Genomic DNA, 57,671 nt, shown 5'->3' with positions numbered 1-57,671 from the left:
CAATTATCAATGTCGGTGGCGGCTTCGGTATTCGCTACGTCAGTGCTGACCATCCCCAAGCACCAGAAGCTTTTGTTAAGACGATCGTTGATGAAATTAAAACAGCCACAGAAGAAGCTGATTTACCAATGCCAGCCATCTGGATTGAACCGGGACGGTCTTTAGTGGGACCTGCTGGTTACAACCTCTATACCGTTGGCAGTCGAAAAGATATTCCAGGTTTCAAGCCGTTCGTTTCCGTTGACGGGGGGATGGGTGATAATATTCGGCCAGCTCTTTACCAAGCAGAATACGAAACGGTTTTGGCCCGGGACCCCAAGGCCAAAGCAGTCGAAACGGTACGGATTGCTGGTAAGTATTGTGAATCTGGTGATATTCTTAGCCAAGGGCAACCGCTCCCGGCTACCCAACCAGGAGACGTCCTCGCGATGCTTGCTACCGGCGCTTACGGCTACTCAATGGCTTCTAATTATAATCGGAATCCTCGCCCGGCAGTCGTCTTTGTTGAAAATGGTAAAAGTTACCTTGTTGTAAAGCGCGAGTCTTATGCCGAGCTAGTGCAAAATGATCAGGATTATCCAAACGCTTAAAAGAAAATTTCTACTTATTATATGGAGGTACACAAATGGCAACTCTTGATGCCCAATCAATCATTAACTACATCGCAACCGCAGAAAAGAAAACCCCGGTTAAGGTTTACTTGAAGGGACCGCATTTAGACCAAGTCGAATTTCCAGCAAGTACCGATCCCTTTATTGAAACGACAACGGGGGTGCTCTTCGGCGACTGGAAAGTTGTTAAGCCCTTCTTGGCTTCGCACAAAGCGGACTTTACTAGTGTCCGGATTGAAAATAACGCGCGGAATTCAGCCGTTCCATTGTTGGATATGAAGGAAATTAATGCACGGATCGAACCGGGGGCAATCATTCGCGACCAGGTTGTAATTGGCGATAATGCCGTGGTAATGATGGGCGCAACCATTAATATTGGGGCTGAAGTTGGTGAAGGTTCAATGATTGATATGGGAGCCATCCTTGGTGGCCGGGCGATCGTTGGTAAAAACTGCCACATCGGTGCCGGAACTGTCCTGGCTGGGGTAGTTGAACCAGCGAGTGCTCAACCAGTCCGGGTTGATGATGATGTCTTGATCGGGGCCAATGCCGTGGTAATTGAAGGAGTTCACATTGGCAAGGGCGCTGTTGTTGCGGCTGGAGCGGTCGTCGTTGAAGATGTTCCAGCTGGTAAGGTGGTTGCTGGGGTGCCAGCTCGGATTATCAAGGATGTTGATGATCAAACGACTAGTAAGACTGGCCTGGAAGCTGATTTACGGAAGTTGTAATTATGCTAAGTGAAAATGAATTAATTCAAATCCGTCGCCACCTCCATCAAATTCCAGAACTGGCCCTAAAAGAATACGAAACCCATGCTTACTTGCTTCAAGTGATCGCGCAGCTTCAGACCGATTATATGGAAGTTCAAACGCCAGCTGAATTACCAACGGCGCTGCTGGTATTGATTAAGGGGACGGCCCCGCAACGAACGATTGGTTATCGAACTGATATTGATGCCTTGCCCGTTACTGAAGCAACTGGTTTACCCTTTACCTCGCAACATCCTGGCGTAATGCACGCTTGTGGCCATGATATCCACATGACCGTTGCCTTAGGTGTCTTGAGTTACTTTGCCAGTCACCAACCCAAGGATAATTTACTCTTCTTCTTTCAACCAGCGGAAGAAAGTGAAAATGGCGGGAAACTAGCTTACGAACGGGGGATTTTTAACGGCCAATGGCGACCGGATGAATTTTACGGGCTCCACGATAATCCGGATCTACCAGCTGGAGCCATCGGTTGTCGGATGGGAACCTTATTTGCCGGAACCACAGAATTAAATATTGATATTGAAGGTCAAGGCGGGCACGCTGCCTTTCCGCAAGACGCTAACGATGCCGTCGTTGCAATGGCCACCTTGGTTACGCAGATTCAAACCATTGTTTCTCGGAATATCGATCCGATCCAAAGTGGCGTGGTTACAATCGGAAAAGTCGAAGCTGGTACGATTCGAAACGTTATCGCTGGCCATGCTCGCCTTGAAGGTACCATCCGGGGTTTGACTCAGGAAATGCTCCTCAAGATTGACGATCGTCTGCGCGCCCTTTGTCAAGGCCTTGAAGTTAGCTTTGGCGTTAAAGTTGAGCTTGAACTAAACCAGGGTGGTTACTGGCCGGTTGAAAATAATCCGGCACTAACTAAACGTTTTATTAATTATATGCAAACGGCGCCTGGAGTTAATTTTATTGAAACTAAGCCAGCAATGACTGGGGAAGACTTTGGTTATCTCTTAGCCAAGTTCCCGGGAACGATGTTTTGGCTGGGGGTTGAAGATGACGCGCAGTTACATTCGGCAACCTTAACACCGAAGGAAGCGTCTATTCAGCGAGGAGTCACGGCAATTACTGGTTTTTTAACAGCGCGGATGAATGAAAAATAAAGGAGATAAGCTTATGAATTTACAAGCTGCAGATTTTATGGTTGCTATTATTACCCCGTTTGATGAGAATAACCAAATTAACTATCCAGCCTTGGATCGCTTAACGGATCATCTCCTTGAAAAGGGAGCCAATGGGTTTGTGATTGGAGGAACGACTGGGGAAACCCCAACTTTGAGCCATGATGAAAAGTTAGCTCTCTATAAGCACTTTGGCGCTTATGTTGATGGTCGGGTACCGGTGATTGCCGGGACGGGAAGCAACAATACCGCAGAAACCATTGCTTTTACAAACGAAGTTGCCGAAATTGATGGAATTGATGTCGCCCTGGTCGTTGTGCCTCCTTACAACAAGCCAAACCAACGGGGGATGATCGCTCACTTTACCAAGGTTGCTGATGAAGTCAACATCCCGGTAATGATCTACAATATCCCAGGACGGACGGGAGTCAAGATGGAAGTTTCAACCTTGGTAGAACTTTCTCATCACGAAAACATTGTGGCAGTAAAGCAGTGTGCCAGCTTAACCGAAATGCAAGCGTTAATTGACCAAACCCCAGATGATTTTGCGGTCTTCTCCGGGGAAGATGCCCAAGCCCTCTTTACCAAGGTAATTGGTGGTGCTGGGGTGATTTCCGTTGCCGGTCACGTTTATCCTGCACAAATGCGGGCAATGTACGATGCTTTAGACCGGGGCGATGTTGCAACGGCTGGGCGCTTACAACGGTGGTTAACCCCAAAGATGGCGGCCCTTTTCATGTTTCCATCGCCATCCCCAGTTAAGGCGGTTTTAAACGCGCAAGGCTTTGAAGTTGGTGGTTGCCGTTTACCAATCGTCACCTTGAATACTGAAGAAAAATCTCAGTTAGCAACGGCTCTTGGCCTGGAAGCACACGCCTTAGAAGGTGCCTTACCCCTTGATTTAGGAGGTGACCTTAATGCCTAAGGTTTTAATTGCTGGTTATACCGGAGCAATGGGCCGCTACGCAACCGATTTGGTTAACAACCTGCCAGGGTTTGAAATTACGGCTGGGCTTGCGCCCCACGATGCGGATACGAAGATGCCTGCGACGGCCCAAATTTATCATTCATTGGCTGAAATTGAACCGGGGGTTGCTGAGATTTGGTTGGACTTCACGGTACCAAGTGCAGTCAAAGCAAACGTTACTTTTGCCCTTCAGCATGGCTTTACCCCAATTGTCGGGACGACCGGATTAACTTCAGCTGATGTAGCTGAACTCCAAGCCTTGGCTGAAGAAAATGGGCAAGGTGGATTGATTGCCCCCAACTTTGGGATGAGTGCGGTGCTCTTAATGAAGTTTGCAAAGGAAGCAGCGGCTTACTTCCCGGATGCTGATGTGATTGAAATGCACCACGGTGACAAGAAAGATGCGCCATCTGGAACGGCTTTGACGACGGCCCAAATGATTGCGGCTGGTCGCCAGAGCGCGCCCCAACCGACGGTGAGCGAAGAATCCGTTTCGGGGGCTTTGGGGGCTAATGTTGACGGAGTAGCCGTCCATGCAGTCCGGCTTCCCGGTTACATTGCCCACGAACAAGTTTTGTTTGGGGGTCCCGGGGAAGCACTGACGATTCGACAAGACTCCTTTGACCGCGCTTCCTTTATGAGTGGGGTCAAAGTTGCCTTACAAAAAGCCAATCAATTAACTAGCTTAGTCTTTGGATTAGAAGAGATTTTATAAGAGAGGAACGGTGTCTATGCCACAATTAGCAAGTGCCTTACAAGGAATGGGAAACAAGACCTTACAACAAACTCCCCCTGCGATGATTCGCGCTTTTGATCAGGAGATTTCATCAATTCCGGGGTTAGTGAAATTAACCCTTGGAGAACCCGGTTTTGATGTTCCAGAACACATTAAGCAAGCGGCTATCAAGAGTATCGAAGCAAATGATTCTCACTACTCTACGGCTGCGGGAAAGTTACCACTACGGCAAGCAATTGCCAATCAATTAAAAAATCGCTTTGGGGTTGAATACCAAGGTGATGGTGAAGTGGTGGTTACTAATGGGGCAACTGAAGCCCTTACGGCGACGATCTTTAGTTTACTCAATCCTGGTGATAAGGTGATTATCCCCACTCCTGGGTATGCCTTATATAATCCAATTGTGACGTATAACGGTGCCATTCCAGTCGAAGTAAATACCAAGGATGATAATTTTGTGTTAACTCCTGAGCGCCTAGAAAAGGCAATCGAAGCTAACCCATCAGTTAAGGCAATCTTATTGAACTTCCCGGTCAACCCAACGGGGCGGACGTACGGTCAAGCAGAATTACAAGCTTTAGCAACGGTAATTAAGCGCCACCATCTTTTGGTAATTTCCGATGAAATATACGGGGACTTAACTTATGATCACCGTCATTACTCGATGATTGAAGAGTTACCGGAACAAACGATTTTGATTTCGGGATTATCAAAGTCGCATGCTATGACCGGCTGGCGGCTTGGTTACTTGGCGGGACCAAAAGCATTGGTTCAACAAATTACCAAGATGCATTCGTTCTTGATCACTTGTATCAACGATACGGCCCAAGCGGCTGCTTTAGAAGCCATTCAAAATGGGCAAGCTGACCCGATTGCTTTCCGTCAAGAATACGAACACCGGCGGAACTTGATGGCTCAAGCACTTCGGGCGCTTGGATTTGAAATGGCGACACCGGAAGGCGCTTTCTATATGTTTGCCAAGATTCCTGCTCAATTTGGGGATGATGATTTTGCCTTCGCCCGGGCAATTGCTAAAGAAGCAAAGGTTGGGGTAATTCCTGGGAGCGTCTTTGGCCCTGGTGGAGAAGGCTATGTTCGGCTTTCATATGCAGCACCAGAAGCAGATATCCAAGAAGCAATGAAGCGAATTACGGCTTTTATGGCTAAGCAAAATAATTAAATTAAATGAAATTTGAGGAGGAAACTAATATGGCTAAGGAATATGTCGTAGCAATTTTAGGGGCAACTGGGGCCGTTGGTCATCGGATGATTGAACAATTAGCCGCTTCATCAATTCCAGTGAAGGAAGTTAAGCTATTAGCATCCGCGCGTTCAGCTGGGACCCAATTGAAGTTCCGGGACCAAACGTTGACGGTTGAAGAAACCACGCCGGACTCTTTTGAAGGGGTTGATTTGGTCTTGAGTTCTGCAGGGGGCTCAACTTCCAAGAAATTTTTACCAGAAGCCGTTAAGCGCGGGGCTGTCTGTGTGGACAACACCAGTGCTTATCGGATGGAACCCGATGTTCCGCTGGTTGTACCAGAAGTTAATCCGGATACATTGGCCCAACATCACGGGATTGTTGCTAATCCAAACTGTTCCACGATTCAAATGGTGGTGGCACTAGAACCAATCCGGCGAGCTTTTGGTTTAAAGCAAATAATTGTGTCAACTTACCAAGCTGCATCTGGAGCGGGGCAAAGTGCTTTGAACGAATTTTACCAACAAGCACGGGATTATCTTGACGGTAAGGAAATGCAAGCTAACATTCTCCCAACTAAGGGGGACAAGAAGCATTACCCATTAGCCTTTAACCTTCTGCCCCAAATTGATGTCTTAGAAGATAGTGGTTACTCCCATGAAGAATGGAAAATGATTCATGAAACCAAGAAGATTATGGTTGGGGATATGAACTCACCAGAAATTAAGGTCACTGCTACCTGTGTCCGGGTCCCAGTTCCAATTAGCCACGGGGAATCGGTATACTTTGAAGTTGAAGATAAGAGTGCCACGGTTGAACAAATTCGCGAACTTTTAGCACAAGCGCCTGGCGTAGTGGTTCAAGATGACATTCAGCACCAAATTTACCCCCAACCAATTAACGCGGTAGGCAAGGGGGACACCTTTGTTGGGCGTTTACGGCCAGACTATGAAAACAAGGGAGCTTTCAACATGTGGATTGTCGCTGACAACCTCTTGAAGGGGGCTGCGCTTAATACCGTTCAAAACGCTGAAGAATTGGTAAAGCGGGGCCTAATTTAGTAAAAGGGTGGCGCATCTACTTAGCTACTGCTTTGACCTTAGTTACTGAGTAACATTTGAAGATGACAAGAGGGTGGGAAGAAACTTGAGTTTCTTCCCACCCTCTTGTGCTTTCTGACTGTTTAATGGTGAGACCCTTTTCCGTCCTCTTTTATGTGCCTTTTAGTACCCGTAAAGGACATCCCGCTTAACGTGGTCAGTAGCAATCTTACCTTCTGTCATCAAGAATTCTTCAGTTGCATCAACCACGTTGGATGCTCCGGAAATGTAGTAGTCAGCTTCATTACCAAGTTTTTGGGTGAGTTTTAAAAGTTCAGCTTGGGCTTCTGCGCGGTGATTAACCAGATGGAGCTGAAGGTTTGGATAGGTCTGGGACCAAGCCTCAAAGTCGGCTTGATAAAGGTGGTAATCATTGGCAACAAAGACTAGGTCAATAACCTGGTCACTCTTATCATGTAAGGCTTGTTTAATGAGGGCCCGAATAGGGGTAATCCCGACCCCGCTTGCGAACATTACCAAGGGATGATCAAGTTTTGGGAGGGTGAAGTTACCGAGGGGACCAAGTACGGTTACTGCTTCTCCGGGAACCAGCGTGATTAAGTTGGCCTTAAAGCTACTCATTTCTTGCCGGGTGCGGGTCCCTAGTAAAATAACCCCGTCACTTTCTGGGGCGGCCATGGATAGCGCCCGGACTTGTTTCTTATCGGTTACCTTTTTGGTTGGTAACCCAAGCCGCATGTACTGGCCGGCTTGCCAGGTAAAGCCAGTGGGTACCTTGATTTTAAGTTCATAGTAGTCTTCAGCTAAGTGGTTGATTGAAATTAGTTCGGATTGATAACTTGGTAATTCTTCAGCCATAAAAAAAGCTCCTTTCATCTTGAAACAATTTAAGTAGCCTCATTATACCGAAAATACTGATCAAAAGTAAGTGATTTGCTGGCGGTTTTAATTTAAATTTGCAAAGACCAGTTTCTTAAACTTAAATCTGTTAAACTAGGGATAGTTAGTGGGTTTCAGAAAGGAAGCGACGAAAGTGAACTTTGATCAACAATTTAATCGACGGCAAACTAATTCCTTCAAGTGGGCGGTTGGTGAAAACAAGCTTCCCATGTCAATCGCGGATATGGATTTTCAAACTGCACCGGCAATTACGAATGCCTTGGCAAAGAAGGTTAAAACTGGGATTTACGGCTATGAGATGATCCCGGAAGCATATTATCAGGCCGTTGGCGATTGGTATGCGACTGAACACCATGCTCGGCCAAAGCGGGAATGGATGTTATTTGTCAGTGGCGTGGTGCCAGCCTTAGCTTCGGTTCTGCGACGGTTGACTAATCCTGGCGATCAGATCTTAATTCAAGCCCCGGTTTATAACATGTTTTTCACGACAATTCAAAATAATGGTCGCCAAGTTCTTTCAAGCGACTTAGTATACGATCCTAAGCAACACACTTACCACATTGATTGGGAAGATTTAGAAGCCAAGTTTGCCCAACCCTTAACGACGATGATGATTTTGTGCAATCCCCAAAATCCGGGTGGCATGATCTGGACTAAGCAAGAGTTGCAACACTTAGCTGAACTGGGGCAAAAATATGGGGTGACGATTTTTGCGGATGAAATTCATGGTGATCTTACCTTTAATGAAGGTGGCTATGTCCCATTCTTTAGCTTACCAGAGCAATTCTTGCAAGCGGTTGTAATCGCGGTTTCACCAAGTAAAACTTTTAATATTGCTGCTACTCATGCGGCAACCTTGTTTGTCCCGAATGCTTACTTACGGGAAGTGGTTGATCAAGGACTGCAAAACGATGGCTTGACGGGGGTTAACCTAACGGCGATTCCCGCTTCGATTGCGGCTTACACCCAAAGTCAAGAATGGTATCACGAACTTCTAGATTATCTTAAGGGTAACCTCGAATTGGTCGAACAAACGATCAAAGAACGCTTAGCCGGGAAAGTTGCGGTGGTTCCTTCAGCCGCCACCTACCTCGTCTGGCTTGATATTTCAGCTTTGAGTCATGATTCGGTAGCTTTTACTGATTTTTTGGAAAGCACCAGCGGTCTGATCTTAAATCCGGGGACGATGTACGGAGAGGCCGGTAAGCACTTTGTGCGGATGAACGTTGCCTACCCGCGGGCGGTTGTTGCCGACGGTCTGCAACGCCTAATTAAGGGCGTTAAGGCTTGGCCAAAATAAGGTTAGGGGAACGCTACGAAAATTTGGTATACTAGACCAGATAAAAGAAATTTAATAGAGAAGGTTGGATTAATTTAATGGATGCAGAAAAACTTTCGCAACGCTTACAAGTTGTGGCTGATTTTGTTCCAACAGGAGCCCGCTTAGCCGATATTGGAACGGATCACGCTTATTTACCAGCAGCTTTGGTCGTGGCTGGGAAGATCAATTTTGCGGTGGCTGGGGATGTAACCCCTGGTCCTTTACAAAATGCCATCAATGAAATTGAGCGCCTTCAGTTACAAGATCAAATTATTCCACGGTTAGCAGACGGTTTAGCAGCGATCCAACCAGCTGACCAAATTGATACGGTAGTAATCGCTGGCATGGGTGGGGCGCTGATTACCAAGATCCTAACGGCGGGATTGCACCAGCTTCACGGGGTTAAACGGTTAATTTTACAACCAAATATTGGTGAAGAACGGGTGCGGACCTGGTTGATGGCGCACCATTACCAAATCATGGCCGAAAAGATTATTGAAGAAGATGGTCATATCTACGAAGTGATTGTTGCAGATTACACCCTCATGCCATTCCGGTACAATGACCGTGAGCTACGATTTGGCCCCTTCTTGTTGGGACAAGGCGGGCCAATTTTCCAAGCAAAGTGGCAGGCGGAGTATGAACGGGAGGCGCAGGCCTTAGCCCAAATGAAAGCTGCCAAACAGCCCCCACTTGATAAAATTGCTAGCTTCGAATCCCGCTTAAATCAGATTAAGAAGGTGATTAAATGACCAATGGTTTAGAAATTATTCAACAATTTGAACAATTTGCCGCTCCGTCCATTGCAGAAGATTGGGACCATGTTGGTCTTCAATTGGGTGATCCAAGCCAACCAGTAAAAAAAGTATTAACAACTTTGGATGTCCGGCCGGCGGTTGTTGATGAAGCAATTAGGCTCGGGGCTAACTTTATCTTTTCCCACCATCCCCTTATGTTCCGCCCAGCCAAGGATCTTGATCTCCGTCAGCCCCAAAACGCAATGTATGCAAAATTATTACGGCATGGGATTACTGTTTACTCTGCGCATACAAATTTGGATACTGCCAATGGAGGCATGAATGATTGGTTAGCTGCCCAATTAGAATTAACGAACCTCACGGGACTTGTCCCAGCCGGGAAGGATCCGGTTAGTGAGCAACCGGTCGCGATGGGCCGGGTTGGTGATTTACCTAAGCCCTTAAGTCCGACAGCATTTGTGGATTGGGTGCAAAAGCATTTTGCCGTTAAGGGCTTACGGTATGTTCTTCCTGATCCAGCGCCACAAACGGTTCAGCGAGTGGCAATTCTTGGTGGCTCCGGTGGTGATTTTTATCGCCAAGCTAAAGCCGCGGGGGCCCAAGCGTATGTGACGGGGGATGTTTCCTATCACGTGGCGCAAGACATGCAAGCAAGCGGCTTAATGTTAGTTGACCCCGGCCACCATATTGAAGTGGTGGCGGCTTTGAAATTACAGGCACTCCTTAAAAGTTGGACAACGGAAAAAGCCTGGACCTGTCCAGTGGTGGTTAGTCAGGTCAATACGGAACCATTTAATTTTCGAATGAAAGGTTAGGCAAGTAAAATGACAGAAGAAAAATATGCTGGTTTATTAGCTCGTTTTCTGGCTTATGCCAAGGTTGAAACCCGGTCAGATCCAGAAAGTGACACGGTGCCAACTAGTCCTAAGGAATTGGTTTTGTTAAAACAACTAATGGCGGAATTGACGGACCTTGGTTTGGACGATGTCCGGATGGACGAAAAGAGTGCCATTGTGATGGCGACCTTACCATCAAACCTCGATTATGAAGTTCCGGTAATGGGGTTGTTAGCTCATGTTGATACGGCAGACTTCAACGCGGAAAACGTCAATCCCCAAATTATTGAAAATTATGATGGGCAAACGATCCAACTTGGGACAAGTGGCTTTGAACTTTCACCAGCTGAATTTCCCAACTTAAAGAATTACGTGGGGCAAACCTTAATTACCACGGATGGGACGACTTTGCTGGGAGCTGATGATAAGGCCGGGGTCGCCGAAATTATGACCATGCTGGCTTATTTGACTAAGCACCCAGCAGTAAAACACGGGACCATCAAAATCGGTTTTACCCCGGACGAAGAAACCGGGACTGGGGCTAGTCTTTTCGATGTCAAAGCCTTTGGCGCTGATTTTGCTTACACGGTTGATGGGGGTCCTCTTGGGGAATTGGAATACGAAACTTTCAACGCGGCGGCCGCTGAAATCAATATCCAAGGAAAGGATGTCCACACGGCAACGGCGAAGGGCGTGATGGTGAATGCCATTCAAGTTGCCATGGACCTCCAAGCCAAGTTACCAGATCATGATCGGCCAGAAAAGACGGCCGGTCGGGAAGGCTTCTTCCATCTATACCAACTTGATGGGACAGTTGACCACGCCCGGATGTTGTACTTAATTCGGGATCATGACCGCCAACTCTTTGAAGCGCGAAAAGAAGCTTTACGGGCAGTGGTGAAAGAAGTCAACGAAGAGCTTGGTGAAGAACGGGTTACGATCAAGCTTGAAGACCAATATTACAACTTAAAGGACGCTTTAAAGGGCCACATGGCAGTGGTCGATTTGGCCAAGCAAGCCATGGAAGATTTAGATATCAAACCAGTTATTTACCCAGTGCGGGGTGGTACTGATGGCTCGACGATTTCTTACATGGGCTTGCCAACGCCCAACCTCTTTGCCGGGGGTGAAAATATGCATGCCCGCTTTGAATACGTTTCCTTACAAACCATGGAAAGCGTGGTTGATGTTTTGTTGAAGATGAATGAGAATCTGGTGGCCAAAGCTAAGCATTAAGTTGCAGGCCGAACATCATTAAAGGAAAGAAGGTGGGATGATGGTAAAGAACCATCTGATTCAACGCCGGCGAATGTTAAAGCGAATCTTTTTTGCCCTTTTATACGGGGTGCTTTCAGCGATTGGGGTTAATTTCTTCTTAACCCATGCCAATTCGTATTCATCTGGTTTGTTGGGAATTTCGCAATTGGTTCAAGCAATTGGGTTGACGATGGGAATCCATCTAAATTTGGGGATGTTGGTTTTCATCTTTAACGTACCGCTCTTTATCTTTGCTTGGCGGGTCTTTGGCTTAAGCTATATCTTTTATTCTGGCTTGGCCGTTTTGTTTAACGTCATCGCCCTGGCCATCATCCCCGTGGTGAAGTTAGTTAGTGATCCTTTAACTAACACCATTGTTGGGGCAACCTTAATTGGGGTTGGAATTGGCCTTTGTTTTAACAATGGCTTTACGACTGGTGGGGTTGATATTATCGTGACCTATTGCCAACGGAAGTTTCATAAAAATGTCGGTTTCTTTGCCAACGTGGTCAACGGTTTAATCCTGGCGGCGGCGGTGATCGCTTTTGGGCCAAGCCGGATTGTCTATAGTTTAATTGGGATGTTACTCACTAATTGGATGATGGATTGGGTCTTCGTTTCCCAAACCGATGTCAGTGTGACCATCTTTACTAAGCAGTCTGATAAGTTAATTCCCGCCCTAAAAACCTTTACCCATGGGGCAACTGTTTTACATGGCATTGGGGCTTATACGGGGAATGAAACCGACGTCATCATTGTGGTAACGCCACGGAGTCAATTAGTTGATTTGCGGAAGATGGTTAAAACCATTGATCCAAATGTCTTTTTGAGTATGCAACGAACGAACGTCGAGTTAGGGGTATATCGGCGTCATTCCTTGTGATGAGAGACTGGGAGGAAAATAAATTGAAAAAAACAGGAACGATGTTAATGCTTGGTGCTTGTGCCTTGCTTTTAGCCGCTTGTGGCTCAAACCAGGCAAACTCAAAGTCGGCAACAACTGGTAGTAATCAAACTAGTCAGCCAAGTTATCTAACGAATAAGCATCAAAAATTAACGGCTGGAAAAAAATCACCGCAAGCAAGCGGGGCCATCATTACCACGTACGCTGCAAAGAAGTATGGTGGTGATTGGTTAACGAATCTTAAGCAGGCCAAACAAGGCCAACTAACGATTAACCTGCAAGATCCGGAAAACTACGCCATTCAGGATCCTGGTCGAGGGGTGGTTTATCAAGTTAAGGGAAAGCAAGCCGGGACAATCTATGTCTTGGGCAAAGACAACAATTTCTATCTTTATACTAACGTGTCCCCGACGAATGGCGGGAAGCAACTTGGCCACGCTAGCCTCGAGCAAATGATTACTTATTTAAATCAAAAGGGTGGTGCTAAAGTAGCTAAGCAATTGGCAACCAAAGCTACCATTAATGATCAGCGGGGTGGCAGTGCAAGCGTAACAACAAGTTCGCCGACCAAATCAACGGCAACAACCGGAAAATATGGTAATTTAGGAATTTTTAAGATCCCAACAAGTCTGCAGGGGACTTGGTATACGAGTCTCGATGGTAAGATTACTAAGTATGTTATTTCTGATCATCAAATATCTTGGTCCAATGATGATGAAAATGAAACCATGACGGTCTATAAACAGGATGAGTCGTGGTTTAACAGTCATAGTACCAATCCTGATGAGGCGTTGATTGATACCACGAAAAATTGGATTTCCGGAAAATTAGTTAATATTCGTGGCGACCAAGTCGTTCACACCTATGGCTGGGTGCAAGGTGCAGGAGCCGGGGAAAACTATTCGATTAAGACTGAAATGGTTGACGGTCATCAACAAAAAGTATTAGTTATTACCGGAGGAGCCGAAGCTTGGGTTGATTCAATCGGTTATCAATCCCCAACAACTGCCCAAAATAATGAAGATACGCAATTTGACGACCTTAAATACCGGTAAAAACGAATCCAAAGTGAACTGACATTAGTAGTGAGTTTAATATGTACAATCTACAAAAAAGCTAGAGCAAAAAAAGAGGTTGGGAAAAAAGCTCCTTGACGGCCTGGTTGGGATAAGAAGGACGAAGGTTGATTCATTAGAATCGACCTTTCGTTCGCACTTATCCGCTAAGGCCGTGCTTTTTGACCTTAGTTACTGAGTAACATTCGGAGATGACAAAGAGGCTGAGAAGAAACACGAGTTTCTTCTCAGCCTCTCTTTTTTAATTCGTTTAGTGTTCCGGGTTTGCGTGGGTGGTAATAAAGGTCCAACAGTTACTTGCAACTACGGCAACAACTGCCCCAAGAATGGCACAGAGTTCGAAGTTAGCTTGCAAGCTTTCCAATTGACTACCAATGTAACCAAGGACCATGCCAAGGATTGCACCCCAGAAGATTACGATGAGATTCTTAAAGATCGTCTTCATAAGTTTCACTCCTTTAGTGGCTATTTCAATTCTAACACAGTTTTTCCAAGTCGGTGTGGTCGGTTTGGAGAAAAAATATTATTTTGGTGATCATTACCGAAAAGGTTGTTATAATTCAATCAGTATTAGTAAGCTGAAAGGAGGAACTTGCCAAGATGGTGCCAGTCAATGTGATTAGTACTTATAGCTTATTAAAGAGCACGATTCGTCCGGAAAAACTGGTTGAATTTGCGAAAGCCCAGGGTTATTCAGCAGTTGCCTTAACGGACGAAAATGTCTTATATGGGGCCGTCAAGTTTTATCATGCTGCCCAAGCCGCCAATTTAACCCCAGTTTTAGGGTTAAAGGTTCGGATAGCAAACTTTAAGACGATTGTTTATGCTAAGGGGAGCCAGGGATATCAAGCTTTAAGTCGTTTGTCATCAACAATCATGACCCAAGCGGATCCCCTTTCTCTGGCAACTTTTTTAAAACTGACGGCGAATTTACCGATTGCAGTGGAACCCGCCACCATTTTATTGGCTTACCAGGATCAAGACCTCCAAGCAATCCTCCGGGCATTGACGAAGGAGCATCCCATTGACCTATACGCTGGGATTAATTTGGAGCTTGATCCGGTTCAACAGACGGCCATTCAAAACTGGGCGCAAAAGCATGATCTCCCGTTATTAGCAATGGACCCGGTTGAATATTTAAAGCCAGACGACTACTTTTCAACCCAAGTGCTTCGTGCCATTGGCAATGGTCATGAGATTAAGGACCCGCACTTGGTAGCTAATCGGCAGGGATCCCACTTTTTACGTTCGGCGGCAGAACTGATGCAAGCTTATCAAACTGCCGGCCTAAAAGAAGCAGCCCTAAACACTGAGCGGTTAGCCCGAGAATGCCAATTAACGATCAAGTTCCAAGCGCCAGTTTTGCCAGCCTTTCCGGTCCCAACGGAAGAAAGTAGCCAGGCTTATCTACAAAAACTTTGCCAAGCGGGTTTGCGAGCCCGGGGCTTAACGACGGCGCCGTACCAAGATCGGTTGGCCCACGAATTAGCGCAGATCCACAAACTGGGCTTTGACGATTATTTTTTGATTGTGTGGGATGTGATGCATTTTGTTCACCAGCAAAAGATTACGACTGGACCAGGGCGGGGGTCGGCAGCTGGATCACTGGTTGCTTATGCGCTACAAATAACGGATGTTGATCCGCTCAAATACCACTTACTCTTTGAACGGTTTTTAAATCCCGAACGGGCGCAAATGCCTGATATTGACTTAGATATTCCGGATAATCACCGGCAAGCAGTTTTGGCATACATTCACCAACGATATGGACACCAACGCGTTGCCCAAATTATTACTTTTGGGACGTTAGCCGCTAAACAAGCTCTGAAAGATGTTGCCCGGGTTTTTAGACTGCCAACCTATTTGAGTGACCAACTCAATGATGTTTTGGGGCAGATCCAGATCAAAGATCGTTTGACAATCGCCAAAGCAGTTAAGGATTCCCAAGCCTTGGTCAACTTAATGAGCGACCAACCCTTAGTTGATTTGATTGTCAAAACCGCTCAAAAATTAGAAGGCCTCCCACGCCACGACTCAATTCACGCTGCGGGGATTGTTTTAGCAAACAGCCCCTTAATAAACTTAGTGCCACTCCAAGGTGGTTTTGGTGATGACGAGTTAATGGTTACCCAATATGCGAAGGAAACTGTTGAAGCAGTTGGCCTGTTAAAGATGGACTTTTTAGGCCTCCGGAACCTTACAATCATGGACCTAGCCTTACGATTGATTCATCAACGGCAGCCAGATTTTGATCTGACCAAGGTTCCCTTGGATGATTCAGCGACGTTACGGCTATTTAGTCAAGGAAATACGGACGGTATCTTCCAATTTGAATCCCGGGGTATTCGGCGGGTCTTGGTTAATCTCGGTTTAGATAACTTTGAAGACTTAGTTGCCGTAAATGCCTTATATCGGCCCGGTCCGCTGAATAATATTGACCACTTTATTGCCCGTAAACATGGAACGGAAAGTTATCATTTACCTGATCCGAGCCTCCAAGCAATCCTCGGGACGACCTATGGTGTCTTAGTCTACCAAGAACAGGTTATGCAGGTTGCCTCGGTCATGGCGGGCTTTACATTGGGGCAGGCCGATTTACTTCGCCGGGCAATGAGCCATAAAAATCAGGCCACCATGGAGCAAATGAAGACCCGTTTTCTGGCTGGCGCAGAAAAGAAGGGGTATGCTAAAGCGCTGGCAATTCAGGTTTACGATTATATTGAACGCTTTGCCCAATATGGGTTTAACCGCTCACATGCGGTTGCTTATTCGAAGATGGCTTTTGAAATGGCCTACCTAAAAGTTCATTTTCCGGTAGAATTTTTTGTTGCCTTATTGGAAATTGAACCGAACTTTAATAAAAAACGAGATCACTTTGCGGACGCCAAGCAAAGGGGGGTCACGGTTGTTGGACCACGGATTAATCTTTCTCAAGCTGGTTTTAGTCTGCAAAATGGAAAAATTATTGTTGGCTTTCAGTCGATTCGCGGGCTGCGGTCAGATTTTATCGCTGCTATTTTAAAGGCGCGACAAGCGGGCCCTTTTAAGGATATCTATGATTTTTTAAGCCGGTTACCGGAACAATGGGCGACAGAAAAGTACTTAGTTCCACTGATCTGCGTGGGGGCTTTTGATGGCCTTGGCTATAACCGCGCCGAGCTCTTGGATAGTTTAGCTGGCCTGCTTTCAGGGGGTAAATTCCATCTTTTTGAACCAAGCTTACAGCCCATTATGCATCAACTCCCTGAGTTACCACTTGGTGAGCGACTCGCCAAGGAAAATGAATACTTAGGGGTTTATCTTTCTGGTCATCCAGCGAGCCAATATCGAAGCTTACGGCAACAATTGGGTGGCCAATTAATCCATGACGTGCAACCCGACCAACCAACAACTTTGGTCGTTTTATTTAATCGTTCCCGGACGGTGCACACTAAAAAGGCACATCGACAAATGGCCTTTGTTACCGCAAGTGACGAAAGTGGGCAAATTACCTTAACGATTTTTCCGCAACAATACGCCAAATTCTACCAGTTACTAGCAAAACCAAACCAAATTGTAGCGGTGACCGGGAAATGTGTCCGCCACAATGATGAAACAGAAGTCATTGTTGACCAGCTGAAACTGGCTAATACTTTTAAGCCTACCAACCAGGGGGACTCAGCACGCTGGGCATTACGCCTGTTGCCCGAAGTGGCGGAAAGTGGTCTGAAGCGGATTGAAACGGTAATTAAGGAGCATCCGGGTAATTATCCGGTGGTGGTTTACGATGTCCAAACGCAAGCTGCCCGGCAGTTACTCAATGGGGCAGCTGGGGATGAAGTAACGCACCAGGCTTTCAATGCCGCAATCGGCAGTGCCAATGTGGTATTCCAAAAGTTACCACTAAAAAAATAATGAAGCGAATCGCGAATGGATACGCTTACAACTGACTTTTAACGGAAAATTAAAGACACCCCATTTAAAACGTGCTATTATATTCAGTGTGTGATTGAGGGGGCAACCCCAGAAAATGCTTAACGCAAAGGAGAGAGATCACTTATGAAGAAAACCAAGATTGTCAGCACTTTAGGGCCGGCAAGTACGGATGTTGATACGATTGTTAAGTTGATTAAGGCGGGGGCAAATGTTTTCCGCTTCAACTTCTCCCACGGTGACCACCCAGAACACTTGGGCCGGTTGGAAAATGTCCACAAGGCCGAAGAAATCACGGGTAAGAAGGTCGGGATCATGCTCGACACCAAGGGGGCAGAAATTCGGACGACTGTTCAAAAGGACGGTAAGATCGAATACAACATTGGCGACAAGGTTCGGATTTCAATGGATGATAGCCTTGAAGGTGTGCATGACAAGATTGCCGTTACCTACGAAGGACTTTACGACGACGTTAAGGTCGGCGGTCACGTCCTCTTTGATGACGGTTTAATCGACATGTTAGTTGACGAAAAGGATGAAGTTAACAAGGAATTGGTATGTCACGTTTTGAACCATGGGGTCCTTGGTTCACGGAAAGGGGTTAACGCTCCTGGTGTTTCCATTAACCTTCCAGGGATCACGGAAAAGGACTCCAGTGATATCCGCTTTGGTTTGGATCGCGATATCAACTTCATTGCTGCTTCCTTCGTTCGGAAGGCCCAAGACGTCTTGGACATTCGTGAATTACTCAAGGAAAAGAACAAGGAAGACGTGTTGATCTTCCCTAAGATCGAATCTCAAGAAGGAATTGACAACTTCGAAGAAATTATTGAAGTTTCTGACGGTTTAATGGTTCCTCGTGGGGACATGGGGGTTGAAATCCCAGCTGAAAATGTTCCTTTGGTTCAAAAGAACATGATTCGGCGTTGCAACGAACTTGGTAAGCCAGTTATCACGGCAACGCAAATGTTGGATTCCATGCAAGAAAACCCACGGCCAACGCGGGCCGAAGTTTCTGACGTTGCTAACGCTGTCTTTGACGGAACTGATGCAACGATGCTTTCTGGTGAAAGTGCTAACGGGGACTACCCAGTTGAATCTGTTGCAACCATGGCTCACATTGACCTTAAGGCTGAAGACAACCTTGACAAGTTTGGCCGCGAAGTCTTTGACTTTGACAAGTCTGATGTGACGGAAACGATTGGTTCTGCTGTGGCAAACGCTGCCCGGGATCTTAACATTAAGACGATCGTTGCTTCAACGAAGTCTGGTTACACGGCCCGGATGATCTCCAAGTACCGTCCATCTGCTGATGTGCTTGCTTTGACTTACGACGAACGGGTACAACGGAGCTTAAACATTAACTGGGGGGTTCAACCATTTGTTGTTGACCGGCCAGAAAGCACCGATGAAATGTTCCAACTTGCCGGTGAAAAGGCTAAGGAACTTGGCTTTGCTAAAGCAGGTGACATGATCATTGTTGTTGCCGGGTTACCTGGTGGTCACGCTGGTACGACCAACTTAATGCGGGTTATGCAAGTTAAGTAGTAGTCGCATGCGGGAGGAAGCTTTTTCCGCTCGTGACTGCCTTGAAATATTTTAATGCGGAGAGGCTGGGAAGAGACTTTTTGTTTCTTCCCGGCCTTTTTTGCAATCAACTTTATCTTTCTGGTTAAATTATGTAAAATAGAAAGGTTAAGAAAACTGGTCAAATTAAAGATGAAGGGAAGTTACTATGAATCAAGCACTAGGAAAGGTTGTTACTGCGGTAATGATCGATGAAAATGATGATTATTACTTTGTTCAACCTGAACGAAACGGGCAAACTTACCGGTTAAAAAAGACCGAGGCACCCCAAGTTTTGCATATTGGGGGTTCAGTTCGGGGGTTTGTATATGAAAATGCGGACCACCAACTGCAGATGACCTGTGAACATATCCCTAACATCCAAGTTGACCATTATGATTTTGGGACGGTAGTGAATGTTCGGCGAGATTTAGGGGTCTTTGTTAATATTGGTTTACCCAATAAGGATATTGTTGTCTCCCTAGATGATTTACCAACCCTAAAGCACCTTTGGCCGCAACCCGGGGACCGCTTGTTAATGGCCCTTCAGGTTGATGATCATGATCGGATTTGGGGAAAGCTAGCGGATGACGAAATTTTTCGGACTTTGGCGGCTAAGCCTAACCGGTCCTTGATAAATAAAAATGTTAAGGCGACGGTTTATCGGTTGAAGATGGCTGGTACCTTAGTTCTAACTGAAGATTACCACCTTGGTTTTATTCACCCAAGTGAACGGGATCAAGAGCCGCGCTTAGGTCAAGTAGTAAAGGCCCGGGTGATTGGCCTTTCTTCGCACGGTGGTTTAAATCTTTCCCTGAAGCCCCGGGCCTACCAGGCGATTAATGATGATGCAGAACAAATTTTAGCCTTATTAACCCATAGTCAAACTCACCAGTTAGCCCTGACGGATAAGTCATCGCCAGCAGAAATTAAGGCCGTTTTAGGGATTAGTAAGGGGCAATTTAAACGGGCCGTTGGTCACTTGCTAAAGGCGCGCCTAGTTAACCAAGTGAATGGGAAATTAATTTTATTAAAGGATCCAAATCATGACTAGTGAAGAAATGACTGCACCAGTAAAGGCTTATTTGGAGCAGTTAAAACAACGGCGTTCCCCCAGTACAGTGGCTAATTATGGCTTGGACTTACGACGCATGATGAAAGCTTTGGCGGCTCATGATATTCAGACCTGGAATCAAGTGGATCAATACCTATTAATGCAAGTTGTGACTGAACTTAGTGCCACGGTAAGCGCAGCCTCAATTCAGCGATATCGTTCAAGTTTACGGCAATTCTACCGTTATTTACTTGAACAACGTTTGGTTGATCATGACCCAACTCAGGATTTAGCTTTGCCGAGACGGGTGATGGCCGAGCCAGCCACGCTAAGTGTCGAGGAAACGCTTGCTTTAATTGAGACGATTACGGGAACGGCCCCGTTGGCGATCCGGAACCGGACAATCTTAGAAGTAATGTATGCGACTGGCTTAAAGGTTAGTGAACTCTTAGCCTTAACCAAAGCCGATTTACATTTTAATTTGAATTTTTTGACGGTTCATGATCACCTTGGTAAAGAACGGTTAGTCCCCATTAGTCAACGGGCGCAAAAATGGGTTGAAAAATACTTACAAGTAGCTCGGCCACAGCTTGTAAATTCCGCAAATGAGACCGCGATTTTATTTTTAAATGTACGTGGTGGGCAACTTTCACGGCAGGCGGTTTGGCAATTATTAAAAAATAGTGCCGCCAAGGCGCAACTTCAAGTAACCGTGACCCCAGAAATCCTACGAGCTAGCTTAAAGGCCCACCTACTAGCTAACCAAGCTGATTATTTAGCGGTGGTCCAAATTTTAGGCAATCGGATCCAGAATATGCCACTTTTGTCACTCAAGCGGATCCAAGAAGTTTATCGCACTTGTTTACCAACAGCCCTTGAGGAGGGGGAATGATGTTAGTCCCATATCGCAAAGACTATCAAAAAATTGTAATGGGGTTGCTATCCTTTAGCGAGGATTTACCGAACTATAACTACCTTCAAGCGGAAATTGATTGGTCGAACCTAACGCATTATCCAATCTATCTCTGGAAGACCCCCTATTCGGAACAGTTTATTGGGGTTGCGGTGTTGGAAGTTGGGGATGAATACGTCTTAGTCCGCCGGCTTTCTTTTCCGCCCAGTGAACGGTCAGGAAAAAATGTGTATGATTTTTTGACGGCAATCGAACAACAATATCCGGGAAAACGGATCATGGGAACCTTAGATACCCAACCCCTAATTACTAACTGGGCGCGGAGTAGTCGCTATCGGGTAAAAAAAGGGGCGTTAGGATAAATGGCAGATAAAATTATGATGGGGGCGGAAAAACCCTTTATTCATCTCGGCGATTTTGATGGTCCTTTGGATTTATTACTGCACCTGATCCGCCAAGATAAAGTGGATATTTATGATATCCCAATTGAAAAGATCACCCGGCAATATGTGAAAATTCTGAAGGAAAATCAGCAACATCAATTAGAAATTGCGGGGGAATATTTTGTGATGGCGTCAACCTTGATGCGGATTAAAAGTCAACTCTTATTGCCAGCGCCTCCGGTGGATGAAGAGGAACCCGCAGTCGACACTGATCCGCGCGCAGAATTAGTTGATCAATTATTGGAATACCAACGCTATCAAGTAGCAGCTAAACACCTGGAAGCAAAGGCCGAAGCGCGGCAACGAGAATACACTCGTGAAGCAATGCAAGTTCCTCCAGAGCTAGTGGTCAAGCGAGTTCAACCCGGGGTTAGTATTGATGAACTGAAGGCCGCTTTTGAAGAATTACTGCAGCGCCGGCAAATCCCGGAGCTCCCAGTTGCCGAAACAGCACCGGAAAAAATTACCGTGGCCGAGCGAATTGCTTATATTCGTCAAGCTGTTGACCATCCGGTCCGGTTCGTGGACTTGTTCGCTGATCAACTAACCCGGGACAATTTGGTAACGACCTTTATGGCTCTTCTGGAACTTTGCCGCCACCAGGTTGTCCGGGTTAATCAGCCCGAAGCGTTTGGCACATTAATTGTGACGAAAGGAAGCATGTTTGATGAACAACCAAGCGAAAATTGAGGCCCTCTTGTTTATTGCCGGGGATGAAGGAATTACCTTGGGGGACCTTGCGAACCTAACGGGGCTTTTAAAACCGGCAGTGCAAGGTTTATTAGGTGAAATCGCTGAAAAGTACACCCAGGACAAGACGTGTGCTCTGAAACTCCTGGTTAGTGCCGATACTTATCGCCTTGCGACCAAAGGAGAACTGGCACCGGTTGTAAAAGATTATTTTGAAACGCCATTAACAATCCCGTTGACTCCAGCTTTGCTTGAGGTTTTGGCCATTATTGCTTATCGGCAACCAATTACGCGGATCGAGATTGATGATCTGCGGGGGGTCCAAAGCTCGGGTTCAATCCAAAAATTAGTAGTGCGGGGATTAGTCGAAACCAAAGGGCGCTTGAATGTTCCCGGTCGTCCTTTCCGGTACGTGACAACGACCGCCTTCTTAGATTATTTTGGCTTGGCTGATTTAGCTGAACTACCACCGCTGAGTGAACCAGCTGAAGAGATTATGGACAGCGAGCAATTCGCTCAGGCCTTAGCGCAGCGCCGGCAAAGGTTAGAGAAAGCAGAGGATTAGAAAATGGAACGACTACAAAAAGTGATTGCCCATGCGGGGGTGGCTTCGCGGCGGGCAGCCGAAAAATTAATTCAAGCTGGCCGGGTGGAGGTCAACGATCAGATTGTGACGGAATTAGGGATCCAGGTTAAACAAAGTGACCAAATTAAAGTTGATGGGATGCCGCTAAAAAAAGAACCCTTAGTTTACTTCCTATTAAATAAACCACGAGGGGTGATTTCCTCCGCTCATGACGAAAAAGGCCGTAAAACGGTTGTCGATATCTTTAAGGAGGCGGGTATTGAGGAACGCATTTATCCAATTGGCCGGCTCGATTATGATACGACCGGGCTCTTATTGTTGACGAATGATGGGGATTTAACAAATCAATTAATGCACCCAAAGTTTGAGGTTGATAAGGTCTACGTTGCCAAAGTGAAAGGCCGGGTCAGCAATGAAGCCCTGAAGACTTTACGGACCGGGGTGAAGATTGATGGTCGCTTGACGGCCCAAGCAAAAGCCAAGGTCGTATCGGTTAGTGATGACCGGAAGCACAGTATTGTCCGGCTAACAATTCACGAAGGTCATTATCATCAAGTGAAAAAAATGCTGAAAGCCGTTGGTAATCCAGTGGTTAAATTGCATCGGGAAGAATATGCCGGACTGACCTTAGCCGGCCTCCCTTCAGCGGGGCAATGGCGAAAGCTGCGCCCAAATGAAGTTAAAGCTCTAAAACAACTTTAGCTTGTAAATTGGTGGGGAGAATGTTAAAGTAGTGACAATAAATTTCAGGATAACGATCAGTAGGGCCTCATCTCAAGGGTCAGCGAACTAGCGGTTGGTGAAAGCTAGGCAGGATGAAAGCTCCGAATTACCCGTTAAAGGTCCTGAACGGATTGGTTAGTGCCGTTATCAACTAGCAAGAGTGGGGAAAATTCCCTAGCTAGGTGGTACCACGGTAAAAGATCGTCCCAGCAAGTATGATGCTTGCTGGGATTTTTTATTTGGAGGAATTTTAATGAAAAAAGAGGTTCAGTTTAATGAGGCGGTTAGCATCCTCGTTTTAATGTTAATCGTGCTTGGCATTAGCGTGATCGGATTGGGCTTGATGCCAAACATTCCGGTTTTAGCTGTAATTGGAGTTTTGATGGGTTGGCTCCGTTTCCGCGGGTTTACCTGGGATGACTTGATGGCGGGGATCAAACAAGGAATTTCGACGGCGATTATCCCCATCTTTATTTTTATGTTAATTGGGACCCTAATTGCGGTTTGGATTCAAGCCGGGGTCATTCCGTCATTAATGGTTTTAGGTTTTAACTTAATTAATGCGGCCTTCTTTATCCCCTCCGTTTTTGTAGTCTGTTCCTTGGTTGGGGTTGCGATTGGGAGTGGGTTCACAACAATCTCAACCGTTGGAATTGCCCTTTTTGGCATGGGGACAACCATGGGGATTAATCCCGCTTTGACAGCCGGGGCAATTATTTCAGGAGCGGTCTTTGGTGATAAGATGTCACCATTGTCTGATTCAACAAACCTTGCTTCCGCGGTGGCCGGGAGTGACTTGTTTGCCCACATCAAAAATATGATGTGGACGACAATTCCCGCTTTTGTGGTCTCCTTAGTTGTTTTCGCCGTACTTGGTTACTCCAATCAAGGAGTAAGTTTGACGAAGATGGCGCCCACTTTGCATACTTTAACGACTCACTTCTCAGTTTCGTGGTGGTCAGCGGTCCCCGTTGGCTTGATGTTAATTTGTGCTTGGAAAAAAATCCCGGCGATCCCAACCTTGTTTATGAATATTTTTGTTGCTATTCTGATGATTTTTGCCTTTGATCCCCACTTCACCTTGGCAAAATTAGCGCAGCTTGCCCAAAGTGGTTACATTGCAAAGACTGGTAACTCAACGGTTGACGCCCTCTTAACCCGGGGCGGGATTACCAGTATGATGGGGACAGTCGCTTTAATCATCATGACCCTCGCCCTAGGGGGGATCCTGATGCACACGGGGATTATTGAAAATGCGATGGCCCCGGTTGCGGCCCGTTTACAAAAACCGGGACGGTTGGTTACCGCGACGATTTTTGCCGGCATTGGCATTAATCTCTTTGTTGGGGAACAATACCTTTCCGTTATCTTGCCAGGGAATGCCTTTAAGCATGCCTTCTTCCGAATTAAACTGGACCCCTTAGCTTTAAGTCGGGTGCTGGAAGATGGGGGCAGTGTGATTAATTACCTCATACCGTGGGGGGTTGCCGGTTCTTTTGCGGCTGGGGCCTTAGGGGTTCCAGTTACCCACTTCTTGCCATTTGCCCTCTTTAGTTTACTTTCCCCGATTTTCTCCATTTTAAGTGGTTTGACCGGTATTGGTTTGAAGCGAGCACCAGCAGGGGAAGAAAAAATCTAGGCGGGAGCAGGCAACTTAGTAACCGATTTACTTGTAAAGGGTAAGTCATCATGCTATTCTTAGGTTGTACGAAAAGTACGTCAATAAAATATTTTTGGTTTGTCTTCAAGGCAGGGTGTAATTCCCGACCGGCGGTATAGCCCGCAACCCGCATCAGCGGTGGAATCTGGTGTGATTCCAGGTGCCGACAGTATAGTCTGGTAGATAGAAGATTGCCATGGTCTACATGGATGAATTAGGTAGCTGGGGACAAACTTTGCTTTGTGCCCAGTTTTTTGATTGTAACCTGGCTAATACCTACACGAGAAGGCAACCTCACAGGAGGTTTTGTCTCATGTCACTTTCACATTCACGGATGCAACGGTATACTCTAACGGCTTGCTTTGGGGCGTTGGCATTTTTGTTAATGCTCTTTGAATTTCCGGTGATCCCGGTCGTTTCGTACCTGAAGCTCGATTTTTCTGACTTACCAGTGTTACTGGGGACAATTATGTATGGGCCAGTAACGGGGATCATGATTACCATCATTAAGTTGCTGTTGCACGGGGCAGTCCGGGGCTTTTCACCAGTTGAGTTTCTCGGTTTATTTGCTAGCTTCTGTTCTTCTTTATCCCTCTTATTACCGGTTGCTTGGTTTTTCCGGAAAAATAGCCAGCTCACCTTTAAGCGGGCGATGCTTTGGAGTGGGATTACGGGAACTTTAGTTTTAGCCCTCGTGATGACGGTCTTTAATCTTTACGTCTTAACCCCAATGTACATGAAGATGTTCGGTTGGCAACCGACCCTGCCCATTCCCCAATTAATGGCCTTTGGGGTCTTGCCGTTTAACATCATTAAGGGGATTATTGTAAGTGTTGTTTTGGCGATTATTGCTAGTCGGATGAAACATTTCTTGCATATTAGCGATTAATAATTAGCGTCCTGTTAATTTAGTGATTTAAGTAGCGCCACCAATCAAGTTAGATCAGATCACCACGATCTGCTAACTTTTGATTGGTGGCTTTTTACTAAATTGTATTAAAATAACTACTCAACTTAAGTTAAGCAAGTTATGATAGAAATTAAATGACTTAAACAACAGGGTGGTGAAATTAGTGGCGGATTATCTCCTGGCCTTATTTAGTGGCCGTCCCCGGCGGATCCGAGTAATTGAAGGAACGCTGCAAGGAAAGCGAACCATTACGAATTTATTTTGGGCGCAAAACTATGGCATCTTGCCGTATCTGGGAGCGGATCGCCATTTATCACGCCAAACTTACGACCAATGGTTAATGGTCCAAGCGCAGGCAGGTAATTTAATCCTAGCTGATCAAACGGCACAGTTGACGGAAAAGGGATTAGCAGCCCAAATGACGTGGCAAGCTAATCATTATCAGCCACGATTTGGCCAGTGGACCTGGATTGCAAATTGGCAACGGCTAGCTGACCGGGTTTTATTAGCGGTGCAATTAGTCTCAGAATTTGCATATCATAATCGCCGTTATTCCCCCCTAAGTTTACCTTGGCATGAAAAACTAGCGGTCCGGAATTGGTTTTTGCATCACGATGGACAAATTGTGAGCCAAGTCAAAACGGAATTAGCAGCGGTTTTAACCCAATTAGCGAAAGTTGATGAGCGCTTGAGTAATCTTTTTGCCTACCGCTTAATTGGCCATGAATCAGTTGGCTGGTCAGCCATGGAGGCTAGTCGCCAACTTGGCATCCAAGCAAGTGACCTTTTTTGGATGGAACGGGATGCTTGGCTCTTTTTTGCCCATTCCTTAGCCCAGTCCACTGGGGCCCTAACGGAGCTTGTTTTACCCCTGTTAGCAACGACGCCTTTAACTAGCAGTGCCCAGCAAACGTTAACCGCCTTTTTAGGTGGCCATTCGATCGAGGAGATTAGTCACGCCCGGCGGCTTAGGGTTGGAACCATCAGAGAGCATCTTTTGCAAGCCGTCATTCTCTTACCAGGCCAGCTACCGCTAGCGCGTCTCCTCCCATCGCAGGTTGAGGCTAAGTTACAACAACAATATCAAGGACCGGTGGCAGAGTGGCGGTTTACGCCGCAAAGTACCGACCCGGGGCAAGAATTCTTCTATTTTCGGTTATTTCAGGTTAAGGTGATGCAAGATGGATGAGGCAAAATTAACCCAGCTTTTGCAGGCTCATTTTGGGTTTAAACACTTTCGTTCCGGTCAATTTGAAACTTTACAAGCGGTTTTGGCGGGGCAAGATACGCTTGCCATTTTACCGACTGGGGGAGGCAAGAGCCTGCTATATCAACTGCCAGCTTATTTGCTACCGGGAACCATCTTGATTATTTCACCCTTAATATCCTTAATGCAGGATCAAGCGGACCGGATCACCCGGCAAGGTGATTTTCGCGCAGTGGTTTTAAATTCGGCCGTCAATAATCAAGATCAAACTGCCATTTTAGCGACCCTTAGTCGGTATCGCTTTATTTTTACCTCACCAGAAACCTTAGGCCGGGGGCCAGTTTTAGGGGCGTTACGTCAGTTGACAATCAGCCTCTTTGTCATTGATGAGGCCCACTGTGTTTCCGAATGGGGGCCGGATTTTCGACCGGAATACCTCCTTTTAAAAGCAGCAATTCAAGCTTTGCAGCCGCGCTCAACTTTACTTTTAACGGCAACGGCAACGAAACGGGTTACCCAGGATATTTTAACGAAGGTCGGTTTGCCAACAGAGCAAGTCACCATTATTCGGCAATCAGTTAATCGGGCCAATCTCTTTTTAGCCGTCCAAGAACTTGAAAATTCCCTTGCAAAACAAACCTATCTACAAGCAACCCTTCCCAAACTCGGGGGACCAGGGGTAATTTACTTTTCTAGCCGCAAACAGGCGGATGCCATGGCAAGCTGGTTAACGACGGTTTCTGATCTCCGGGTAGCAGCTTATCATGCTGGTTTAGAAGCGGTGGAACGCTTTCGGATTCAAAATCAATTTATGCAAAATGAATTGGACGTAATCTGCGCAACCAGCGCTTTTGGGATGGGAATTGATAAAAATGATCTGCGTTATGTGATTCATTACCACCTGCCAGCGAGTCTAGCCGCCTACACCCAGGAAATCGGTCGTGCTGGCCGGGATGGGCAGCCGGCCTTAGCACTGTTGCTGTATGCACCGGGGGATGAGAGCATTCCGGAATTGTTAACCCAGGTCGAATTACCATCCCAGACCCAAATGGAAAGGGTCTTAACTGGTAAAATTTCGCCAACGCTGCTTGGGGAAAAAGGACCGGTAATTAATTTTTACCTCCATCACGGTTACCAACCGCAAGATTTACCGACCCTGTTTAACCAGCAAGCTAAGCGGGCGCGGCAACGAATTAACCAGATGTTAGCCTATGTTAAAAATCAGACTTGTCGCCGAAAAATGTTGCTGGCGGCCTTTGATGAAGGTGAGCATGAACAGACACCATGTTGTGATTTTCACCAGCCAGATTGGCAACCAAGTGACTTTGGTCTTGGAAAAACAAAGCCTACTAAAGTAAAGCAGCGGCAATTGGATTGGCAAAAGCAATTAAATCGACTATTCAATTGTCAGAACTAGAAACCGGTGAGTAATTTTGCTAGAATAATTTTATTAGACCCGCGAGGAGGAAAGAAAATGAAGCGTCGGGAAGACGAACGAAATGTGGATGAAAACCTCTGGGACAAAACTTTTGAGGATAATCAAGATTTAGGTAAGGATGGTCATTTATCACGGATCGAGCACCGAAAGCAAAGTTCAGCCAATGCCAGATTCACTACGATCCTAGTCGTTTTAATTATTATTCTGGCGGCCACCCCGATTATTTATTGGCTAAATCATGAAAAGTCTTTTAACCACCCAGTTCAACATACAGAACAGGTAGCTAAAGCTAGTTCAAACGCTAAAAAAAAAGTCCATTCTTCAACCCACCAAGGCAAATCAGCAACTCAGTCAACCAAGCGTAGTAAGGCTAAGTCGGCTAGCAGTAAAAAAAGTCAGGCTTTAAGCTCAAGTTCAAGTGGGATGGAAGCTTCCAGTAGTACAAGTAGTAGCCAAAACAATAGTTCGAGTGCGGCTAGTTACGTTAAAGTGCAAGCTGGTCAGGGAATTTACCGAGTTGCAGCTAATAATGGTTTGACGGTCGATGAATTGGCTCAATTAAACGGAATTTCACCGTCAACTAAGCTCTACCCGGGTCAACAATTACGAGTTAAATAGGATCTTAAAGAGGAGTGTTATCTTTGAAAGGGTTACAAGTTGCCATTGATGGACCAGCCTCAGCTGGTAAAAGTACCGTGGCAAAATTGGTTGCTAAGCGCTTTGGTTATGTCTACTGTGATACTGGGGCAATGTACCGGTCAGTTACTTTAGCGGCCTTGCAAAAAGGGATCAACGTTGAAGATCAAGCTGCCGTGACCAAAGTTGCTCAGGCAATCCAAATCACCTTTAAGCCAGGCGAACCCGAACAACGGGTCTTTATTGATGGTCAAGAGGTGACCGAAGCAATTCGTTCAAACGAAGTCAACGCTAACGTTTCTGTGGTTGCTGCGGTTCCCGCTGTGCGCAAAGAGATGGTGGCGCAACAACGAAAAATTGCTGAAGCTGGCGGGATTGTGATGGACGGTCGCGATGTGGGGACCACGGTCTTACCAGATGCTGAAGTAAAGATCTTTTTGGTTGCTTCAGCCTATGAACGGGCGCGGCGTCGCTTTGAAGAAAACAAACAAAAAGGGATTGCAACAACAACTTTAGCTGAATTACAGGCGGCCATTGAACGGCGGGATAAACTAGATTCTGAACGGGAAGTTTCACCGCTGACCCAGGCCGAAGATGCCATTCGACTGGATTCGACTCACTTGTCAATCGAAGAAGTGGTTGATGAAATTAGTGCGATTATCAAAAAAGTTGAAGGAAATTAGTTTTATCCCTAGTCAAAACCAATTTTATCTAGTAAAATGAAAGTCAGAGTTGATTGTTGCAAGGAGGATATTTTTAGATGGCTGAAATCGAAAACAATAACGCGATGTTAGAAGCGCTTGACAGCATCAAGCAAGTAAATGTAGGTGATGTTGTTAAGGGTAAGGTACTGCAAATCGATGACGATCGCCAAGCAATCGTTGGGATTGAGGACGCAGGTGTTGAAGGGATTGTTCCCGCTAACCAATTGTCCACGAAGCCAGTCGATGACATCAATGAAGTAGTCAAGGTTGGGGACGTTTTGGACTTGGTTGTAATCTCCAAGATTGGCAGCGATAAGGAAAACGGTAGCTACCTGCTTTCACACCGTCGCTTAGAAGCCATGAAAGTTTGGAACGAAATCCAAAAGAAGTTTGAAGCCGGTGAAACGATCACTGCTAAGGTTACCCAAGCTGTTAAGGGTGGTTTAGTAGTTGACGCTGGCGTTCGTGGGTTCGTTCCAGCATCAATGATTACTGACCACTACGTTGAAGACTTGAAGCAATTCGTTGGTCAAGAATTAGAATTCAAGATTATCGAAATTGAACCAAGCGAAAACCGCTTGATCCTTTCTCACAAGGAAATTGTCAAGGCTCAACACGAAGCTGTTGCTAAGAAGATCTTTAGCGAATTAGCTGCTGGTGATGTTGTTGAAGGTAAGGTTGCACGGATGACGAACTTCGGTGCCTTCATCGACCTCGGTGGTGTTGATGGTTTGGTCCACGTTTCTGAAATTTCATACGACCACGTTGACAAGCCAAGTGACGTTCTTTCTGTTGGCCAAGACGTTAAGGTTAAGGTATTGAGCGTTGACCCAGAACGGGAACGGATTTCCCTTTCTATCAAGCAAACGTTGCCTGGACCATGGGATGACATTGAAGAAAAGGCGGCTGAAGGAACGGTTCTTGAAGGAACGGTTAAACGGCTTACGAGCTTCGGTGCCTTTGTTGAAGTCTTCCCTGGTGTTGAAGGTTTGGTTCACATTTCCCAAATCTCCCACAAGCACATTGCTACGCCAGCTGATGTTTTGAAGCCAGGCCAAGAAGTTAAGGTTAAGGTTATCAACGTTGACCCAGCTCAACAACGGCTTGGTCTCTCCATCAAGGCCTTAGAAGAAAAGCCTGAAGGGGAAGAAAACAACAACAACCGTGGTAACCGCGGTAACCGTCGTCCACGGCGTAACAACTACGCTACTGACGCTCCGGAAGAAGAAAGTGGCTTTACCCTTGGTGATTTGATCGGTGACGAATTAAAGAACGCCGGTAAATAAGCCAAGTTAATCATTTAAATTGGGCGGTGACCGGATAGTCGCCGCCTTTTTATTTTGAAAAAGATATCCGCGATGAAGAACTACTAATTTTTAATTGAAAGGAGCAACAAAATGGCAAATCCAATTGTGGCCATTGTCGGCCGACCAAACGTTGGAAAATCGACCCTCTTCAACCGGATTGTTGGGGATCGGATTTCAATTGTTGAAGATACGCCAGGTGTTACCCGGGATCGGATCTATGCCCACGCAGAATGGCTGGGGAAGGAATTTAGCTTAATTGATACCGGTGGGATTGAAATTTCTGATCAACCGCTAGTCACCCAAATTCGGCAACAAGCCGAAGTGGCGATTGATGAAGCTGATATTATTATTCTGGTCGTTAACGTCGAAAACGGAATTACCGATGCTGATGAACAAGTGGCCCAACTCTTATACAAGTCGAAAAAGCCGGTTGTCTTAGCCGTAAATAAAGTTGATAACCCAGAACGGCGGACCGATATTTATGACTTTTATTCCTTGGGGTTAGGTGAACCTTACCCCGTTTCCAGTGTCCACGGGGTTGGCCTGGGAGACATGTTGGATGAAGTGATTAAGCACTTCCCCGAAGAAAAGACCCAACCAGCTGATGATACAATTCGCTTTAGCTTGATTGGTCGGCCAAATGTGGGCAAATCTTCCATCGTGAATGCCATGTTAGGGGAACAACGGGTAATTGTTTCCGATATTGCCGGGACTACCCGGGACGCCATTAATACCAACTTTGTCGGTGACGATGGCCAGAAGTATACCATGGTTGACACCGCGGGGATTAAAAAGCAAGGTAAGCTCTATGAAAATACCGAACGCTACGCCTTGATGCGGTCAATGCGGGCAATTGATGATTCAGACGTGGTTTTAGTGGTCCTCAATGCTGAAGAAGGAATTCGCGAACTTGACAAGCACGTCGCCGGCTATGCTCATGAAGCCGGGCGGGCCGTGATCATCGTTGTCAATAAATGGGATACGATCCCGGATCGTGACCAACGGACGATGACGGACTTTACCAACTTGATCCGCCAAGAATTTCAATACCTCGCCTATGCCCCAATTATCTTTGTTTCCGCGAAAACTAAGCAACGGTTGAATAAACTCCCGGCGATGATTCAAACGGTTGAGGCTAATCACCAACGGCGGATTCAATCATCAGTCTTGAATGACGTTTTGATGGATGCCTTAGCTGCTAACCCAACGCCAACGGTAAACGGTAAGCGACTGCGGGTTTACTATGCGACCCAAGTGGCAGTGGCCCCACCAACTTTTGTGATTTTTGTGAACGATCCTGATCTAATGCACTTCTCCTACCAACGGTATTTAGAAAATCAGATTCGGGCGGCCTTTGACTTCACGGGGACGCCAATTCACGTGATTAAACGGAAGCGAAAGTAGTATTCGCTAAAGCAATTGTTGGATGTCAAATTCTTAAAATCTTTACGTCCTTATTTGCCTTAGCTTACTTATTTAAGTAGTAAACTTCATTTTAATAATAATTTAGTAAAAACTTTTTAAAATGCCTTGATTACAGTGTTTTACTATGCTAATCTTAATCATGAATCAAGTGAACGAACCTTGGTTTACGATACCTATTTGAGGTAACACATTCGGGTGTCAGATATTCTGGCATTAAACGGAGGTAAAAGATAATGGCAAATAAAGCAGAATTAGTTAGCGATGTTGCTAGTGCAACTGGTTTAACCAAGAAAGATGCAACGACGGCAGTTGACGCGGTTTTCAGTGCGATCCAAGCTTCCTTGGCAAAGGGTGAAAAGGTTCAGTTAATCGGCTTTGGTAACTTTGAAGTCCGTCAACGGGCTGCCCGGAAGGGACGGAACCCACAAACAGGGGCCGAAATTCAAATTCCAGCCAGCAAGGTACCAGCTTTCAAGCCAGGTAAGGCTTTGAAGGATGCCGTTAAATAATTAACATTCAATGTTAATATGATTCCCCGTTCATACGTGAGCGGGGATTTTTTTTATTTTAAATTGAAAAAATTCTAATTGAATTCGTTTACAACCAAAATAAAAGAGGCTACTTTTATCAAAATTTAATCTTTTGTTAATAAAAGTGGGTGAGACGAATTGAAAAGTGCTCAATTATTGTTCACATTTTCTGAAATTCTGGTATTCTATTAGTAACAAACGAAAGGAATGTGATCATTAATGTCGAACGCTTTAGTTACAAACTCATTATATGTTAACGCAGAACGAAAGGTAGCTCGATTAGATTTTAATCAGGACTACCCAACGAGTGTTGTTGCGTTTTTTAATTCACCAGATGTGCAAGAACTGGTGGCACTGTTCCTCAAAAACGAAGGGACGGCGGTGCCAAATAGTTTTGAATCCCTTTCAGCGAAGGAATATCTGGCGGCCTTTGCCAAGGTCATGATTGATGATGCAACGATTTATGATCAATTTAGTAAGGAAGAAATTCTGGCTAGTTTGGAACGCTTTTACTCTTTCTATCGCTCCTTACTGCGGGTTTCGGTAATTAAAGCTGATAGTAATCACATTCTGGGACAAGAATTTAAACAGATCGACCGGCGCTTTAATGAATTAGTCCTGCGGAGTTACCGGATGCTCGAAGAAAAACTGCAAGGTTTTGCAAACCGGACTTTCCGGCAAGTTAGTGCGGGGACGGATGCGTCCTTGCTCGTCCGGCATCATGTATGGGCAGCCCCCGAAAAGTACGCGGCGTTAAACCAATTTGACTTTATTGATAAGGTTATGTTACGGCCACCATTGTTGATGCACACCATCTCTAACAAGCGCAAGGGGCTGTTCACGGCGGTTGATTACAACCCCATTGAACACTTTAATGGTAAGCCGGGCGAATGGTATTGCTACCCAGCTAAGATTGGGGAAACCTTAGCCTTTATCTACTTCCAACTGGATTACCTGGTTAATGGCCTCGCCCTGGCTAACTTGTTTGAATTAGCACCGAAGGAAGATGTGATCGGCCATAAGCCGGATGTGATCTTGCTCTTTGGTGTGCCAGAAACCGAAGGCATGGTAAGTCACTACTACCATGATGAGCAAAATGGAATTTGGGTCGGCGAAGTGCCATACACGGATGACACGACCTACTTTGGTTACATGAAGAAGATGTGCTTAACCTTGCACAACTTGCACCAAATCAACCATGGGCTCTTACCAATTCACGGGTCAATGGTTCGGATCCGTTTCAAGAGCGGCCAGCAAAAGACGGTGGTCTTCTTTGGGGACTCCGGCGCCGGGAAGTCGGAATCCATTGAAGCCCTCCAAGAAGTTGCTGATGACCAAATTATTGCGGTTGATACGATCTTTGATGATATGGGTTCGTTCCGGGTTCGTTCCGATGGACAAGTGGTAGCCCAAGGGACGGAAACGGGGGCCTTCGTCCGGTTGGATGACCTTTCCAGTTCCGTGGCCTTCAATAACATGGACCGTGGGGTCTTCTTGAACCCAGAACGTAAGAACGCCCGGGTAATTATTCCCGCTGCGTCATACGCTGAAGTGGTCGCCGAACACGAAATTGATATGTGGCTCTATGCTAATAACTACGATGATGGCGTGGGGGTCCACTTCTTTGATGACGAAGCCTCAGCCAAGAAGGTCTTTATTGCTGGTAAGCGGAAGGCTCTCGGGACAACTGATGAAGTGGGGATGACGACGACCTTCTTTGCTAACCCATTCGGTCCCGTGCAAGAGGAAGCCTTGACCCGGCCAGTTATTGATAAGGTCTTTGCAGCCCTCTTCCAGCAAGGGGTTCCTGTAGGTGAAATCTACACCCACTTGGGTAACGACAAGTCACCTAAGGCGCTCCATGATTCAGCCCGGGCCTTATTGAAGGATTTGATGGAAAAGTAAATCAGATTGTGCCAATGTCTGGTCGCAAACTTGCTGAATAATATTTAAAAATCAAATACAGGCTAGGGAGAAATTTAAGGCTCTCTAGCCTTTTTAGTAGCACAAAAGGTCCAAACCGCGTAAAATAATATGATAGTGATTTTTGTGAGGAGGAAAAATTGTGGCAGAATCATATGCGGAAAAAATGTTAAATGCCATTGAAATGGGGCAATTGGACGAAGCTAAAAAGGACTTTGCTTGGGCTTTGCGCCAAGACGATGATGAAGTGCTCTTTAGCTTGGCGGAGCAGTTGTATGCCTTAGGTTTTTTACAACAAGCTCAACGGACCTACTTAAAACTCTTAGACCGGTATCCCGATGAGGATGAGTTACGGACGGCCTTGGCGGAAATTGCGATTGATAACGGGAATAATGATGAAGCTTTGGCCTACTTAGCGCAAATTAAGCCTGACTCCGATGCTTATCTCCAATCCTTGTTAGTTGCGGCGGACCTTTATCAAACGGAAGAGCAGTTTGAAGTCACGGAAGAAAAACTGCAGACTGCTTACCAAATTGCGCCAGAAGAACCCGCTGTTTTATTTGCTTTAGGGGAATATTACTACGCTACTGGGCGATTTGCATTGGCAATCCGCTACTACTTTGCCTTGATTCAAGCAGGGGTGGCGGAATTTGCCCGGGTCGACATTGCTGGTCGTTTAGGCATGGCCTATGCGCAAAGCGGCAAGTTTGATCAAGCCCTTGGATATTTGAAACAAGTGGCCCCCGGTTTTATGACGGCCGATATTCGTTTCCAAACCGGGTTAACCCAGTTAAACTTAGGCCAACTCAAGGAAGCAATCATTACCTTAAAGGAATTAATTGATGAAGATAACCAATATGCTTCGGCCTATCCTGCCTTAGCCCAAGCTTATTTACAGGAAAACCATCTTAGTCAAGCGCTCAAGACAGCGCAAGAAGGCTTGGGGGTGGATGAATATAACGAAAACCTCTTTACTTTAGCAGCCGACATTGCGGGTCGGTTAGGGGAATTTGACCTGGTTAAAAAGTACCTGCAAAGCGCCCATGCCTTAGCTCCAGAAAACTTGGCAATTAGTCTCAAGCTCAGTAATTATTACCTGAGCCAAGGCGATCATGACGCCAACATTGACTTACTGCAAGGGATTGAAACAGATTCAGTTGACCCGCAAGTCGAATGGAACCTTGCTCAATCCTACCAAGCAAAAGAAGACTTTGCGCGGGCAAGCCAAGCCTTCGAAACTGCCCGCCCAACATACTGGGATAATCCAACTTTCTTGAAACAATTAATTTACTTCTACCAAGAAAGTGGCGAACGCGACCTTTTGATGGATACGCTCGATCACGCCTTAACGGTGACGCCAGATGATCCGGAATTAAATGAGCTTGATGGACAATTACGAGATTTTTAACTTTATTTAGTTGACAAAGGTGCCATACCGGGCCTTTGTCTTTTTTTATTTCTTAACCTAGGCGTTTTTAATATAATTTTCGCGGTATAATTAAACATAATATTACTTGAAGGAAGGGATTTAAATGCCAACATTCTATTGTTATTCGCGGTGTTCCACTTGTAAAAAGGCGGAGCAGTGGTTAAACGCGCACCAAGTTGCTTTTAATAAGATTGATTTAGTTGCGACCCCACCAGCGGCGAGTGATCTTAAACGCTGGCTCACTGCTAATCAAGCTAAGGGCTTGCGCTATTTCTTTAACACCAGTGGTCAACACTACCGCCAACAGGGGCTTAAAGACAAGCTAGCTGAGATGACGATTGACCAGGCAGCCGAACTACTCGCCAGTGATGGCAAACTAATTAAGCGCCCCTTAATGGTGGAGGGCAATCATGTGACGGCCGGTTTTAAAGAAGCGGTTTACGAGCAAGAATGGTTATAAGGTTTTTATGCATTGATGAAGAGGATGGAAAAAAGCTCCTAATTACTGGTGAGATTTTACCTTGCTAAAATCAAAGCGGACGCCTATAATTATTAACGTTGAATTTTTTAATAATTTTTATTCATTTATGGAGGATGATTCTGAAATGGACGATAGCAATAGTAAGGTCAAAAAGATTACGACCTTCGGCTTGGTGACAATGATCATTTCCACGATTTTCGGGTTCGGGAATGTTTCAAATGCTTACTTGCAAATGGGTTACGGGAGTATCTTCTGGTACGCCCTAGCCGGGATTTGTTTCTTCTTCCCATGTGGTCTGATGATGGCCGAATATGGGTCCGCCTTTAAGGATGCTCAAGGGGGGATTTATTCCTGGTTAGCTGGTTCAATTGGAGAACGGATGGCCTTTATTGGGACGTTCGTTTGGCTTGCCTCTTGGATTGTCTGGATGGTTTCAACTGCTTCGCGGGTTTGGATCACTTTCTCAGCCCTGTTGTTCGGTAAGGATACGACTGGTTCTTGGTCGATCTTGGGACTTTCTTCGACCCAAACCATTGGGATCTTGGGTATCTTGATGATTCTGGCGATCACGTTCTTTAGTTCCAAGGGGATGAATGCGATTGCCAAGATTGGTTCTTTAGGGGGAATTTTTACCATCGTAGTTAATGTGATCTTCGTGGTCGTTTCCTTAATTGTTTTATTTGCCAATCACTTTAAGTTAGCTCAACCAATTGATGGTCCTAGTGCCTTTATTACTTCGCCAAATCCGGCTTTCCAAACGCCAATTGCTTTGATTTCCTTCGTGGTTTATGCTGTCTTTGCCTACGGGGGGATGGAATCCTTAGGTTCCGTTACGGATGACATGGATAATCCGGAAAAGACTTTTCCCCGGGGCTTGATTATTGCCTCGATCTTTACGATTGGAACTTACGTCTTAATGATCTTCATGCTTGGTTGGTCAATTAACTACCAATCGCAAATGACGAAGTCCAATGTTAACTTGGGGAACGTTACTTACGTGGTCTTCAACTACTTAGGGGTGGCCATGGGGAACGCCTTAGGTTGGTCCCATGCGGCAGCCGTTACCTTTGGGGTTGCGATGACGCGGATCGTTGCTTTAGCGCAAGCCATCGGTTTCTTAGGGGCCCTCTTTATTTTGATGTATTCACCAATTAAGGCCTTTATTCTTGGTTCTGACCGGCGCTTGTGGCCAGCCAAGTTAACGAAGCTAAACAAGGCGGATATGCCAGCCAATGCAATGTGGGTCCAAGCAATCGTCGTTTGTGTGATTGTCTTCTTAGTTTCTTTCGGGGGCTCAGCGGCCCAACGGTTTTACACGATCTTAACGGATATGGCGAATGTTTCTTCCACAGCGCCTTACATGTTCTTAGTGGGGGCCTTCCCATTCTTCAAGAAGAAGCACTATGACCAAAGCTTTGTCGCCTTTAAGAATCCAACTTGGACGAATGTATTAGTTTGTTTCGTGGAATTGATTTTGATTGTCGGGACGCTCTTTACCTTCATCCAACCAATCCTTGATCACGATTTTGAAACGGCCTTCTGGACGATTGCGGGTCCATTCTTCTTTGCCTTAATTGCTTATCTCTTCTACGAGATTGCGGGTAAGAAGCACGGCGTTCAAAAATAATCGTGGTCGGTAGCGGTGTTAAATAATAATATTTGATAACAAAAAGCCCAGGAAGAGACATTTCTCCCTGGGCTTTTTGGTGTGGTGAGATAACGTTTGGTTATTACCTAGTTTTGGGCCGGTAAAAGTTAAAGAGGATGACGGCAATGATGGCGGTAACCAAATCCGCGCCTGCTTGACTGGCAATAATCCCTTGGTAACCAAAAAGATGGGCAAAGAGGGTTAGCACTAGGTAAAAGATAACTCCTTGGCGAAAGAAGGAGAGAATAAAGGCGGGGAAAGCTTTCCCCATGGCTTGAAACATCGTCGTGAAAACCAAGATTAAACCGGCTAAGGTTGCTGAAGCAATTAACCAACGAATCATCATCGTTCCGTGGGCGATGACGGCCGGATCCTTCATAAACCATTTAATCATTGTTGGCGCCAAAAACCACATTAAGTAGGTCATGATTAGTGAAAAACCACAAACCACGCTTAAGTCAAGGCGGATCGTAGCGTTAAATCGTTGCGTATCCTTAGCTCCGTAGGTATAGCCAATCAGCGGTTGGGCACCAAAGGCAAAGCCAACGAAAATCATGGTGGTGATCATGCTGATTTTTAAGGCAATTCCCATCGCGGCCACTGAGGTTGCCCCGTAATGAATCAAATAGCGGTTGGTCATGGCCATCGCAAAGGTTGACATTAGATTGGTAACGGAGGCGGGGATCCCAATCATCAAGATCTCACGCTGGAGTGGACCAGCTAACTTGGTATGGTGGATTGATGTGGTTAAGCGTTTGCTGGCAGACAGGAGATAGTAAACCATCAAAATGTCAGCCAAAATGTTACCAATGACGGTGGCTAAAGCCGAACCAGCGGCGCCCAATCCACAAGGAAAGATCAAGATGGGGTTTAAGATAATGTTGATCACCGTTCCGACAACGCTCGCTTTCATCGACTGCACGGCGAGCCCCTCCGTGCGGAGGATATTAACCGGGGAGTAAAAGAAAATAATAAAAGGGGCCCCGGCAGCGATCACGAGGTAGTATTGTCGCGCATATTCCCAGGTTGCGTCCGTGGCTCCGAGGAGCTTTAAAAAGGGCGTTTGTCCCAACATGAGGATGAGCATGACCCCGATCCCGAGCAAAAAGCTACCATAAAAACAAAAACCACTCGCATTTTTGGCTTCAGCGTAGCGATGTTCGCCAAAGAGCCGCGAAATTAACGATGAGCCACCAAGGCCGAGCATATCGCCAAGGGCAATCATTAAGGTAAAAAGTGGGGCCCCGAGGGAAACCCCCGCGACCAGATCGGGGTTTTGGGTTTGCGCCACAAAGAAGGTATCAACCATGTTATAGATTAAAGACACCACCATGTTTAAAACTACCGGGAGCGCTAGAGTAAAATAAGCCCGGCGAATGGAAGTGTGTTCGAATAATTCCTCCACAATCAAATTCCTCTCTAAATTAAGTCTTTAAGCTTTAGGATAACACATGGTGTCAATGCCCAATTGGTCTAGCTTTCTTTGATAAAATCGTAATCGGTTTCAAATTAATAAAAGTTGCAATGATAAGGTTAAAAGCTATTTATTAACGGGATTAATGGTAAGCGGTTGGCAGTTAGCTAAAATTGGTCTATAGTTACCAGTATTATTTGAGGGAAGGATGATTGGATGAGCCTCGTTAATGTCTTGTTTATTATGGTAGCTTCAATTTTAGTTTTCTTTATGACGCCAGGACTAGCCCTCTTTTATGGGGGCTTAGTGCCGAAAAAGAATATGGTCAATACGTTTATTGGGGTCTTTTTCATTTGTGGCTTAGCTAGCCTGCTCTGGGTTGTCATCGGCTATTCGCTCGCTTTTAGTGGCCAAGGGCCGGTGGTGGGCAACTTAAAGGCCTTGATGATGTACCACTTGAATTTAGCAAGTGTCCTGCCAGATAGCCGGATTCCGCTGGGCTTATATGCTTTATACCAGATGATGTTTGCAATTATTACGCCAGCGCTTTTTATCGGGGCCATCGTCGGGCGAGTCCGGTTGCCGTTCTTAGCGGCCTTTATTATTGGCTGGTCAGTTTTGATTTATTATCCGCTCGTGCATATGGTTTGGGGTGGCGGCTTCTTGCAACACCTGGGGACCTTAGACTTTGCGGGGGGAACGGTGGTACACATCAATGCCGGAGTCACGGCCTTTACCCTTTCGCTGTTAGTCGGACCCCGGCTTGACCGAACCTTGCGCCATGACAATCAAGCGCTCGTTTTAATCGGCACGTCAATGTTATGGCTAGGATGGTATGGTTTTAACGCTGGTTCCGCCTTAGCGATTAACGAGATTGCCGTCCAAGCAATGTTAACGACAACCGTGGCGACGGCTGGGGCGATGGTTGCTTGGCAAGTATTAGAATTAATTTTCCAACCGCACGTTACCCTGGTGGGAACTTGTACCGGGGCTTTATGTGGCCTGGTCGCAATTACCCCAGCCACGGGTTATGTCACCATTACGGGGGCCACGTTGATTGGTATCGGTGGAGCAATTATTAGTTACCTCTTTGTGCGTTTTATCAAACCGCTGTTGAAGGTTGATGATACCTTAGATGCCTTTGGCTGTCACGGGATTAGTGGGATCTGGGGGAGCATCGCCACCGGGCTCTTTGCCACCCATGCGGTTAACCCCGCGGTAGTGCACAATGGTCTCTTTTACGGGGGCGGCTGGCAACAATTCTTAGTTCAGATTGGGGCAACCGCAATTACCATGGTTTACACCTTTGTGATGGTCTGGATCTTGTACCGGATCTTAAGTCGCTTGCTGCCGGTCCGGATGTCAGCCCGTGATGAAGTACAAGGTTGGCGGAGTGAGGTTGCCGAATAATCTGGTTTGACACCTTTGGTTGCCGAATGTAGACTAAAGGCGAGGTGAGATTATGGACGAACTAGCAATTACCCCAGCAGAATGGCGCGTAATGCGGATTGCCTGGTCGAAAAAAGCGGTCACGAGCACGCAGGTAATTCAAATTTTGACGCCTATGATGGGGTGGAAAGATGCAACGGTGAAGACTTTGCTACGGCGGTTAGTAAAAAAAGGGGCCTTAACCGCTACCAAGCATGGGCGTGCCTTTATTTACCGACCCGCCGTTGAAGAACAAGCAACAATTGACCAAGCCGTTGACGATCTTTTTTCCGGAATTTGTCAGATGCGGGCGGGTGAAGCTTTGATTCACGCGGTGCAGCAGGTTCCGTTGACCAAAGCAGACATCCAAACCTTACAGACCCTGTTGGCAAAAAAGGCCAAGTCAGCACCGGATCAAGTGCCCTGCAACTGCCTGCCAGATAATGAAGGGTGCAATTGTGATTAACCGTAAGCTAAGGAGGATGGGAAAAAAGCTCCTTGACGGCCTGGTTGGGATAAGAAGGACGAAGGTTGATTCATTAGAATCGACCTTTCGTTCGCACTTATCCGCTAAGGCCGTGCTTTTTGACCGTAGTTACTGAGTAACATTGGGAGATGAAAGAAAGGCTGGGAAGAAACTCGTGTTTCTTCTCAGCCTCTTTTAGTATCCTAACTAATCCTCGTGATTATCGTTATCATCACGCGCATCAACAGTATCAAGGTTTAATTCATAAGCATTTCGCAAGTCATCATCCGTGGGACCCGTATAAACTTTCCCGCGTTGGACAAAGCCAAACTTTTGGACCAGTTGGTGGACCCGGACATTCTTTTCATGGGTGGAGATCCGGAGATCCCGAACGCCCTTGGCATAGGCAATGCTAATTAAGGTTGAAAGAATGTAATTGGCAAAGCGCTTCCCCCGGTACTTACTGGAAATCGCAATCCGGTTAATGGTCCCGAAGGGGTGCCCAGCATGGTTCCACTTGCCATCAACGATGTAGGCGTAGTGGGTATCCCCAAACGGCATGAGGGTAGCGGTACCCACGATTTCATCACCGTAAATTAGGACATAGCAGTTTTCACTTTCAATATCTTGTTGCATACTCAACTTGGAAGGGTATCCCTGTTGCCATTGACTGGAGCCATCGGCCTTTAAAAGTTGCTTGGCGTCTTCAATGACGGCGTAAACTTCATCCAAATCAGCTAAAGTAGCCCGCCGCATGAAAATTGGGGCGGTTGTTACATCATTTGCCATCGTTAATCCTCCTCGGGGTTGTTATTTATTGTCGTAAAAGGCGAGTTCAATCAAGTTTTCGTCCGGGTCGCGGAGATAGATTGAGGTTAGCTTGCCTTCCGCACCGTACTTTTCAACTGGTCCGGCAACTACATTGACGTAGTAGCTCTTTAGGTGGTGTAAAACGTCATCGATGGCATCACCAACAACTAAACAAAGATCGGCGGAGCCAATGGTTGGTTGTTTAGCTTGCAAAGCTTCCCGGTCAGTGGTTTGGAGTCGAATCAGTTGGTGACCGCACCGTAGGGTTAGGCAGTCGGCCGTTGATTGATCGTCTAAGACTGGCATATCAAATACCTCGTGGTAAAAGCGCCGCGACCGATCAAGGTCACTGACGGTCAAAACCACGTGGTCAATGCGCCGCATTTTCAAAATTTTTACCCCCATTCAAATTTTATTGCGATATCCATTATGCGCCTAAAGAACGCTCTTTGACAATCATTAATCGTTCACTTCTGCGATTTTCTGGTATGATCACCGTTACGGGGCCGCCATGGCTTACCTAACCTTAATGGTGATGCTGGGGTTAAGTGCCACAGCGGTCGGGATGGCCCTACAGGCCGGGCAATAAGCAATTAATGAGAAAAAACTAACCAAGATTTAATTGCCTCAACCGTTTTCACTCCGTGAGTAAATCGCTATAATAAACTTATCTTTATTGGGATTATTATTGAGGAGTGTGAAAAATGGATAATGATCAATCACCAGCGCGACGAATTGGGCTGGTTAGTTTAATTATGATGATTTTCTCCACTGTCTTTGGCTTTGCCAACTCGACGGTGGCCTTTGCCCAAATGGGTTACGCGGCGATTATTTGGTATATTTTTGCGGCCCTAGGTTTCTTTTTGCCGGTGGCATTAATGATTGCTGAATATGGGTCGGCCTTAAGAAGTGCCCAAGGGGGGATCTATTCCTGGTTAGAAGTCGCAATTGGGGAAAAGCAAGCCTTTATTGGGACCTTTATCTGGCTGTGTTCGTGGATTATCTGGATGGTTTCGACGGCTTCCAAAATTTGGATTCCGTTTTCAGCGCTGATTTTTGGGGAAGATCAAACCCAAACCTGGGCCATTGGCGGCCTGAGTGCAACGGAAGTTGTGGGATTACTGGGGATTGCCTGGGTAATCTTGGTGACCTGGCTAGCGAGTCGGGGGATTGAAGGGATTGCCAAAGTCGGGACTTTCGGGGGCTTGTTAGTTTCTAGCTTAACGGTGATTTTCCTGGTAGTCAGCTTGGTAATCTTGTTTGCAAATCATGGTACCTTACAAGAGCCGATTCAGGGCGCAAATACTTGGTTTGTTTCACCTAACGAGCGCTTTCAAAGTCCAATTGCTCTCCTATCCTTTATTGTCTATGCTGTCTTTGCCTATAGTGGTTTAGAAGCCATGGGTGGGGTAATGGACTCCCTGGATAAACCACAAAAGACTTTCCCACGGGGCTTGATTATTGCGATGCTCTTGATCACGGTCCTCTATTCCTTATCAATTTTGATGTGGGGGATTTCTACTAACTGGCACCAGGTAATTAATCATCATTCCGTTAACCTCGGAAATATCACCTATATTATGATGAACAATGCGGGCCTCGTTTTGGGGCAAAGTCTGGGCCTTTCCCACCAGACGAGTCTGATGATCGGTAGCTTCTTGACCCGCTTTGCTGGCTTGGGGATGTTTGCTGCTTATATTGGTTCCTTCTTTATTATGATGTATTCACCGATTAAATCCTTTATCTTAGGGTCTGATCAACGGCTGTGGCCGAAAAAGTTGGTCGCCGTTAATCAGGCGGGGATGCCAGCACGGGCGATGTGGTGGCAGGCAGCCTTTGTTAGCATCCTAATCTTTGCCGTGGCCTTCGGGGGTTCAGCCGCCCAGCAGTTCTACTTGATCTTGACGGATATGTCCAATGTGGCCTCAACCGCTCCTTATCTCTTTATCATCGGGGCATTTCCGGCCTTTAAACGGCGGTCGGACTTGAAGCGACCGTTTGTCTTCTTTAAAAAACCTTGGCAAACCCAATTGGTTACCTGGTTGGTCCAAGCCGTGGTCGCCTTTGGGATTATCTTTACCTGCTTGCAACCCATTCTCGGGCATGATTACGCCACGGCCTTTTGGACGATTATCGGGCCGATTTTCTTTGGTTTGATTGGTTGGGGCTTGTATGAGCACCAGGTAAAAGGCGAAAAATAAAAAAGCCCCCGCATAGATCTTCAAGTTTTGAGCAAGGATTGCGCAGATTGCTAGATCTATCAGGAGTCAGAGTTGGAAATTGCCAGTTTTTGGTTTTAAGCCCCATTTACCAAGAGAAGCCCTTCACATTTTCTTAACAATTTGGTAAATTAGAAAGGATCGTGGTCGTTAGATATCAGTTTTCACGGCGGAATAATTTTTATAATTTAAAAAAATTTTCAAACTTTTCCAAGCAGACCTTTGAGTCCTTAAGGCGTTGCTGATACTGTTAGGATGATTGAAACCTTGTTAATCAAGAGATAAAACTGACTGACAGTAGCAAAAGCTATTGATAATTAGGTTAATTAATGGTAAATTCTAAATTGTTCTTAAAGAGTTTTGAAGGGAGAGTGTGAGCGATTAAGTTCCTTGATCGTGAAACACTCTTTTTAAATGTTTTGACATGCTTGAAATTTTGGTTTTGTTACTAATAGGATGGGAAAGCCTAAATTCGCGGACTTTAGATCGCGATCAACGATGAGCCTTTCCCACCTTTAAATTAATTCGGGGAGATAAGCAAGAATGGATCCAGAAAAACAATACCCTGAGCACCACCATCATCATCACCACCATCATCGACGGCGGACAATGATGAAGGTAATTTGGTCAGTGATTGGGATTTTAGTGGTCGTGGCCTTGATCTTTGTGGGGATGGCCTGGCGGAATGTCCGGGTGGCCACCAACACGATGTATTCACCAAGTGGGATTAAAACCGACCTTCCAAAGAAGTTAGCGGCCAAAAAGCCGATTAATGTCCTCTTGTTAGGGACGGATACCGGGGCCCTGGGACGGAGCTACAAAGGGCGGACGGATACCATCATGATGATGGTTGTCAACCCCAAGCAAGAAAAGACGACGATCGTTTCTTTACCGCGGGATATGAAGGTTACCTTACCAGGGTATGAGGATGAATCACCAGCTAAAATTAACGCGGCCTATACTTATGGTGGGGTAAAAGAAACCATTAAGACCATCCAAAGGTACTACAAGACGCCAATCGATGGTTACTTGTTAGTTAACATGGGTGGTTTGGAAAAGGCGATTAATCAGGTCGGTGGGGTCACAGTTACGTCACCATTAACCTTTACCTACGGTGGGTATAGCTTTACCAAGGGTAAAACCTATCAAATGAACGGTAAAGAAGCCTTAGCTTTTTCCCGGATGCGGTATGATGATCCGCAAGGGGATTACGGTCGGCAAAATCGGCAACGGCTAGTCATTATGGGACTTTTAAAGAAAACGGCTTCTTACAAGGCAATTTTGAACCAGTCCTTCTTAAATTCGATTGCTAGTGAGTCTCAGACCGACTTTAGCTTAAAGGACATGACGAAGGTCGCGATGAATTATCGCGGTGCCACGAAGACGGTTAAGCAAGATCATGCCCAGGGGCAGAGTCAAATGGTTGATGGTCAATCCTTTGAAGTGGTCCCGTCTGATGAGATGCAACGGATTTCGAACGAAATTCGGACAGCCTTGGACTTAAATACGATTAATTTAACGGAGAATAACTAATGGAACAACAAGCAAACACAATTGATTTACGGCGGTTATGGGTGCTTTGCCGCCAACACCTTAAATTTTTTATCTTTTGGACAATTGGGCTAGGAGTAGTAGCTTACTTATTGGCCGCTTTCGTCATTCCGGCTAAGTATACGGCCACAACGCAAATTTTGGTTAATCAAAAAAATAACTCCCAAAATGGGCAGGCCTATGCCAACCAACAAGCGGACGTAAATATGATTAACACTTATAAGGACATTATCACCAACCAGGTGATCTTAAATGCGGCAAGTAAGGAATTATCCAGTCAAACACGAATTGTTACGCCGGCCAAAAAGGCAAAGTATGAAACCTTGTCAGATGGGACGAAAAAGTTAGTTCGGCCAGCCCAACCAGCAGTTCGGCGTGCTGGGAAAGCTTATGATTTATCCGCCGCGGACTTAAAGAAGTCGCTTTCCGTTAAAACGCAAGCTAATTCCCAAGTCTTTGCTTTAAGTGCTACGGCTAGTGATCCGATGGAAGCAAAGGATATTGCAAATACCGTTGCTACTGAATTTAAGAGCCGGATTAAGTCCATCATGCAAGTCAACAACGTCACGATTGTTTCCAAGGCGGCGAAGCCAAATAAACCTTCCTTCCCGCGGCCAAAATTGTTTACCTTAGCCGGGGCCGTTTTGGGATTGGTACTGAGTTTTGCTTGGGTCGTAATTCGCGATCTAACAAACACCACGATTCGCGACGACAGTTTCTTAACGGATGAGCTTGGTTTAACCAACCTTGGGCAGATTGGCAAAATTGAGATGGATCAGAACTTTACGTTAAATCACTTTGATACCAACGAAGGCACGCGTCGGGTCTAAGAGGAGGGGAAGAAATGAGTTTATTTAAACGGCATCAAGGTCGTGGCACCACGGCTACCATGAAAAACGGGGCCATGCTAATTACGGTGGCGGACCCGAAAAACCCGGTTTCCGAACAATTCCGGACTGTCCGGACAAATATTCATTTTATGAGTGTGGATGAGCCCTTAAAGTTAGTGGCCTTTACTTCCTCAAACGTTAGTGAAGGGAAGTCAACGGTTACGGCCAACGTGGCGATTACCTGGGCCCAAGAGGGGAAAAAGGTGTTACTGATTGACGCTGATTTGCGGCGGTCGACCTTACATGCCACCTTTAACCTGAGTAATGCCTCCGGCTTAACGACCATTTTAACGAGCAGTGCGAGTGAATTAGACCTAAATTCGGTGATTCAAGATAGTGGGATTGATAATCTTAGTGTGGTTACCGCTGGGCCAACCCCACCAAACCCAAGTGAGTTATTGAATTCCAAACGGATGACGGCCTTTCTGGACGCTATCAAGCCAATCTACGATGTAATTGTCTTGGATGTTCCACCCCTGCTTGAAGTTACTGATACTCAAGCCTTATCTGGCCATCTGGATGGGGTAATTTTAGTTGTGCGGGCCGGAGTCACCCAAAAGGCCGCTGTTGCCCGGGCGGTGGAGATGTTAAAGATTTCTAAAGCCCGGTTACTCGGTTACGTGATGAACGATGTTGATAGTAGTGACGCCGGTTATGGGTATGGCTATGGCTATGGTTACGGCTACGGCAGTGACAACAAAAAATAGGAGCGGGGCATGGGACTGATTGATCTACATTGTCATTTACTACCAGGAGTTGATGATGGTTCACCGAATCTGGCAACGTCATTAAAGTTAGCCGAGGATGCAGTAAATGACGGGGTTAGCTATGCGGTGGTCACTCCGCACCATCTAAATGGCCGTTATGTGAACCATAAAGCGGAGGTACTCAAAGCGACCGATGAATTTCAGCGGGCATTAAAGGAAGCAAAGATTCCCCTAACCGTGTTTGCCGGTCAAGAGGTACGAGTAAGTGGTCGGGTGATGTCAGCCTATGAAGCTGATGATCTCCTGTACTGTGATGCGAGTGGTAAATACCTCCTGCTTGAAATGCCAAGTGATGAGGTCCCCGCCTTTGCCAAACAATTAGTGTTTGAACTCCAACAACGAGGCGTAACCCCAGTGATCGTGCATCCGGAGCGCAACAAACAGTTGTTAGCTCATCCGGAACAATTAGCCGATTTCTTGCAGCGGGGATGTCTAACCCAGTTGACGGCAAGTAGTTACCTGGGCACCTTTGGGAAGGAAATTGAGAAGGTGACCACGCGACTGATTGAAGCTGGCCAAGGTACCATTTTAGCTTCGGACGCGCATGCTTTATCGCATCGCGAGTATGAACTGGGTGAGGGAATCGCTAAGTTGGAAAAACAATTTGGTAAGCAAGTTGCCGATCAGTATCAAGCCAATGCAAAGGCTTTAATTAATGGTGATAATGTACAGATGAATTGGCAGCCGTTGAAAAAGAAGAAAAAGTTTTTAGGATTGTTCTAAAGATAAAATTTTGAGAGGGGACAGATCGATGATTGGTAACAGTTCATCGTTATGGATCGTTTTCCCTTATAGGATTACTAGAAATGATATATCGGAGAGGTAAAAAATGAAGGTATTAGTGACGGGAGGCGCCGGGTTTATTGGCTCAAACTTGGTGATTGAATTAGTAGAAAAAGGATACGAAGTTACCGTTATCGATGATTTATCGATGGGTTTAACCAAAAATCTTGATCCGGTTAAAGATAAAGTTACTTTTTATAAACATAACGTTTGTGACCATGAATTTATGCATCAAATTCTGGATCAAAATTTTGATTATATCTATTATTTAGCGGCAGTCGCTAGTGTTGCCGACTCAATTGAGCGTCCAATGGAAACCCACCAGGTAAACCATGAATCAGTGGTTGACACCTTGGAATATTTACGGATTACTAATTTAAAGCCTAAGAAATTTCTTTTTACGTCCTCAGCTGCCGTTTATGGAAATTACCCTGAATTACCCAAAAAAGAAGATCAACGAGTGCAACCATTAACTCCTTATGCGGTTGATAAATATGCTTCTGAGCGGATGGCGATTGATTATGGTAATCTTTACGACTTAAACACAGTTGCGGTGCGCTTTTTTAATGTCTTTGGCCCGCGCCAAAATCCAAATTCACCGTATTCAGGGGTCTTGTCGATTGTAACGAAGTGCTTAGTAAATGATGAAGAATTTACTTTATTTGGTGATGGTAAGCAAACTCGAGATTTCATTTATGTTAAAGATATTGTAAATGCTCTTATCTTTATCAGTGAAAACGAAGAGAGTAACGAAGTTTATAATGTTGGTTACGGTCATCAAAATACCTTAATTGATGTTATCACGATGTACGAAAAAGCCTCGGGAAAACGTTTAAAATTAAACTATGCTGAGGCTCGCCAAGGTGATATTACTGAATCACTTGCAGATGTAACTCGGTTAACTGAACTAGGTTTCAAGCCGAAGTGGGGGCTGAAAAAAGGATTAGCGGAGTATTGGGACTATACAATGGGAGAAGATAATGACAAATAACCAACCAAACTATGAATATTTAAACCATATCGGCGAGGCTGTGCCGAAAAGAAAATTGGTTTCAAAACGCTTTTGGGATATTATTTTTGGCTTAGTAGGATTTGTTATTAGTATTCCGTTTATTATTATTTTTGGAATTATAATTAAGTTGACTTCCAAAGGTCCGGTTTTCTTCAAGCAAGAACGAGTTGGTTACATGGGGAAGAATTTTTATGTAATTAAATTGCGCTCAATGCGAAACGATGCAGAAGCAAAGACGGGGGCAGTGTGGGCCCAGAAGAATGATCCTCGGGTTACGTCGGTTGGTCGGTTTATGCGAAAGACGCGGATTGATGAATTACCGCAATTCTGGAACGTGTTAAAAGGTGATATGAGTTTAGTTGGCCCCCGACCAGAACGCCCAGAATTAACCGAAAAATTTTATCAAAAATGGCCAGAATTTCCCCAACGGTTACGAATTATTCCGGGAATTACGGGATATGCACAAGTTAATGGTGGTTATGATATCTCACCAGAAGAAAAATGCCATTTAGATAATTACTATATTGAACATTATTCTTTTGGTTTTGATACGAAAATTGCGTTCCAGACGGTAAAAACAATGTTTACTGGCGATGGAGCACGTTAAAAAAGGGTGTAGATGTTTTAATGGTAGACAATAAGCTTAACTATCCAAGGTTTTCAGTCTTAATGTCAGTTTACAAGAAGGAAAATCCATCGTTTCTAGATGAGGCATTGAAAAGTGTTGAAAATCAGACCGTAGTTCCGCAACAAATTGTTATTGTGGAAGATGGAAAGTTAACAGCAGGGTTAAATGAAGTGTTGGAAACCCACAAAAAATTTTTTGAGGGGGATTTTACTGTTATAAAAAGTATTGAAAATCGTGGCTTAGGTTTATCCTTAAGGTTGGGTACAAGGTTTGTAAAGAATGACTGGATTGCTCGTATGGATTCGGATGATATAGCAAGTCCAAAACGTTTTGAACTACAGCTAGATAAAATAGTGAACGATGCAAATCTAGTACTAGTTGGCGGACAAATTGATGAATTTGAGGGAGATATTAATAATATAACTGGGTTTAGATCTGTACCTACCTCTGATGTTGAAATCAGGGAGTTTTTGAAATGGCGCAATCCATTTAATCATCCAACGGTAATGATAAAAAAGGAAGTTTTAGAAAATGTTGGTGGTTATGAAGGAAAAGGTAAGCTTGAAGATTATTTTCTTTGGGCAAAAATTATCTCAAGTGGGTACGAAGTCTCTAATTTACCTGAAATCTTAGTCCACATGAGAACGGACGCCGGAATGTATAGTAGAAGAGGTGATTTAAAAAACCTCAAATACATTTTAAATCTTAGAAATTATCTAAGAAAATTAGGAATTATCTCGATTACACAAATGATTGCAGGAGATGTAATTATGATTAGTAACGTTATTATTCCAAGTACACTACGTGAGAAAATTTATAAGAGATTTCTCCATAAAGGTGCATAGACCTTGGAATATAAAACTATACTTCCAACGAAAAAATCATAATTACCAATTACTAATTATTTTTACAGTTGATGGAAGTTAATTAGCCTAAAGCAATTGAGAATGTAATTATCTCAGTTTCTGGTACAGTGGATAGATGATCTTAGCTGTAAGAGAAAATGATGCCGATATATATTTATCATTTTTCGGAGATGCTTTCGCTTCAAAGAAAGTTAACAATCAGTTAATTATGAAATTGTTAGAAAGTATGCTGACAATAGATGCTGAATATTGTAATTTAGTTCCTCAGCACGTAGTTTATGCGAAAAATTAATTCTTTCTTCAGGTAACTGTATAGTAATGAAAGATATGGTCATAACTTTGTTGCTTTTACATTTGAAAACTTTTTTGTAACAAAAATACCGTAGACTGCAATTTTGAAATTAAATATCTAAAAAAGTTAAGTGCTAAACCCTACGAATTTAAAGGAAGAGTTATATTAAGTAATAATTACTGATCAATTGTAAGTATTGTTGGTGGTTTAATTTAATAATTTGCGGATAATCCAAATAGCATTGTAGATAGAAGAAATGTCCTTAATTCATCTTCTGAGATAAACAGCTTTGCGAAATACTGTAATCCAATTAACAATCCTTCAAAGATGTTAAAGATAAAGTTTATTATCGGTCAGTAATTATCATGATTTAAATATACTGGAAGAATATGATTTATGAATCTGTTTTATTCCCTTAGAATATAGACTAATAAATCTAGATCAGGTTCTTGTGAAAATGTGATTTAGAGACGGTTTGTTTGATCGTCGTGGAGGGCCATATTTTTTCTAACATATATTAGAATGGAGAGACAGTGGCGTAAGCTTGGAGTTGGTGCGTTAAGTTCTGAGGCTATTAGTGATTCTATAATGATAATTAATACACTAGTGCCAAATAAAAACAGAAAATTTATTTACAAAAAATGATTCACAAGAAGTAAATTTTAATTTTCACTATGCAATACTATACTTATAGTTTACAGATATTTTTATCTGGGGAGGATATGTCGTGCGTATTTTACAAATAACTCCTGAATTAACAGGTAATAGCGGAATACATCATGTATCTATGAATTATCTTAGAGAATTTGACAAATCTGTTAAATATGATTTTTTGTATTTTGGAAAATCTCAAAAGGAAATGATTGAAGAAATTGAAAGTTTAGGGTGTAGAACATATAAAGTATCTTCTCCGTTAAAGTTTAGGTCATTTTTAAAAGATTGGAATAAGTTTTGTGATAAGCATTATGGTGAATTTGATATACTAGAGAATAATTTGCCTTTTTTGAACGGTTTTTTTAGGAAAAGTAAAGAAGAGCTCGGAGTTAAATTGGTTATAGCTCATGCACATGCAACAAAATTTGGTGATTCAAAATTATCAAATATTAGGAATAAAATCTTTTACGAGATTACAGGGAAAAATGTTCCGGATATTTTATTTGGTTGTACCAGAGAGGCTATTGAAAGTATTTTTGGTAATGTAAATAATGCTTTACCTAGTTATAAAGTAAGGAACGCTTTTGACGTTAATAAATATCGCTTTAATGATAAAGTTAGAGAAGATATTCGAAATGAGTTAAATTGGAATGGGAAAAGAGTGATTGGACATATCGGAAGATTTTCTCCGCAAAAGAATCATGAATTTATCCTTAAAATTTTTAAAAGTTGTTTAAAACTAAGTGATAAATATGTACTTGTACTTGTTGGAGAAGGTGAACTTAAAGAACGGATTGAGCGAGAAGCTTCCAAAGAAGGAATAAGAAATAAGATTCAATTTTTGGGATATCAGCCTGATATAAGTAAAATTATTCAAGGATTTGATGTGTTTCTTTTTCCCTCTGTGTTCGAGGGTTTGGGAATTAGTGCTGTAGAAGCACAATGCTGTGGTTTACCAGTAGTAGTTTCGGAAAATGTACCTAATGATGCCTTAATTACAAATTATAGTGTTCTATGCTTAAATGATGATCCTCAAATATGGGCTAAAAAGATAGACGGAGTACAAGGTAATTTTTCGAAAGAAGGATTATCGAAAGTAATAGAGTCGGGTTATGATATAAAAGAGGCAGCTCCAAGCTTAGAAAGATTATATTTCAATCTAGTAAGGGATTAATATTGAGATGATAAAAGTACTACATGTTTTCAATCAATTAAACCAAGGTGGAATTGAACACGTTGTTATTAATTGGTTAAAAAATAAACATAATGATGATATTGAATTTCACTTTGCTATGACATCAGGGACTAGAGGCCTTTTAGATGATGAGGTAACGAAATTAGGTGGGAAAATTCATTATTTTACAAATGGAAGCAAATCTTTTTTTAATGTAAAAAAGAATCTTGATCAAATAATATCTGAATATGGTCCCTTTAATGTGGTGCATAGCCATATTTATTTTTCATCTGGAATGATACTGAAAATAGCAAGTGATGCTGGAGTTCCAATTCGTATTGCTCACGCTCATGATACGTTTAAAGGTGAACAACAAAGTTTAAAAAGAAAGCTTTTTGAGTCTATTATGAGACATGAAATAAATAAATATGCTACTTATAAATTTGGCGTATCTGAAGATGCATGTAATCATGTATTTGGATCAATGGATGACCATACGTATATAGTTAACAATGGGATTAATCTTGATGATTATAAATTTAATCAAAAATTTCGGGATGTACTTAGAAAAGAACTAGGATATTCAAATAAAAATAAGGTTATTGTTCATATTGGACGTTTTGAGGATCAGAAGGATCATAATTATCTTGTGGATGTTTTTAATCTTTTAACTGAAGTGAACGATGGCTATAGACTTCTTTTAGTTGGTAACGGTACATTAAAAGAGAGAATAAAGAATAAGATAAATGAACTTGGTTTATCTAATTATGTAACATTTCTAGAAAACAGAAATGATATTCCTAGGATACTAATGGCTGCTGACATCTTTGTAATGCCCTCTAAATATGAAGGATTGCCCGTTGTATTAGTTGAAGCGCAAGGAACAGGTATCCCATGTATTATTTCGGACAAAATCACCTCTGATGCTGTGTTACAGAGAAATGTGGTGGTACTATCTAAGGATAATAAGGAATTGTGGTGTCAAAAAATTCAATCAACTAACTTAACAAGGATTAACTTTGATGAAACTAAAAACAGGTTACAGAACTTTGATATAAAGAAGATAACAAAATTTGTCATTGCTAAGTATATATAAATTTGAAAGTGGTATGAGATTGTGTTTCCGTATTTAATCTTAATTTCAACGCCCGTAATTTATCTTTTTTTAAAAATATTAACTAGAAAACAAAATAGTTGTATCGGATTAATTGTATCAGGTGTTTATCTCTGGTCCTTTGTAGCATTTAGAGGGTTACCTGTTGGAACAGATACAATGACCTATAGTGGATTGTTTTATTCCATATCCCATATGTCTGGAAATCTAGGCTTAATATCAAATAGTTTGCATATTGAATATGGATATGTACTTCTAAATAAAATCATTTCTCTCTTTACTGATAATTATTTATTTGTGCAGCTAATAGTATCTTTTGTCACTATTTTTTTGTTAATAAATATTATTTTGAAATCTTCTAGTGACTATCTTATGTCATTAGAGATTTTTATTTCGCTAACATATTATTTTTTACTAATGAATATTAGTAGACAGTTTTTGGCTGTATCTATACTTTCATTATCTTTGCTAATGATCATCAGAGAAAAGCGTATTCTGGGTTTAATTTTTATAATATTGGCAGGGTTAATCCATCAATCTGCATTTTTATTCTTGGCTGTATGGATTTTGTCAAAGTTTAAATTAACCAAAAATCGTTTCTATTGTTTAGTTGGTGGAACAGTAATTTTGGGTGTGCCATTGATTAATGTTCTAAATAGGCTCATGGTCAATAATGAAAGATATAATATTGGTATTTTGAATGGTTCTAGTTCTGGTAAGGGTTTATTTGGGGTTATCTATGCTTTAATTATATTTATCTTTTTGATTATTTATTACTTGATATATGACTTTGAAAACGATAATTCATTTTCGAGAAATTTAATGTATATACTATTGATAATAACCTTTCTAAATATTGCAAATATCAAGTATCCTTTTTTGGGAAGGATTAGGTATGTATTTGAGCCATTTTTAATCTTAATTATACCGGAAATTATTAAAAAGTTAAAACTTTCAGAGTATAGGCTAGTTATTTATATATTGATTGAAATTTTAGGCTTTATAGCAATATATAAGCTAATACCAAATAATCCATTTTATGGTGTTGTTCCGTACTCATTTTGGAGGTAGAAATGTTAATAAGTAAGTTATTAAATGCATATACAACATATAAGGTAAAATTTGGATCTAAGGTTAGATTTGGATCTAAGGTTAGATTTAGGAAAAATGTAAGAATTGCTATCTCAGATACTGGTAGAGTAGTATTTGGTAATGGTGTTTTTATGAACAATGATTGTTCACTAACAAGTAGAGTGTCTATTACTATTGACGATGATACCATTATTGGAGAAGGAGTAAAGTTTTATGATCATAATCATAGATTTAATATAAAAGGAAAGTTAATTAAGAATCAAGGGTTTAGTTGTCAGGAAATCCATATTGGTAAAAATTGTTGGATAGGTAGTAATGTAACTATTTTAAAGGGTGTAACTATTGGAGATAACTGTGTCATAGGTGCAGGGAGCGTTATCCGAAAATCGATTCCCAAAGATTCGCTAGTATATGGTGAACAAAAGATTATTACAAATAAAATAAAATGGAGACTTGACAATGAAGAAAGTTAGGTTTGGAGGTCAAGTTTCTAAAAATGTCATTATGTTATATGTAATGAATATTACACAATTAATACTGCCTTTAGTTACGCTTCCATATTTGGCACGTGTTTTTAGTTTAAACACCTACGGAGTCGTAAGTTATACTAAAAACGTAATGATTTATGTTAATATGTTGATAGAATTTGGATACTTATTATCTGGAACAAAAGAAATAGTAGATGCTAAAGAAAGCAAAGATAAGATTAGTATGATAATTGGTAAAATTACTATTTCAAAGTTGATTTTATCAATAGCAGGGTTGTTTGTCATATGTATCATGATTCTTTCAATTAAGATGCTTAGAGCATATCCCCTTTTTACCTTTTTGATGGTTATTCCACAAATTCTATCAATTTTTCTTTTTGATTATCTATTTCGTGGACTCGAGCAAATGCAGATAATCACCACAAGATTCTTAATTATGCGAGGAATTTCAACTATTTTAACTTTCTTCGTTGTTAAAAATGATTCAGACATGATCTACATTCCAATATTGGATATTTTAGGAACTTTAGTTGCTGTTGTTTGGGTAAAAAGGGAAATAACTAAGTTAGGATTTCGCATTAATTGGAGAGTACCTATTTCTGATGTATTTTTTTCTCTTCGAGAGTCATTTACATACTTTATATCAAATATCGCTTCGACGGCGTTTGTTGCATTTAACACAATAGTTGTCGGGATTGTTTTGGGGTCAAAACAAGTCGCGTTTTGGACGATGTTAATGTCTCTTGTGGTAGGGGTCCAAGGGTTGTATTCTCCAATATCAGATGGTATATATCCTCATATGATAAAAACGAAGAGTATCAGACTATTCAGAAATGTATTACTTATTTTTACGCCATTGCTTATCATCGGATGCTTAATTACTTTCTTCTTTGCAAAAACAATTGTTTTGATTATTGGTGGGACAAAGTATGTCGAAATGTATAGTTTGTTACAAGAAGCAGTTCCACTATTATTTGTCAGCTTCTATAGTATTCTTTGCGGATGGCCATTGCTTGCACCAATCGGGAAAATTAAAGAAACAACAGCAACAACGATTTTAGCTGCTATAGTTCAGGTTATTGGGGTTCTTGTTATGATAGTTACTAATACAATTACACTTCCTTTATTGATCATATTAAGAGTTATTACTGAATCGATTATGTTGTTCGCTCGTTTATTACTGTTTATAAAGAATAAGGCTCATTACATTAGCTAAGTAAGATTGTAAGCGGTGAGTAACGACACGTCTATTAATCATATGGCTAACCCCCTATACTGAAGACATCAAATCTCAGTTAGGGGGTTATCTTTGT

At 43.9% G+C, this 57,671-nt stretch carries 54 protein-coding genes and 1 riboswitch (1 of these 55 running past the window's edge); of the genes, 49 read left to right on the top strand and 5 right to left on the bottom strand.

Annotated elements, in window-relative coordinates; genetic code table 11:
- The 7 genes in view from lysA to H5993_RS03115 are tightly spaced (at most 35 nt apart) and all read left to right on the top strand, a layout consistent with a single transcriptional unit that may run on beyond the window.
- A protein-coding gene (lysA, locus tag H5993_RS03145; RefSeq protein ID WP_204776191.1) for a diaminopimelate decarboxylase crosses the window boundary here: on the top strand, positions 1–590 show its final stretch. Its footprint begins 724 nt before the window's first position; the window shows 590 of its 1,314 coding nt (coding positions 725–1,314); the start codon falls outside the window, past its left edge; it ends in the stop codon at positions 588–590.
- Between the two features lie 35 nt (positions 591–625).
- The gene (gene dapD, locus H5993_RS03140) at positions 626–1,339 is read left to right on the top strand and encodes a 2,3,4,5-tetrahydropyridine-2,6-dicarboxylate N-acetyltransferase (protein ID WP_180869715.1); all 714 of its coding nucleotides are present in this window, start codon (positions 626–628) and stop codon (positions 1,337–1,339) included.
- Between the two features lie 2 nt (positions 1,340–1,341).
- A complete protein-coding gene (locus H5993_RS03135) occupies positions 1,342–2,490 on the top strand; it encodes an N-acetyldiaminopimelate deacetylase (protein ID WP_204776190.1) in 1,149 nt (382 codons plus the stop codon).
- Between the two features lie 13 nt (positions 2,491–2,503).
- Entirely contained in the window at positions 2,504–3,433 is a 930-nt protein-coding gene (dapA, locus tag H5993_RS03130) for a 4-hydroxy-tetrahydrodipicolinate synthase (RefSeq protein WP_204776189.1), read from the top strand.
- The gene (gene dapB, locus H5993_RS03125) at positions 3,426–4,190 is read left to right on the top strand and encodes a 4-hydroxy-tetrahydrodipicolinate reductase (RefSeq protein ID WP_180869709.1); all 765 of its coding nucleotides are present in this window, start codon (positions 3,426–3,428) and stop codon (positions 4,188–4,190) included. Before dapA ends, dapB begins: the two co-directional genes overlap by 8 nt.
- A 16-nt stretch (positions 4,191–4,206) precedes the next feature.
- Complete coding sequence (locus tag H5993_RS03120; protein ID WP_204776188.1) at positions 4,207–5,391, top strand: aminotransferase class I/II-fold pyridoxal phosphate-dependent enzyme; 1,185 nt, start codon at positions 4,207–4,209, stop codon at positions 5,389–5,391.
- 29 nt (positions 5,392–5,420) lie between these two features.
- Positions 5,421–6,473 (top strand): aspartate-semialdehyde dehydrogenase, encoded by a 1,053-nt coding sequence (locus H5993_RS03115; protein ID WP_204776187.1) that lies wholly within the window; start codon positions 5,421–5,423, stop codon positions 6,471–6,473.
- A 162-nt stretch (positions 6,474–6,635) separates the two neighbouring features.
- Here H5993_RS03115 and H5993_RS03110 read toward each other — a convergent pair whose 3' ends face one another.
- A complete protein-coding gene (locus tag H5993_RS03110) occupies positions 6,636–7,331 on the bottom strand; it encodes an FAD-dependent oxidoreductase (protein WP_204776186.1) in 696 nt (231 codons plus the stop codon).
- 175 nt (positions 7,332–7,506) lie between these two features.
- On the opposite strand from H5993_RS03110, the gene H5993_RS03105 reads away from it, so the two are divergent.
- From H5993_RS03105 to H5993_RS03080, 6 genes are all read left to right on the top strand, one after another.
- Positions 7,507–8,673, top strand: a complete 1,167-nt coding sequence (locus H5993_RS03105) for a PatB family C-S lyase (protein ID WP_204776185.1) — start codon at positions 7,507–7,509, stop codon at positions 8,671–8,673.
- 77 nt (positions 8,674–8,750) lie between these two features.
- Positions 8,751–9,446 (top strand): tRNA (adenine(22)-N(1))-methyltransferase, encoded by a 696-nt coding sequence (locus H5993_RS03100; protein ID WP_204776184.1) that lies wholly within the window; start codon positions 8,751–8,753, stop codon positions 9,444–9,446.
- Positions 9,443–10,267: a Nif3-like dinuclear metal center hexameric protein gene (locus tag H5993_RS03095; protein ID WP_204776183.1), complete on the top strand. Its 825-nt coding sequence runs from the start codon at positions 9,443–9,445 to the stop codon at positions 10,265–10,267. Before H5993_RS03100 ends, H5993_RS03095 begins: the two co-directional genes overlap by 4 nt.
- A 9-nt stretch (positions 10,268–10,276) precedes the next feature.
- Positions 10,277–11,524 (top strand): peptidase T, encoded by a 1,248-nt coding sequence (gene pepT / locus H5993_RS03090; protein WP_204776182.1) that lies wholly within the window; start codon positions 10,277–10,279, stop codon positions 11,522–11,524.
- 40 nt (positions 11,525–11,564) lie between these two features.
- The gene (locus H5993_RS03085; RefSeq protein ID WP_428980926.1) at positions 11,565–12,428 is read left to right on the top strand and encodes a YitT family protein; all 864 of its coding nucleotides are present in this window, start codon (positions 11,565–11,567) and stop codon (positions 12,426–12,428) included.
- Between the two features lie 23 nt (positions 12,429–12,451).
- Complete coding sequence (locus tag H5993_RS03080) at positions 12,452–13,504, top strand: hypothetical protein (RefSeq protein ID WP_204776180.1); 1,053 nt, start codon at positions 12,452–12,454, stop codon at positions 13,502–13,504.
- 271 nt (positions 13,505–13,775) lie between these two features.
- Here the strand turns inward: H5993_RS03080 and H5993_RS03075 are convergent, their stop codons facing one another.
- The gene (locus H5993_RS03075) at positions 13,776–13,970 is read right to left on the bottom strand and encodes a YjzD family protein (protein ID WP_180869689.1); all 195 of its coding nucleotides are present in this window, start codon (positions 13,968–13,970) and stop codon (positions 13,776–13,778) included.
- A gap of 155 nt (positions 13,971–14,125) precedes the next feature.
- On the opposite strand from H5993_RS03075, the gene H5993_RS03070 reads away from it, so the two are divergent.
- The 21 genes from H5993_RS03070 (at position 14,126) to yjeM (H5993_RS02970) (ending at position 38,689) form a co-directional block, all read left to right on the top strand.
- On the top strand, positions 14,126–17,419 hold the full coding sequence (locus tag H5993_RS03070) for a DNA polymerase III subunit alpha (RefSeq protein WP_204776179.1): 3,294 nt from the start codon (positions 14,126–14,128) through the stop codon (positions 17,417–17,419).
- Between the two features lie 144 nt (positions 17,420–17,563).
- A complete protein-coding gene (gene pyk / locus H5993_RS03065) occupies positions 17,564–18,985 on the top strand; it encodes a pyruvate kinase (RefSeq protein ID WP_204776178.1) in 1,422 nt (473 codons plus the stop codon).
- Positions 18,986–19,172: 187 nt separating this feature from the next.
- A complete protein-coding gene (locus tag H5993_RS03060) occupies positions 19,173–20,057 on the top strand; it encodes a CvfB family protein (protein WP_204776177.1) in 885 nt (294 codons plus the stop codon).
- Positions 20,050–20,949: a tyrosine-type recombinase/integrase gene (locus H5993_RS03055; RefSeq protein WP_204776176.1), complete on the top strand. Its 900-nt coding sequence runs from the start codon at positions 20,050–20,052 to the stop codon at positions 20,947–20,949. Before H5993_RS03060 ends, H5993_RS03055 begins: the two co-directional genes overlap by 8 nt.
- Positions 20,949–21,332 (top strand): reductase, encoded by a 384-nt coding sequence (locus H5993_RS03050; protein WP_204776195.1) that lies wholly within the window; start codon positions 20,949–20,951, stop codon positions 21,330–21,332. Before H5993_RS03055 ends, H5993_RS03050 begins: the two co-directional genes overlap by 1 nt.
- Positions 21,333–22,103, top strand: coding sequence for a segregation and condensation protein A (locus tag H5993_RS03045; RefSeq protein ID WP_204776175.1), 771 nt, complete (start codon positions 21,333–21,335; stop codon positions 22,101–22,103). It abuts the gene before it with no gap.
- Complete coding sequence (scpB, locus tag H5993_RS03040; protein WP_180869679.1) at positions 22,081–22,668, top strand: SMC-Scp complex subunit ScpB; 588 nt, start codon at positions 22,081–22,083, stop codon at positions 22,666–22,668. The genes H5993_RS03045 and scpB overlap by 23 nt, the downstream gene beginning before the upstream one ends.
- A gap of 3 nt (positions 22,669–22,671) precedes the next feature.
- Positions 22,672–23,391 (top strand): pseudouridine synthase, encoded by a 720-nt coding sequence (locus H5993_RS03035; protein WP_204776174.1) that lies wholly within the window; start codon positions 22,672–22,674, stop codon positions 23,389–23,391.
- Positions 23,392–23,665: 274 nt separating this feature from the next.
- Positions 23,666–25,051, top strand: coding sequence for a Na+/H+ antiporter NhaC (nhaC, locus tag H5993_RS03030; RefSeq protein ID WP_204776173.1), 1,386 nt, complete (start codon positions 23,666–23,668; stop codon positions 25,049–25,051).
- 97 nt (positions 25,052–25,148) lie between these two features.
- Positions 25,149–25,268, top strand: a riboswitch (FMN riboswitch).
- Positions 25,269–25,385: 117 nt separating this feature from the next.
- A complete protein-coding gene (locus H5993_RS03025; protein ID WP_204776172.1) occupies positions 25,386–25,961 on the top strand; it encodes an ECF transporter S component in 576 nt (191 codons plus the stop codon).
- A gap of 184 nt (positions 25,962–26,145) precedes the next feature.
- Positions 26,146–27,171, top strand: coding sequence for a helix-turn-helix domain-containing protein (locus tag H5993_RS09640; RefSeq protein ID WP_204776171.1), 1,026 nt, complete (start codon positions 26,146–26,148; stop codon positions 27,169–27,171).
- Positions 27,164–28,606, top strand: a complete 1,443-nt coding sequence (locus tag H5993_RS03015; protein WP_204776170.1) for a RecQ family ATP-dependent DNA helicase — start codon at positions 27,164–27,166, stop codon at positions 28,604–28,606. The genes H5993_RS09640 and H5993_RS03015 overlap by 8 nt, the downstream gene beginning before the upstream one ends.
- Before the next feature lie 57 nt (positions 28,607–28,663).
- The gene (locus tag H5993_RS03010; protein ID WP_204776169.1) at positions 28,664–29,245 is read left to right on the top strand and encodes an SAG1386/EF1546 family surface-associated protein; all 582 of its coding nucleotides are present in this window, start codon (positions 28,664–28,666) and stop codon (positions 29,243–29,245) included.
- A 23-nt stretch (positions 29,246–29,268) separates the two neighbouring features.
- Positions 29,269–29,946: a (d)CMP kinase gene (cmk, locus tag H5993_RS03005; protein ID WP_204776168.1), complete on the top strand. Its 678-nt coding sequence runs from the start codon at positions 29,269–29,271 to the stop codon at positions 29,944–29,946.
- 77 nt (positions 29,947–30,023) lie between these two features.
- Positions 30,024–31,253, top strand: coding sequence for a 30S ribosomal protein S1 (gene rpsA, locus H5993_RS03000; protein WP_204776167.1), 1,230 nt, complete (start codon positions 30,024–30,026; stop codon positions 31,251–31,253).
- 111 nt (positions 31,254–31,364) lie between these two features.
- Positions 31,365–32,678 carry a ribosome biogenesis GTPase Der gene (gene der, locus H5993_RS02995; protein WP_204776166.1) on the top strand — a complete coding sequence of 438 codons (1,314 nt, stop codon included), beginning with the start codon at positions 31,365–31,367 and terminating at the stop codon, positions 32,676–32,678.
- 254 nt (positions 32,679–32,932) lie between these two features.
- Complete coding sequence (locus H5993_RS02990) at positions 32,933–33,208, top strand: HU family DNA-binding protein (protein ID WP_204776165.1); 276 nt, start codon at positions 32,933–32,935, stop codon at positions 33,206–33,208.
- A gap of 240 nt (positions 33,209–33,448) precedes the next feature.
- Positions 33,449–35,134 carry a phosphoenolpyruvate carboxykinase (ATP) gene (locus tag H5993_RS02985; RefSeq protein WP_204776164.1) on the top strand — a complete coding sequence of 562 codons (1,686 nt, stop codon included), beginning with the start codon at positions 33,449–33,451 and terminating at the stop codon, positions 35,132–35,134.
- Between the two features lie 184 nt (positions 35,135–35,318).
- Complete coding sequence (locus H5993_RS02980; protein ID WP_204776194.1) at positions 35,319–36,560, top strand: tetratricopeptide repeat protein; 1,242 nt, start codon at positions 35,319–35,321, stop codon at positions 36,558–36,560.
- 124 nt (positions 36,561–36,684) lie between these two features.
- The gene (locus H5993_RS02975; RefSeq protein ID WP_180869658.1) at positions 36,685–37,041 is read left to right on the top strand and encodes an arsenate reductase family protein; all 357 of its coding nucleotides are present in this window, start codon (positions 36,685–36,687) and stop codon (positions 37,039–37,041) included.
- Positions 37,042–37,186: 145 nt separating this feature from the next.
- Positions 37,187–38,689 (top strand): glutamate/gamma-aminobutyrate family transporter YjeM, encoded by a 1,503-nt coding sequence (gene yjeM, locus H5993_RS02970; RefSeq protein ID WP_204776163.1) that lies wholly within the window; start codon positions 37,187–37,189, stop codon positions 38,687–38,689.
- Between the two features lie 103 nt (positions 38,690–38,792).
- On the opposite strand, the gene H5993_RS02965 is transcribed toward yjeM (H5993_RS02970), so the two are convergent.
- Positions 38,793–40,115 carry an MATE family efflux transporter gene (locus tag H5993_RS02965; RefSeq protein ID WP_204776162.1) on the bottom strand — a complete coding sequence of 441 codons (1,323 nt, stop codon included), beginning with the start codon at positions 40,113–40,115 and terminating at the stop codon, positions 38,793–38,795.
- Between the two features lie 225 nt (positions 40,116–40,340).
- Between H5993_RS02965 and H5993_RS02960 the strand changes: the two genes are divergently transcribed.
- Together H5993_RS02960 and H5993_RS02955 are read left to right on the top strand one after the other, a co-directional pair.
- Positions 40,341–41,534 (top strand): ammonium transporter, encoded by a 1,194-nt coding sequence (locus H5993_RS02960; RefSeq protein WP_204776161.1) that lies wholly within the window; start codon positions 40,341–40,343, stop codon positions 41,532–41,534.
- 52 nt (positions 41,535–41,586) lie between these two features.
- Positions 41,587–42,018, top strand: a complete 432-nt coding sequence (locus H5993_RS02955; RefSeq protein ID WP_204776160.1) for a CopY/TcrY family copper transport repressor — start codon at positions 41,587–41,589, stop codon at positions 42,016–42,018.
- Between the two features lie 207 nt (positions 42,019–42,225).
- Here H5993_RS02955 and H5993_RS02950 read toward each other — a convergent pair whose 3' ends face one another.
- Both H5993_RS02950 and H5993_RS02945 read right to left on the bottom strand, forming a co-directional pair.
- Positions 42,226–42,807, bottom strand: a complete 582-nt coding sequence (locus tag H5993_RS02950; protein WP_204776159.1) for a GNAT family N-acetyltransferase — start codon at positions 42,805–42,807, stop codon at positions 42,226–42,228.
- A 21-nt stretch (positions 42,808–42,828) separates the two neighbouring features.
- Positions 42,829–43,218, bottom strand: coding sequence for a VOC family protein (locus H5993_RS02945; protein WP_204776158.1), 390 nt, complete (start codon positions 43,216–43,218; stop codon positions 42,829–42,831).
- A 314-nt stretch (positions 43,219–43,532) separates the two neighbouring features.
- On the opposite strand from H5993_RS02945, the gene yjeM (H5993_RS02940) reads away from it, so the two are divergent.
- From yjeM (H5993_RS02940) to H5993_RS02880, 13 genes are all read left to right on the top strand, one after another.
- A complete protein-coding gene (gene yjeM / locus H5993_RS02940; protein WP_204776157.1) occupies positions 43,533–45,029 on the top strand; it encodes a glutamate/gamma-aminobutyrate family transporter YjeM in 1,497 nt (498 codons plus the stop codon).
- Between the two features lie 561 nt (positions 45,030–45,590).
- Entirely contained in the window at positions 45,591–46,580 is a 990-nt protein-coding gene (locus H5993_RS02935; protein ID WP_204776156.1) for an LCP family protein, read from the top strand.
- A complete protein-coding gene (locus H5993_RS02930) occupies positions 46,580–47,428 on the top strand; it encodes a YveK family protein (protein WP_204776155.1) in 849 nt (282 codons plus the stop codon). The genes H5993_RS02935 and H5993_RS02930 overlap by 1 nt, the downstream gene beginning before the upstream one ends.
- Before the next feature lie 14 nt (positions 47,429–47,442).
- Positions 47,443–48,195: a CpsD/CapB family tyrosine-protein kinase gene (locus H5993_RS02925; RefSeq protein WP_204776154.1), complete on the top strand. Its 753-nt coding sequence runs from the start codon at positions 47,443–47,445 to the stop codon at positions 48,193–48,195.
- A 9-nt stretch (positions 48,196–48,204) separates the two neighbouring features.
- Positions 48,205–48,978, top strand: a complete 774-nt coding sequence (locus tag H5993_RS02920; RefSeq protein WP_204776153.1) for a tyrosine-protein phosphatase — start codon at positions 48,205–48,207, stop codon at positions 48,976–48,978.
- Positions 48,979–49,084: 106 nt separating this feature from the next.
- Entirely contained in the window at positions 49,085–50,029 is a 945-nt protein-coding gene (locus tag H5993_RS02915) for an NAD-dependent epimerase/dehydratase family protein (protein ID WP_204776152.1), read from the top strand.
- Positions 50,019–50,657, top strand: coding sequence for an exopolysaccharide biosynthesis polyprenyl glycosylphosphotransferase (locus tag H5993_RS02910; protein ID WP_204776151.1), 639 nt, complete (start codon positions 50,019–50,021; stop codon positions 50,655–50,657). The genes H5993_RS02915 and H5993_RS02910 overlap by 11 nt, the downstream gene beginning before the upstream one ends.
- 20 nt (positions 50,658–50,677) lie before the next feature.
- The gene (locus H5993_RS02905) at positions 50,678–51,523 is read left to right on the top strand and encodes a glycosyltransferase (protein WP_204776150.1); all 846 of its coding nucleotides are present in this window, start codon (positions 50,678–50,680) and stop codon (positions 51,521–51,523) included.
- Positions 51,524–52,563: 1,040 nt separating this feature from the next.
- Positions 52,564–53,664 (top strand): glycosyltransferase, encoded by a 1,101-nt coding sequence (locus tag H5993_RS02900; protein WP_204776149.1) that lies wholly within the window; start codon positions 52,564–52,566, stop codon positions 53,662–53,664.
- A 7-nt stretch (positions 53,665–53,671) separates the two neighbouring features.
- Positions 53,672–54,760 carry a glycosyltransferase gene (locus H5993_RS02895; RefSeq protein WP_204776148.1) on the top strand — a complete coding sequence of 363 codons (1,089 nt, stop codon included), beginning with the start codon at positions 53,672–53,674 and terminating at the stop codon, positions 54,758–54,760.
- A gap of 21 nt (positions 54,761–54,781) precedes the next feature.
- Positions 54,782–55,849, top strand: coding sequence for an EpsG family protein (locus H5993_RS02890; protein ID WP_204776147.1), 1,068 nt, complete (start codon positions 54,782–54,784; stop codon positions 55,847–55,849).
- Between the two features lie 2 nt (positions 55,850–55,851).
- Entirely contained in the window at positions 55,852–56,343 is a 492-nt protein-coding gene (locus tag H5993_RS02885; RefSeq protein WP_204776146.1) for an acyltransferase, read from the top strand.
- Complete coding sequence (locus tag H5993_RS02880) at positions 56,330–57,574, top strand: oligosaccharide flippase family protein (protein ID WP_204776145.1); 1,245 nt, start codon at positions 56,330–56,332, stop codon at positions 57,572–57,574. The genes H5993_RS02885 and H5993_RS02880 overlap by 14 nt, the downstream gene beginning before the upstream one ends.
- Positions 57,575–57,671: the final 97 nt, after the last annotated feature.

It is taken from the genome of Limosilactobacillus alvi (genome assembly GCF_016900115.1).
Lineage (GTDB): Bacteria > Bacillota > Bacilli > Lactobacillales > Lactobacillaceae > Limosilactobacillus > Limosilactobacillus alvi.
Note: the sequence above shows the minus strand (reverse complement) of the source record. Positions and strands in the feature narration are given on the sequence as shown.

What these genes read in the sequence shown, in the direction of transcription:
- dapD (WP_180869715.1), top strand. Translation starts at nt 626, where the DNA reads ATGGCAACTCTTGATGCCCAATCAATCATTAACTACATCGCAACCGCA.
- H5993_RS03135 (WP_204776190.1), top strand. Translation starts at nt 1,342, where the DNA reads ATGCTAAGTGAAAATGAATTAATTCAAATCCGTCGCCACCTCCATCAA.
- dapA (WP_204776189.1), top strand. Translation starts at nt 2,504, where the DNA reads ATGAATTTACAAGCTGCAGATTTTATGGTTGCTATTATTACCCCGTTT.
- dapB (WP_180869709.1), top strand. Translation starts at nt 3,426, where the DNA reads ATGCCTAAGGTTTTAATTGCTGGTTATACCGGAGCAATGGGCCGCTAC.
- H5993_RS03120 (WP_204776188.1), top strand. Translation starts at nt 4,207, where the DNA reads ATGCCACAATTAGCAAGTGCCTTACAAGGAATGGGAAACAAGACCTTA.
- H5993_RS03115 (WP_204776187.1), top strand. Translation starts at nt 5,421, where the DNA reads ATGGCTAAGGAATATGTCGTAGCAATTTTAGGGGCAACTGGGGCCGTT.
- H5993_RS03110 (WP_204776186.1), bottom strand. Translation starts at nt 7,331, where the DNA reads ATGGCTGAAGAATTACCAAGTTATCAATCCGAACTAATTTCAATCAAC.
- H5993_RS03100 (WP_204776184.1), top strand. Translation starts at nt 8,751, where the DNA reads ATGGATGCAGAAAAACTTTCGCAACGCTTACAAGTTGTGGCTGATTTT.
- H5993_RS03095 (WP_204776183.1), top strand. Translation starts at nt 9,443, where the DNA reads ATGACCAATGGTTTAGAAATTATTCAACAATTTGAACAATTTGCCGCT.
- pepT (WP_204776182.1), top strand. Translation starts at nt 10,277, where the DNA reads ATGACAGAAGAAAAATATGCTGGTTTATTAGCTCGTTTTCTGGCTTAT.
- H5993_RS03085 (WP_428980926.1), top strand. Translation starts at nt 11,565, where the DNA reads ATGGTAAAGAACCATCTGATTCAACGCCGGCGAATGTTAAAGCGAATC.
- H5993_RS03075 (WP_180869689.1), bottom strand. Translation starts at nt 13,970, where the DNA reads ATGAAGACGATCTTTAAGAATCTCATCGTAATCTTCTGGGGTGCAATC.
- H5993_RS03070 (WP_204776179.1), top strand. Translation starts at nt 14,126, where the DNA reads ATGGTGCCAGTCAATGTGATTAGTACTTATAGCTTATTAAAGAGCACG.
- pyk (WP_204776178.1), top strand. Translation starts at nt 17,564, where the DNA reads ATGAAGAAAACCAAGATTGTCAGCACTTTAGGGCCGGCAAGTACGGAT.
- H5993_RS03060 (WP_204776177.1), top strand. Translation starts at nt 19,173, where the DNA reads ATGAATCAAGCACTAGGAAAGGTTGTTACTGCGGTAATGATCGATGAA.
- H5993_RS03055 (WP_204776176.1), top strand. Translation starts at nt 20,050, where the DNA reads ATGACTAGTGAAGAAATGACTGCACCAGTAAAGGCTTATTTGGAGCAG.
- H5993_RS03050 (WP_204776195.1), top strand. Translation starts at nt 20,949, where the DNA reads ATGTTAGTCCCATATCGCAAAGACTATCAAAAAATTGTAATGGGGTTG.
- H5993_RS03045 (WP_204776175.1), top strand. Translation starts at nt 21,333, where the DNA reads ATGGCAGATAAAATTATGATGGGGGCGGAAAAACCCTTTATTCATCTC.
- scpB (WP_180869679.1), top strand. Translation starts at nt 22,081, where the DNA reads ATGAACAACCAAGCGAAAATTGAGGCCCTCTTGTTTATTGCCGGGGAT.
- H5993_RS03035 (WP_204776174.1), top strand. Translation starts at nt 22,672, where the DNA reads ATGGAACGACTACAAAAAGTGATTGCCCATGCGGGGGTGGCTTCGCGG.
- nhaC (WP_204776173.1), top strand. Translation starts at nt 23,666, where the DNA reads ATGAAAAAAGAGGTTCAGTTTAATGAGGCGGTTAGCATCCTCGTTTTA.
- H5993_RS03025 (WP_204776172.1), top strand. Translation starts at nt 25,386, where the DNA reads ATGTCACTTTCACATTCACGGATGCAACGGTATACTCTAACGGCTTGC.
- H5993_RS03015 (WP_204776170.1), top strand. Translation starts at nt 27,164, where the DNA reads ATGGATGAGGCAAAATTAACCCAGCTTTTGCAGGCTCATTTTGGGTTT.
- H5993_RS03010 (WP_204776169.1), top strand. Translation starts at nt 28,664, where the DNA reads ATGAAGCGTCGGGAAGACGAACGAAATGTGGATGAAAACCTCTGGGAC.
- rpsA (WP_204776167.1), top strand. Translation starts at nt 30,024, where the DNA reads ATGGCTGAAATCGAAAACAATAACGCGATGTTAGAAGCGCTTGACAGC.
- der (WP_204776166.1), top strand. Translation starts at nt 31,365, where the DNA reads ATGGCAAATCCAATTGTGGCCATTGTCGGCCGACCAAACGTTGGAAAA.
- H5993_RS02990 (WP_204776165.1), top strand. Translation starts at nt 32,933, where the DNA reads ATGGCAAATAAAGCAGAATTAGTTAGCGATGTTGCTAGTGCAACTGGT.
- H5993_RS02985 (WP_204776164.1), top strand. Translation starts at nt 33,449, where the DNA reads ATGTCGAACGCTTTAGTTACAAACTCATTATATGTTAACGCAGAACGA.
- H5993_RS02980 (WP_204776194.1), top strand. Translation starts at nt 35,319, where the DNA reads ATGTTAAATGCCATTGAAATGGGGCAATTGGACGAAGCTAAAAAGGAC.
- H5993_RS02975 (WP_180869658.1), top strand. Translation starts at nt 36,685, where the DNA reads ATGCCAACATTCTATTGTTATTCGCGGTGTTCCACTTGTAAAAAGGCG.
- yjeM (WP_204776163.1), top strand. Translation starts at nt 37,187, where the DNA reads ATGGACGATAGCAATAGTAAGGTCAAAAAGATTACGACCTTCGGCTTG.
- H5993_RS02960 (WP_204776161.1), top strand. Translation starts at nt 40,341, where the DNA reads ATGAGCCTCGTTAATGTCTTGTTTATTATGGTAGCTTCAATTTTAGTT.
- H5993_RS02955 (WP_204776160.1), top strand. Translation starts at nt 41,587, where the DNA reads ATGGACGAACTAGCAATTACCCCAGCAGAATGGCGCGTAATGCGGATT.
- H5993_RS02950 (WP_204776159.1), bottom strand. Translation starts at nt 42,807, where the DNA reads ATGGCAAATGATGTAACAACCGCCCCAATTTTCATGCGGCGGGCTACT.
- yjeM (WP_204776157.1), top strand. Translation starts at nt 43,533, where the DNA reads ATGGATAATGATCAATCACCAGCGCGACGAATTGGGCTGGTTAGTTTA.
- H5993_RS02935 (WP_204776156.1), top strand. Translation starts at nt 45,591, where the DNA reads ATGGATCCAGAAAAACAATACCCTGAGCACCACCATCATCATCACCAC.
- H5993_RS02930 (WP_204776155.1), top strand. Translation starts at nt 46,580, where the DNA reads ATGGAACAACAAGCAAACACAATTGATTTACGGCGGTTATGGGTGCTT.
- H5993_RS02925 (WP_204776154.1), top strand. Translation starts at nt 47,443, where the DNA reads ATGAGTTTATTTAAACGGCATCAAGGTCGTGGCACCACGGCTACCATG.
- H5993_RS02920 (WP_204776153.1), top strand. Translation starts at nt 48,205, where the DNA reads ATGGGACTGATTGATCTACATTGTCATTTACTACCAGGAGTTGATGAT.
- H5993_RS02915 (WP_204776152.1), top strand. Translation starts at nt 49,085, where the DNA reads ATGAAGGTATTAGTGACGGGAGGCGCCGGGTTTATTGGCTCAAACTTG.
- H5993_RS02910 (WP_204776151.1), top strand. Translation starts at nt 50,019, where the DNA reads ATGACAAATAACCAACCAAACTATGAATATTTAAACCATATCGGCGAG.
- H5993_RS02905 (WP_204776150.1), top strand. Translation starts at nt 50,678, where the DNA reads ATGGTAGACAATAAGCTTAACTATCCAAGGTTTTCAGTCTTAATGTCA.
- H5993_RS02895 (WP_204776148.1), top strand. Translation starts at nt 53,672, where the DNA reads ATGATAAAAGTACTACATGTTTTCAATCAATTAAACCAAGGTGGAATT.
- H5993_RS02885 (WP_204776146.1), top strand. Translation starts at nt 55,852, where the DNA reads ATGTTAATAAGTAAGTTATTAAATGCATATACAACATATAAGGTAAAA.
- H5993_RS02880 (WP_204776145.1), top strand. Translation starts at nt 56,330, where the DNA reads ATGAAGAAAGTTAGGTTTGGAGGTCAAGTTTCTAAAAATGTCATTATG.